The sequence below is a fragment of the Aeromonas australiensis genome, from assembly GCF_000819725.1.
GTDB lineage: Bacteria > Pseudomonadota > Gammaproteobacteria > Enterobacterales > Aeromonadaceae > Aeromonas > Aeromonas australiensis.
Window position 1 is genome coordinate 1 of the sequence record NZ_CDDH01000077.1, and the last position, 48,090, is coordinate 48,090.

Below are 48,090 nucleotides of genomic sequence, written 5' to 3' on the forward strand. Positions count from 1 at the left end.
GGTTCTTCAGCAATCTGAGACGCCTCAAGGGCGTCTTTTTGCATTTTTATGCTCGAAGGATAGAAGGGCGCGAGCCGCTTATTCCCACTCGATAGTTGCGGGCGGCTTGCCGGAAACGTCGTACACCACGCGGGAGATACCATTGATCTCGTTGATGATGCGGTTCGATACGTGACCGAGGAAGTCGTACGGCAGGTGAGCCCAGTGGGCGGTCATAAAGTCGATGGTTTCGACGGCGCGAAGCGCAATCACCCAGTCATATTTGCGACCATCGCCCATCACGCCAACGGAGCGCACCGGCAGGAACACGGCGAACGCCTGGCTGACCTGGTTGTAGAGGTCGGCTTTGCGCAGCTCTTCGATAAAGACCGCATCGGCGCGGCGCAGAATATCGCAGTACTCTTTCTTCACTTCGCCAAGGACACGCACGCCCAGACCCGGGCCCGGGAAGGGGTGACGGTAGAGCATGTCGTAGGGCAGACCCAGCTCCAGACCAACGCGGCGCACTTCGTCTTTGAACAGTTCGCGCAGCGGCTCGACCAGACCCATCTTCATCTCTTCCGGCAGGCCGCCGACGTTGTGGTGAGACTTGATGACGTGGGCCTTGCCGGTCTTGCTGGCAGCGGATTCGATAACGTCCGGATAGATGGTGCCTTGCGCCAGCCACTTGGCGTTTTTCAGCTTTTTCGCTTCATCATCAAACACTTCGACGAAGACGCGGCCGATGATCTTGCGCTTGGCTTCCGGCTCGTCAACACCGGCCAGGGCAGAGAGGAAGCGCTCTTCGGCTTCAACCTTGATGATGTTCAGACCAAAGTGGTCACCAAACATCTCCATCACCTGCTCGCCTTCGTTCAGACGCAGCAGACCGTTGTCGACGAAGACGCAGGTCAGGCGATCGCCGATGGCGCGGTGCACCAGCATGGCGACCACGGAGGAGTCGACACCGCCGGAGAGGCCGAGGATCACTTCATCGTCACCCACCTGCTCGCGGATGCGGGCAACGGCGTCGTCGATGATGGTGGCCGGGGTCCAGAGGCATTCGCAGCCGCAGATGTCTTTTACGAAGTGCTCCAGCATGCGGGCACCCTGACGGGTGTGGGTCACTTCCGGGTGGAACTGCACGCCGTAGAAGCGCTTGGCTTCATTGGCCATGGCCGCGTGGGGGCAGGTCGGGGTCTGGGCGATGGTGGTGAAGTCAGCCGGAATGGTGGTGACCTTGTCACCGTGGCTCATCCAGACATCCAGCAGGGCATTGCCGTTGTCGGCGATGGCATCTTCGATGTTGCGCAGCAGCGCACTGCTCTTGCCAGCTTCGCCCAGCACTTCCACCTTGGCGTAACCGAATTCACGCTCGGTGGAGGATTGCACCTTGCCACCCAGCTGCTCGGCCATGGTCTGCATGCCGTAGCAGATGCCGAACACTGGCACGCCGGCGTTGAATACATACTCGGGGGCACGGGGGCTGCCCGCTTCGGTGACGGACTCGGGGCCGCCGGAGAGGATGATGCCGCTCGGATTGAATTCGCGGATCTGCTCTTCGGTTACGTCCCAGGCCCACAGTTCGCAGTAGACGCCGATTTCGCGCACACGGCGGGCGATCAGCTGGGTGTACTGGGAACCGAAGTCGAGGATAAGGATACGGTGCTGGTGAATGTCTTTAGTCATTTTATTCCTGCATCAGGCTGATGTTGTCACAAAGGGCACGGGATAAAAAAAGGGTGGAAAAACGGGGCGCAGGGCCCCGTTTTATCAGCCCATCCGATAGTTGGGGGCTTCTTTGGTAATGGTCACATCGTGGACGTGGGACTCTTTCATCCCGGCGCCGGAGATGCGCACGAACTCAGCTTTGGTGCGCATGTCGTCGATGGTGGCGCTGCCGGTCAGGCCCATGGAGGAGCGCAGGCCGCCCATCTGCTGATGGATGATCTCTTTGAGGCGCCCCTTGTACGGCACGCGACCTTCGATGCCTTCCGGCACCAGCTTGTCGGCGGCGTTGTCGGTCTGGAAGTAGCGGTCGCTGGAGCCTTTGGACATGGCGCCGAGGGAACCCATACCACGGTAGGATTTGAAGGAGCGACCCTGATAGAGCTCGATCTCGCCCGGCGCTTCTTCAGTACCGGCGAACATGGAACCTACCATGACGCAGCTGGCGCCCGCGGCAATGGCCTTGGCGATGTCGCCGGAGAAGCGGATACCGCCATCGGCAATCACCGGAATACCGGTGCCTTCCAGCGCGTCAACAGCGTCGGAGATGGCAGTGATCTGGGGCACACCCACGCCGGTCACGATACGGGTAGTACAGATGGAGCCCGGGCCGATACCGACCTTGACCGCATTGACACCGGCAGCAGCCAGCGCCTTGGCGCCCGCGGCGGTCGCCACGTTGCCACCGATGATCTGCAGATCCGGATAGGCATCGCGAGTGGCCTTGATGCGATCCAGCACGCCCTGGGAGTGACCGTGGGAGGAGTCGATCAGCAATACGTCAACACCGGCTTCCACCAGCGCAGCGACGCGCTCTTCGTTACCTGCACCGGCACCGACCGCTGCTCCGACCCGCAGACGACCCTTGTCATCTTTACAGGCGTGGGGCTTGCGCTCGGCTTTCTGGAAATCTTTAACGGTGATCATGCCCTTGAGTTTGAAGTCGGCGTTCACCACCAGCACTTTTTCGATACGGTGCTTTTGCATCAGGGCAACCACCTCTTCACGAGGGGCCCCTTCACGCACGGTGACCAGACGATCTTTCTGGGTCATGATCTGTTCAACGGTCTGGGAGAGGTCAATCACGAAGCGCACGTCACGGCCGGTGATGATACCGACCAGCTGATTGCCGTCAGTCACCACGGGGTAACCGGCGAAGCCATTCTTGTGGCTCAGCTCCTTGATTTGGGCGATGGTCATATCGGGGCGCACGGTGACGGGGTCGGTGACCACGCCGCTTTCGTACTTCTTGACCTTGCGCACTTCGGCAGCCTGCTGCTCGATGGACATGTTCTTGTGGATAAAGCCGATACCGCCTTCCTGGGCCAGTGCGATAGCCAGACGGGCTTCGGTCACTGTGTCCATGGCAGCGGAGATCATCGGGATGTTCAAGCTGATGGCGGAGGTCAGCTTGGTACGCAGATCGGCAGTATTGGGAAGAACATCGGAGTGGGCGGGAACCAACAGTACATCGTCGAAGGTTAACGCTTCTTTGGCAATCCTGAGCATGGCAATATCTCACCGTTGAGGAAGTGGGGGTGTAAAATATTGCCGACGAAGTTTACTCACGCATTGGTCACTGGTAAAGAAGTTTTTTGAATTTTTTATGGCATAGCCCTCTTTTAGGCGGCCAAAACGCCAAAAAACCAAGATTATCAGTACGAAAAGCGCCATTTCGGGGCAAAAGAGTTGGCTAACCGGTGATTTATGCAAAACCGGTAGGTGCCGACGCAGCGCAACCCCCATGCAACGGGATGATCGACAGGGGCTCAGGGGGCAAGCGGCCTCTGACCACCCTCCCCTTGTCTTGTGTCCTTGTATTGTCTCTTGCCCTCGCGGCGACCACTCGCACCGGTATCATTCTCTTCTCAATCTCCTTTGCTCGGTCTGGATAATAAATTTCACCCGCTGGCAATATATATTTCCCGGCACAACAAGGGGTACCTCTCTTTATTATTTTCGCCCCACCATCCGCAGCAAGGTATTATCTTTATCCAGCAGATGATGTTTCAACGCCCCGACAATGTGCACCAGCAAAAATGCCAGCATGATATATGGCGAATAAATATGGACTGTGTGAGCAATATCCCGAACGGATTCACTGAATGGAATCACATTGGCAGGATTATGGATATCTGGATTCATCGGAATAATAGACCAGCCAAATATCGCGACACCTCGGCCAGCCGCTGCGGAATAACAGAGACCGGACACCGGAATAAGCAGCGTTGAAATCAGCAACCCCCAGTGGATCGCCCTGGCTGCCAATGCCTCGTAAACAGGATATTGACGCACAGGCTCAGGCCACCCTTTAACAAGGCGGATAATGGCGCGGGGCAGGATCAAGATCAGTGCAATCACCCCCAGAGATTTATGCAGCGCATAGAGATCCCATATTTCAAATTTAACCATCAGATAACCCACAAGGGTCAGGCCAATCATCATCAAGGCAACCGACCAGTGCAGCAAACGGGTCGTCAAACTTAAGTGGGTTGAGGGATTCATAAGCTACTCCAAGCAGGGGGCGAGTGAACGCTGGTCAAGATGGTGGCGTCGTGAATATCAGCGACACATAAAATATCAACGACATTGAGACAAGCCGCAACGCGGCCAGATGCGGGCAAGCGTGAGGGCTTTTATCGGGAGCCATACTGCCTGCCCGGATAAACGGCAGCGTTTCCAATCTTGCTTTTCTGCTGCTGACGCCTCCTGCTTAGCGCCCACCCCCTGTTTCGGGTTAAGATAGCGGCCATTGTTTTATCCCGGCCCCGCCGGAGCAGACCACAGGTACGCCCTTGAACCGATTTACCCCATCCAGTGCGGCGAGCGGCCGCGAGCAGCAGGTCTTTACCGTCACCCGCCTCAACAGCGCCGTGCGCATGATCCTGGAGCAAGATCTGGGGCTGGTGTGGCTGAGCGGCGAGCTCTCCAATCTGGCGATGCCAAGCTCCGGCCACTGGTACTTCTCCCTCAAGGACATGTCGGCGCAGGTGCGCTGCGCCATGTTCAAGGGCAACAACCGGCGGGTGGCCTTCCGCCCGCAGGATGGCATGCAGGTGCTGGTGCAGGCGCGGGTCTCTCTCTATGAGCCGCGCGGCGACTACCAGCTGATCATCGAGTCGATGCAGCCTGCAGGCGACGGCGTATTGGCCCTGCGCTTTGAAGAGCTCAAGCGCCGCCTTGGTGCCGAGGGGCTGTTTGACGAGAGCCGCAAGCGACCGCTGCCCCGTGAACCACGGGCGGTGGGCCTTATCACCTCCGCCACCGGTGCCGCCCTGCACGACATGCTGACGGTGCTTAAACGGCGCGCGCCGGATCTGCCGCTCTTTATCTACCCGACTCAGGTACAGGGGAGCGCCGCCATCAGCCAGATCGTCGCGGCGATCGCCAAAGCGAACCAGCGCGCCGAGGTGGATGTGCTGATCGTTGGCCGTGGTGGCGGGTCGCTTGAAGATCTCTGGTGCTTTAACGAAGAGGCGGTGGCCCGCGCCATTGCCCACTCCGCCATACCTGTGGTGAGCGCGGTGGGCCATGAGGTGGATGTCACCATCAGCGACTTTGCCGCCGACTTGCGCGCCCCTACCCCGTCGGCTGCCGCCGAGCTGGTGGCGCCGGATCAAAGCGCCCGTACCCAGCGTCTGGTTCACCTCAAGCAGCGACTGCTGCAGGCGATGAGCCGCCAGCAGACCGCCGCCCGCCACGATTTCATCCTGCTGCAAAAGCGGCTCGATCATCAGGATCCGAAGCGGCGGCTGGAACAACAATCCCAGCGCCTCGACGAGCTCTCCACCCGTTTGCAGCAGCTATTGCGCCAGCGGCTGCATCAGGGAGAGCGGCGCCTCACCAACCTTGAGCTGCGCCTGCAGGGCAAGAGCCCGGAGCGCCTATTGGCAGCTGGCAAGCGCCGCCACCAGCTGGCCGAGGAGCGGCTCTATGCCCTGATTGCCAAGCGGCAAGACCTTGCCAGTCACCGCCTCGCCATGCTCACCGCCCGCCTCGATGGGGTGAGCCCGCTCGCTACTCTGGGTCGCGGCTACTCCATCACCCGCACTGCGCGCGGCGAAGTCATCAGCCGTGCCGATCAGGTCAAATGTGGCGACGAGCTCGTCACCACCCTGGCGCAAGGGAGCCTGCAGGTACGGGTCGAGGGCATTAAGCCATAACCTGTTCTCTTGAACCACAACCGGGCGCCGCACCTCGCAGGCAAGCAGTCGCCTCGTTCAAGCCGATATAAAAAAATCCCCGCCGATTGGCGGGGATTTTTATTGGCACGGTATTCACACCCGTCAGCGAGAGCGACCCGCTTAGCTGGCCTTGCGCAGGATCTGCTCAAGGTAGTCGGCGAAGCGGTGACCGTGATGCTCCAGCAGTTTCGGGAACATGGAGATGGAGGTCATGCCCGGGAAGGTGTTGATTTCATTCAGCAGGATCTCCCCCTCCTCGGTCAGGAAGAAGTCGATGCGCGAGAGATGAGTCAGTTTCAGCTGACGGAACGCCTTGAGGGCATACTCGTGGATCGCATCGGCCTGCGCCTGGGTCAGCCCCTCAGCACGCAGTGCGGTCTCGGTATGGCTGGCGCTGCTGTATTTCTCTTCATAGGTGTAGAACTTGTCCTGCGGCACGCAGATCTCGCCCGGATACGTCGCCACCAGCTCGTCACCATACTGGTAAACCGCCACTTCCAGCTCGCGCGGCTTGACCGCTTTTTCGATCAGAACCTGTTCGGAGTAACCGAAGGCATCGGCAATGCCCTTCACCAGATCTGTTTCGTTGCTGGCAGAGTAGCAGCCAACGGAAGAGCCCTGGGAGGCCGCCTTGATAAAGACCTTGCCCCACTTGGCCAGCGCGGCTTTGGCCTCGGCCAGCGCCGCCTCATTTTGCTCGGTCAGGAACAGGTACGGGGTGTTGGGAATGCCGATGGCGGAGAGCCACAGTTTGGTGCTGATCTTGTTGAAGCAGATCTTGCTCGCCTCGGCATCGCAACCGAGGTAAGGCAATCCGGCCAGTTCGAGGAAGGATTGCAGATCGCCGGTCTCACCCGGGTAGCCGTGGATGCAGGGCACCACGTAATCCACCGGACGGGCCACGCTGTCAAACGAAAGCAGCTTGTCGAGCCCCAGCTTGCACTCGCGGCCATCGGCACTGAGCCAGCGATCGGCGAACATCTCGACGCGGGTCACTTCGACACCGGGCAGAAGGCCCAGTTGTTGCTCGAGGAAATTGGCGCTGCGCAGAGAAACCTCGTGCTCGGAGCCACCGCCGCCGCACAGCAGCAAGACATGCATGTTCTTCATTAGATGTGATCCCTTGGGAGAAGCGGCTTCGCCATCACCATTTAAAACCCAATCGCATTAAAACCGGACGAAGCCAGATACGAAGATAAGTGCGCGCCAGTGTAGCAAGGGAGATCAACCCTTGTCAGCTGATGGGGCCCCTCCAGCCATATCTTGCGACGAAAAAGGCCGTCCAATCTGCGCAACCCTGTCAGAAATGGCTCAACGCGGGGGATCCACCCGCCCCATGCCGTGACCATTGACCCGAAACCAGCCGGCGATGCTGTAGCGCTCGCGGTTGGCAGGCAGCACCTCGTGGGGAAACTCCTCGGAGAGGAAGATAACCAGCCGCCCCCCCTTGGGGCTCACATCCATCAGAAACTGCTCCTTGTCGTCATAGATGCGCAGCAGCCCACCCGCTTCGGGCAACCAGTCGTTGTTGAGGTAAAACACGGTGGTAAGACGGCGGTTGGAGCGGCCGGCAAAGGCATCCCGATGGGTGGCGTAAAAATCCCCGCTGCGATAGCGGGCGAAGTGAGCCTCGTAGTCAAACAGGCCCAACATCAACATCCGGTTGGCGGCAAGACGCAGCGCCTCCATCCGGGCCAGATAGTCAGCCACAGGCGCACCGAGAGAGGGCTCCAGCCAGTGGATCTGGTCACGGCGAATATCGGGATTACCCTGATGCAGGGCGTCACGGCCGATCCCGGCGGGTTGCCACTCGCTTGGCAGACAGGCCTTGAGGGCATCCACCTCGGGGGCGGTGAGAAAATCGTCCACTATCGCCCACCCGTGGGTGTAGATAGCATCCATGACAGCTTGATAGTCCAAGATTGGCTCACAATAAGTGGAAAGAGGGCGCTTTGTAGCGACTTACCGGCAAAGTCACAAACCGGTTTGCTTCTCTTGAGAAGTCCCACCATCAATACCCAATCCAGCCAACGCCAGCTTCTTTTTATCTGCCGAATGTGATCCCGCCCTCAGCCGGGACGTAACAGAGCCTGAAAGTGTGAGCCGTCCCCCATTGGCGACGGACTCCCAAAACGATGCTTGTGGTGAGTAGATTCGAGCGATACCTTGGCATCAACGGATTTGCCGACCCTCTCTCCAGGCCAGATGATGCGGTTTGTCATCAACCGGCTTATAACCCATAAACGTGCAATCAACAGAAGGATAATGTGATGGCCCTGCCCGATCTGACACTGCAACAACTGGATGGAACCCCTTACCCACTGACCCAGCTGGCCGACAAGGTGATCCTGGTGGTCAATGTGGCCAGCCGCTGTGGCTTTACTCCCCAGTATGAGGGGCTGGAAGCCCTCTATCGTGAGCTGGGGCCAGCGGGGTTGGTGATCCTCGGTTTTCCCTGCAATCAGTTTGGCCAGCAGGAGCCGGGGGATGCCGACGAGATCGCCCGTTTCTGCTCCCTCGACTACCCGGTCACCTTCCCTATCATGGCCAAATGCGATGTCAACGGCGAGCAGGCCCACCCGCTCTATCAGTGGCTCAAGAAGGAGAAACCCGGGCTGCTGGGGCTGGAGAACGTCAAGTGGAACTTCACCAAATTCCTGATCGACCGTGATGGCAAGGTGGTTGACCGCTTTGCTCCCACCACCAAGCCGGAGAGCCTGGTCGCCCCCATCCGCGACCTGCTCTGATAACCTGAACCGACCCGATTGAGCAGCCGATGCGACAGCTACTGCGCATCGGCCGCTCTTTTGCTATATTACGCCCCCGTTATCATTTCTATCTTGTGGCTGGCACCTGCGCCAGTCTTCCGCTGAGCCTAAGGCTCACCAGAGGAGTTTCTCTCGAACATGTCATTCAACGAACTGGGTCTGTCTCCGCATATTTTGCGGGCCGTCAAGGAGCTGGGTTACGAACAGCCAACCCCCATCCAGCAGCAAGCGATTCCGGCCATTCTGGCTGGTCAGGATGTGCTCGGCGGCGCCCAGACAGGCACAGGCAAAACGGCCGGTTTCACCCTGCCGATGTTGCAGCGTCTGCTGGCCAACCACGGCCGTGGCCGTCGTCAGGTGCGCGCACTGGTACTGACCCCGACCCGCGAACTGGCGGCACAGGTGGGCGAGAGCATCATCAAGTATGCCCACCACCTGCCGTTCAAGACGCTGATCGCCTATGGTGGTGTCAGCATCAAGCCCAATCTGGACGCCATCAAACTGGGGGTGGACATTCTGGTGGCCACCCCGGGCCGTCTGCTGGATCTGCTGACCCAGGGAGCCCTGACCCTGAGTCAGCTGGAAGTGCTGGTGCTGGATGAAGCGGATCGCATGCTCGACATGGGCTTTATCGTCGACATTCGCCGCATCATGAAGGCGCTGCCTGCAGAGCGGCAAACCCTGCTCTTCTCTGCCACCTTCTCAAACGACATCAAGGCGCTGGCGGATGATCTGCTGAACGACCCCACCCTGATCGAGGTGGACCCCAGCAATACTGCCGCCGAACAGGTGACCCAGCGCATCATTCAGGTGGATCGGGAACGGCGCCGCGAGCTGCTCTCTCACATGATTGGCCGTGGCAACTGGCAGCGGGTGCTGGTGTTTGTGCGCACCAAGCAGATTGCCGACCGCCTCGCCCAGCAGATGCAAAAAGATGGCCTCAATACGGTGGCGATCCACGGTGACAAGAGCCAGGGTGCCCGCAACCGGGCGCTGGCCGATTTTCGCAGTGGCGAGGTGCGAGTGCTGGTAGCAACCGATATCGCCGCCCGCGGTCTCGATATCGATCAACTGCCCCATGTGATCAACTTCGAACTGCCCCAGATGGCGGAGGATTACATCCACCGTATCGGCCGTACCGGGCGTGCCGGTCGCGGTGGCGAGGCCATCTCGCTGGTCAGCCAGGACGAGCTGGGTCAGCTCAAGGCTATCGAAGCCCTGATCGGCCAATCCCTGACCGTGGAGATCCTGGAAGGGTATGAGCCAAGCGGCAAACCAAGTCGCCAGACTCTGCCGGGCAGCAAGCCGGTGCAGAACCCGCCTCGGGCTCGCGGCCATGCCAACGCCAAGAGCAGCAATGCCAAGGGCAAGCCAGCCGCGGGCAAGGGCAAAGCCAAGAGCGATGGCAGCAAAAAACCAGCCCCAGCTCGCAAACGGGAAGTGGTAGGCGAGGATGTCGGATTTACCCCGATGCGCCGCCTGCCCAAAGCAATGCGCGACAGCTATCAGGAGAGCAGCGACGAGTAAGCTCGTGCGCAGCCCTAACTGCCAAGCCCAAAGAGGGAGCCTGCAAGGCTCCCTCTTTCGTTATGGATCGCACGGAGTCGTGCAAGTGCTCCGTGCAAATGCTCCGCTCGGGCTCAGACCAGCGAATGGCGCACCGCGGCGCTACCCTGGCTGGGCGGCGCAGAACCATCGAGTGGATTGAGCTGCAAGAACTCGAACAGGCCAGCCTGCATATTGACGTTCCAGAAGCGTCCAGCGAGGGTGAGGTGCAACCGTTCGCTCTCGATCTCGGCCAGCCCGTGCTGCTGCCAGGCGGCAAAGAGCGGCATCAGATGGGTCAACAAAAGCGCTGGCAGACGATCCAGCGCCAGCACGCCACTGTCGAGGGCGCCACGCAGCAGACCGTCCATCCTTGCATTGGGATTGCGTCCCATCACCATCCCGGGCGCCCGCTTGCCACTGGCCAGCGCGTCGTGCCAGGGGGCCAGATCCCGCCCATACATGAGGCCGTGACCAAGAATGCACCCACCAGCCCCCGCGCCAAAGGGGAGGATCTCCGCACCACGCTTGGCCATCTGGTTATAACGGCTCTGCTCGGCCGGGCTGCGCCGCCAGTGACTGCAAGAGAGACGCTCCCAACCGTGGGCTTCCAGTTGCTCCCCGCCATAGGCATACATGGTTGCCCGCTGCTGGCCATCGGCGAGCCAATCCAGGGTACCCTTCTCCTGCGCCCGCTCCAGATTGGTGCCCTGCATGGCGATGAGCTGGTAGAGGTCGACCCCGTGCACACCGCTCGCCATCACATCGCGGATATCCTGCTGCCACACGGCCTCATCCTGACCGGGCAGACCGAAGATGAGATCCGCCACGATCACAGCCGCATCATCCCGGGTCAGCTCGCCAAGGCGGGTCAGCAGTGTCTCCCTGTCATCGAAACGGGCGGCCTGCTGGCGGACCTTGGTATCAAAGCTCTGCACCCCGAACGAGAAACGGTTGAAGCCCCCCGCCAGGGCCGCCTGCCACTTCTCATCATCAAAGCCATTAAGGCGTCCCTCCAGCGTTACCTCGGCATCTGCTGCCAGCGGAAAACGGCGGATCACGGCTGCCAGCATGGCCAATTCATCGGCGCTCATGTCGGTCGGCGTACCGCCCCCCACATAGACGGCTGAAAACGGCATGCTCTGCGCCAGCGGGGTGTCAGCCGCCTGCCCAAGGGAGGCGCACAAAGCGTTGACATAGCGGTTGATCCGCGCCGGATTAGCGCCATTTTCAAAGAAATTACAGAAACTGCAGCGCTTGCGACAAAACGGAATGTGGATGTAGAGGGCACGCTCCTCAGCTTCACTCTCTCGCTGCCACCAGCTCTGCCAGCCAGCCTCATCCAGCGGGAAAGGACGCATCCCTCCCCGACTGGCGTGAGCCGAAGTCTTGGCGCTAAAGGCAAACTTGAGGGGGTCCGGCGAGGCGATGCCGATCATCGAAGGGGTCAGATTCATGGTGGTCACTATTCAGCAAATAATGACAATGATAACGATTATCGTTACCAGATATTTGTTCTGGATCAATCCGGGAAGCCACTCCCCACACCAAGGTCATTCTGGCAACCTACATTACCGATCTGCTTAACAGATTATTTACTCAAGAGTGGTTATTGTGTGCCGATAGAGAACTGTCTCCCGCCATTTCTTCTTCTACGATCAAGATGATACGGGATCACATAACAACACCAAGCGCATGGAACTGGCCTAAAATGCATAACCTCTCCTTGAACTGGAAAATATTCCTCCCTCTTGCGCTGGTCATCAGCACCACCTTTGGCCTCTGCTTCGAACTCTCCGCCTGGCTGCAACGGGATCTCGCTATCCGGCTGGCAGAGGAGAAGGTTGAGAGCATCGCCAACACTTATATGGATCAGGTAAACGTGCTGATGATGACCGGTGGCATGGCTAACCGGCAGATAGTGCAGACCAAGCTCCAGAGTGAAGCGGGCATCGTTGAAGCCCGTCTGGTGCGCGCGCCGGCCGTCAGCAATCTGTTTGGCCCGGGTCACCCCGACCAGCAAGTACAAGATGGTCTCGATGAGCGTGCCATCAATCAGGGGGAGGCCATTTTGCAGCAGCAGGGTAACCGGCTCACCCTGATCAAGCCGTTCAAGGCCTATCCGGAGTATCGCGGTACCCAGTGCCTCACCTGTCACCAGGTCAATGAGGGGACCGTGATGGGCGCAGTGCGGATCAGTTATGACCTCAGCCACACCTTTGGCGAGATCCACCACAACAACCTGATCCTGAGCGGCAGCCTGGCCGCCGTCTTCAGCCTCGGCTTCGGCTTGCTCTGGTGGGTGTTGCAGCGTTATGTAAAACACCCCTTGCGCCAGCTGCAGCTCACCATGATCCAGATGGCCAAGGAGCGTAACCTCGCCCTTCCCCTGGTCAATCACAGCCGGGATGAACTGGGTCAGATGACCCGCGCCGTCAATGATATGGTGCAGGGATTCCGCCACAGCCTGCAAGAAGTAGAAGGGGCCACTCACCAGCTCTATCAGGAGTCGAGCCAGATCCGCCAGGTTGCAACCCAGACCGAAAACTCGGCCCGCCAGCAAGAGGGGATGACCACCCAGGTCGCCACCGCCGTGAGCGAGCTGGCCGCCAGCTCTCATGAAGTGCGCGAACATGCCCGCCACAGCGCCGAACTCTCAGCCCTCACCAATCAGGATGCTGCCGACACCAGCCGCCTCGCCCAGCACTCCATCACCGATATGGGCGAGATGTCGGCAGAGATTGATCGGGTGGATCAGGTGATCCAGCAACTCGACAGCCGCTGCCTGGCGGTTGACGGTGTGCTCGAGGTGATCAAGGGGATCGCCGACCAGACCAATTTACTGGCCCTCAACGCCGCCATTGAAGCGGCGCGGGCAGGTGAGCAAGGCCGTGGCTTTGCGGTAGTAGCCGATGAAGTGCGGGCCCTCTCCAACCGCAGCCGCGCCGCCAGCGAAGAGATCTCCCAGATGATCACTGCCCTGCAAAATGAGGCCCAGAGCGCAGTTACGGTGATCGGGGATGCAAAAAGCAAAGCCGATGAAAGCATCAGCAAGACCGAAGCGACCCTGGCAGCCATGCAGAACATCATCGAGCGCATCGCCCGTATCAACGACCTCAACGCCCAGATGGCCCAGTCGGCCGAAGAGCAGGACAGGGTCTGCCATGAGGTAGACAGCTCGGTGAGCGATATTCGAAATACCTCCAACGACACCCTGGGTCAGGCGCACGCCGCCAACCTCGCCAGCATTCAGCTGGTAGAGCAGTGCCAGAAACTGGAGGCGCTGCTGAAAACCTACCGCTGGTAATCGACTTAACATATGAAAAAGCGCGACCCGAGGGTCGCGCTTTTGCTTTATGAATTCGATTTGGCCGAACGGCCGCGTTGCTACTCAAGCGGCGCTCTGACTATTAACAGCGCCGCCAGGATAGCTTTAACGGGCGTTACGGGTTGCGACGGCATCCGCCAGATTGCGCAACAGCACTTCGGTATCGGCCCAACCGATGCAGGCATCGGTGATGCTCTGACCGACGGTGAGTTCACACCCTTCCACCAGATCCTGACGGCCTTCTACCAGATGGCTCTCCACCATCACACCAAACACCGCCTTGCTGCCGGCACGCAGCTGACCGGCTACATCTTCGGCCACCACCATCTGGTTCTTGAACTGCTTGCTGCTGTTGGCGTGGCTAAAGTCGATCATCACCTTTTGTGGCAGACCGGCCTTCTCCAACCCCTTAACCACCTCACCGACATGAGCCGCGCTGTAGTTTGGCTCACGGCCACCGCGCAGGATGATGTGACAATCCGGATTCCCTTTGGTCGCCACAATGGCGGAGTGACCATATTTGGTGACCGACAGGAAGTGGTGCGGCGCACTGGCGGCGCCGATGGCATCGATGGCGACCTTGATGGTGCCATCAGTGCCGTTCTTGAAACCCACCGGACAGGAGAGACCGGAGGCCAGCTCGCGGTGAACCTGGGATTCGGTGGTACGGGCACCGATAGCGCCCCAGCTCATCAGATCCGCCACATATTGGGGGGTGATCATGTCGAGGAACTCGGAGGCGGTTGGCAGCCCCATATCGTTGAGATCGAGCAGCAACTTGCGACCGATGCGCAGGCCGTCGTTGATCTTGCAGCTGTTGTCGAGGTACGGATCGTTGATCAGTCCCTTCCAGCCCACTGTGGTGCGCGGTTTTTCGAAGTAGACCCGCATCACGATCTCCAGCTGACCTTTCAGCTCGTCGCGCAACGCCTTGAGGCGCTTGCCGTACTCCAGCGCAGCAACCGGATCGTGGATGGAGCAAGGGCCAATCACCACCAGCAGACGATCATCTTCGCCAGCCAGGATATTGTGAATGGCCTGACGGGATTCAAAAACGGTGGACGAGGCCACCTCGGTAGCCGGAAACTTCTCAAGCACCGCAACCGGGGGTAATAACTCTTTGATTTCACTGATACGAACGTCGTCGGTTTGATGCTGCATGACAAGGCTTCCTGCTAGATGACTGCGATTAGGAAATCTCAACATAGCCCGCGACAGCGTATGTGTAAATAGGGAATTACAGCAATCACAAAACTATTTCATATAGCAATCTTGCAAGTTATTGAAATGATGCTAGGCAAAATGGCAATGCAGGTGAGGAAGGCAAAAAGGCCCGCTCAGCGCGGGCCCGAAGCGTCGGTGTAGACGGTTTTGTCAGTGATCAACCAGGCTGGCTGATACTGGCCAGCTTGTCGAAGTAATCCGGGAAGGTCTTCGAGGTGCACTTGGGATCATTGATGGTGACCGGTGTATCCGATAGCGCCACCAGCGAGAAACACATGGCGATACGGTGGTCGTTGTAGGTGTCGATGGCCGCATGCGTGAGCTGATCTGGCGGAGTGACGGTGATAAAGTCATGCCCCTCCTCCACTTCGACCCCCAGCTTGCGCAGCTCGGTCGCCATGGCGTGCAGACGATCGGTCTCTTTCACCCGCCAGTTGTAGATATTGCGAATGGAGGTTGGCCCCTTCGCAAACAGCGCGGCAACGGCGATGGTCATAGCCGCATCGGGAATATGGTTCATGTCCATATCCACTCCGTGCAGCGGTGCCTGCTCCGCCTCGATAAAGTCATCGCCCCAAGTGATGCGCGCGCCCATCTTCTCCAGCACATCGGCGAAGTGGATATCCCCCTGAATGCTCTGTTTACCGATACCGGTGACCCGCACCTTGCCCTTGATGGCGCCCGCTGCGAGGAAGTAAGAGGCGCTGGAGGCATCCCCTTCCACCAGCAAATCACCCGGGCTGATATAGGTCTGGTTGCCCTTGATGTAGAACAGCTTGTAGTTGTCGTGCTCGATGACCACCCCGAACTGCTTCATGATGTGCAGGGTGATGTCGATGTAGGGTTTGGAAACCAGTTCCCCCTTGATGTGAATGCGTGTATCACCCGCCGCCATGGGCGCCGCCATCAAAAATGCGGTCAAAAACTGGCTGGAGACGGAACCATCGACGTGCACATCGCCGCCCCACAGCCCCTTGGCATCCACCACCAGTGGCGGATAGCCATCTTTTTTCAGGTACTGGATATGGGCACCCGCTTCACGCAGGGCATCCACCAGATGGCCGATGGGACGCTCTTCCATGCGCGGCTCGCCGCCCAGGGTATATTCACCGGAGCCGAGACAGAGCGCAGCGCAGAGCGGACGCATGGCGGTGCCAGCGTTGCCGAGGAACAGATTGACCGGCTCTTTTACCGCGAAGCTGCGGCCCAGACCCTGCACGGTGCACTCGGTCTTGTCGGCGGAGAGCTTGTACTTGACCCCGAGCTGGGTCAGCGCCGCCAGCATGTGACGAATGTCATCGCTGTCGAGCAGGTTGGTCAGACGGGTGGTGCCACGAGCCAGCGCCGCCAGCAGCAGCGCACGGTTAGAGACACTCTTGGAGCCGGGTAAATTGACCTCACCGGCCACATGAGAAATGGGTTCCAAACGCAACGAATTCATAGACTTCCTGTGCTATCTCAAAAATAAACGCCTGTCTGGACGTTAACAGCCTGCGTCCCGCTCGGCAAGGGCACTTTCAGGGGAAATCCCACGGCGAACGCCAGCGCGCTGGTTCTGTTGAAAAAAAGACGCCGAGTCTCCCCGGCGTCTTGAATCACTGCACTAGCTGGAAGCGGCTCAAGGGTTGTCATGAGAGGCCACCAGCAAACACATAGGGGCTCTCTTCTCAGCCGTGGCGTTTGGCAAAGCCATCCATAAAGCTGACCAGGGCCTTCACTCCCTCCAGCGGCATGGCGTTGTAGAGGCTGGCGCGCATGCCACCGACGATGCGGTGTCCTTTGAGTGCCAGCAGGCCAGCGGCCTCAGATTCAGCCAGGAACTGCTTGTCCAGCTCGGCATTTTTCAGCTGGAACGGGATATTCATCCGCGAACGGCAGCTGACATCAACCTGATTGCCGTAGAAGCTCGACTGATCGAGATAGTCATAGAGGAAGTCGGCCTTCTCCATGTTGCGCGCTTCCATCGCCTCGAGGCCACCCTGTTCTTTCAGCCACTCGAACACCAGACCGGCCAGATACCAGGCGTAGGTGGGCGGCGTGTTGAACATGGAGTCGTTCTTGGCAGTGAGCTTGTAGTCGAAAATCGAGGGGACATCGGCTCTGGCCTGATCCAGCAAGTCATCGCGTACGATGGCGATGGCAAGCCCGGACGGCCCGATATTTTTCTGGGCACCGGCATAGATGATGCCAAAGCGGCTCACATCGAGAGGACGGGAGAGGATGGTGGAGGAGAGATCCGCCACCAGCGGCACCTCGCCGGTGGCCGGGATATCGAACATCTCGATGCCATCAATGGTTTCGTTCGGGCAGTAGTGAACATAAGCCGCATCGGCGCGAAACGCCGGGCTCGGCAACAGGTGAGAGATCCCCTGCTCGTTCTTGGCAACCCCCTGGAAGGTCTGGATATCGCCATACTTTTTGGCTTCATCCACCGCGCTCTGGGACCAGACACCGGTCAGCAGAAAGTCCGCCTTCTTGTTGGCGCCCCCCAGCAGGTTCATGGGCACAGCGGAGAACTGACCGCGGCCGCCGCCGTGCATGAAGAGCACCTTGTAGTTGTCCGGCACCGCCAGCAGCTCGCGCAGATCCGCTTCAGCCTTCTCGGCAACCGCCATGTAGGGCTTGCCGCGATGGGAAAGCTCCATGACCGAGGCTCCCAGCCCCTGAAAATTACAAAATTCGCGCTGGGCGCGCTCCATGACTTCAACCGGCAGCATGGCGGGGCCGGCGCAGAAGTTGTAAATCTGTTTGCTCATGACGCTTTCCGTGAGTGGATGAGAGTAATCGATGACTTGTCAGGTTTTACACAAGAGCAGCCAGCGGATCAAAGGCTTTTTGGGAGCTGGCTCAACCTTTTACCGTCACTCTGCATCCCCCTTGCAGTAGAAAAAGCCCTGAACGGGTCAGGGCTTGCAGGGAACATGCACAGAAATGACGGGCAGTGCGCACAAACGACCACAGCTCAGCCATTTCTGACAAATTTACAGTTTGGCGGTGAGCTCCGGCAGCAGAGTGAAGAGATCCCCCACCAGCCCGTAGTCCGCCACCTGAAAGATGGGGGCGTCGCTGTCCTTGTTGATGGCCACGATCACCTTCGACTCCTTCATCCCCGCCAGATGCTGGATGGCGCCCGAAATGCCGACCGCGATATAGAGCTCGGGCGCCACCACCTTGCCGGTCTGTCCCACTTGCAGATCGTTGGCGACAAAGCCCGCATCAACGGCGGCCCGCGATGCTCCCACCGCCCCACCCAGCTTGTCGGCCAGCGCTTCTATCAAAGCAAACTGCGCCTTGGAACCAAGGGCCCGGCCACCGGAGACAACCACCCGGGCGGCGGTCAGTTCGGGCCTGCTGGAGCGCACCGCGCGGCGCTCGACCAGCCGGGTACGCCCAGCGAATTCGGGCACGGCCAAGCGTTCGATGGGAGCCTGCCCGCCCGTCTCCGCCTTGGCAAACGCAGTGGCCCGCACCGTCATCACTTTGACGGGCGCCGAGCTTGCCACTCTGGCAATGGCATTGCCCGCATAGATGGGGCGCAGGAAGGTGTCGCTGCTCTCGATCGCCGTCACCTCGGAGAGCATCTCCACCCCGAGCCGTGCCGCTACCTGTGGCAGCAGCGCCTTGCCCATGGTACTCGCCGCCATCAGGCAGTGGCTGTAACCTTCGCACCAGCTGGCCAGCAGCTTGTCTACCCCATCCAGCAGCCCGTCGGCCAAGCGGGGATGTTCGGCAAGCAACACCTTGTCGACGCCGCCGAGGGCTGCCGCCTGTTCACTCGCCTCGGTCAACCCTTGCCCGAGCAACAGCAGGTCAACCTGACCGCCGATGGCTCCGGCGGCGGTGACCAGTTGTGCCACGTTGTCGGCCAGATGGCCCTGATGATGTTCGGCAATGATCAGCACGCTCATGGCAGCTCCTTAGCTTCATTAGTCAATCGTTCCACCCACTGTATCAGCGCACGAAACCCAGGCTCGACCTCGACGACAAATCGCACCTGACGATGTTCAGCTATCACCAGCGCATTCATGGCAGCACCTTCGCTTCGTGTTTGAGTTTGTCTACCAGCTCGTCCACCGAGCCCACCTTGATCCCGGCGCTGCGGGCTGGCGGCGCCATCACCCCGAGCAAACGGGTCTGGTTGGCCACCTCAACGGCGAGTGTAGAGAAGGGGGAACTATCAAGCGGCTTGCGCTTGGCCTTCATGATGTTGGGCAGCGAGGCAAAGCGCGGTTCATTCAAACGCAGATCGGCGCTCACCACCGCAGGCAACGGCATGCCCAGAGTCTCGAGGCCACCGTCGATTTCGCGGGTCACCAGCAGCTCTCCCGCTTCCACCTTGAGGGCGGATGCGCAGGTCGCCAGCGGCCACTCATTGAGGGCAGCCAGCATCTGGGCCACCTGATTGTTGTCTGAATCGATGGACTGCTTGCCGAGCAGCACCAGATCCGGCTGCTCCTGCTCACACACCTTGTGCAGGGCGCGGGCAACCGTCAGCGGTGCGAGCGTCTCGTCAGTGACATAATGCAACGCCCGATCCGCCCCCAGCGCCAGTCCATGGCGCAGCTGCTCGGCAGCCGCGTCAGGGCCAAAGGTCACCACCACCAGCTCGCTGGCGACCCCGGTTTCGCGCAGCCTGACGCCCTCCTCCACCGCAATTTCACAAAAGGGGTTGATCCCCATCTTCACATTGGCGAGCTCCACATCGGAGCCGTCTCCCTTCACCCGGATCTTGACGTTGTAGTCGACTACCCGTTTGATTGCGACCAGCAGCTTCATGGGATCATGCCTCGTCTCTTTGGATTGAATTCATTAGTGTGCCTCTGCGTTTGTTGCAGTACGCTCTTGCCGGATTTTTTGCTTTTTCTTGCTTAGTTTTGCTTACAACCGCTTTACGTTTACGTAAACTACCAGCATTACCCTAGGCCAACCAGAGCGCAGAGGCAAGATGGAACGGGAAGCAATGGAATTTGATGTCGTCATCGTCGGCGGCGGTCCGGCGGGGCTCACTGCAGCCATCGCCCTGAAACAGCAGGATGCCACTCTCTCTGTCTGTCTACTGGAGAAGGGGGCCGAAATTGGCGCCCATCTGCTCTCCGGCGCTCTGTTTGATCCCGTCGCCTTGCAAGAGCTGCTGCCGGATTGCTGGCAGCAAGCGCCGCTCGGCGTGCCGGTCAGCGACGATCAGGTGCATCTGCTGCAAAGCGAGCAACGCTCCCTGCAACTCCCCGCCTGGGCGGTGCCACCCCGGATGCACAATGAGGGCTGTCACATCGTCAGCCTCGGCAATCTCTGCCGCTGGCTCGGCCAGCAGGCGGAACAACTGGGAGTCGAAATATACCCGGGGTTTACCGCCAGCGAACTTATCATGGACGCGGGCCGGGTCAAGGGGGTGATCACCGGCGATCTGGGGCTGGATCGGGCGGGCAATCCGAAAGCAGATCATGTGCCCGGCATGGCGCTGCTCGGTCGCTACACCCTTTTTGCCGAGGGGGCCCGAGGCCATCTCGGCAAGCAGCTGATCGGCGAATTCAATCTGGCAAGCCCTGCCCAGCCCCAGCACTATGCCATCGGCTTCAAGGAGCTGTGGCAACTGCCAGCAGGTCAGGGCAAAGCAGGACAGGTACTGCACGGCAGTGGCTGGCCCCTTGGCAAGCAGGGGGGAGGCAATAGTCACGGCGGCTTCTATCTCTATCACATGGAGAGGGATCAGGTCGCAGTCGGGCTGATTGTCGATCTCAACTACCAGAATCCCTGGCTCAGCCCGTTCGACGAATTCCAGCGCCTCAAGCATCACCCGCTTATCGCCGGCGTGTTGCAAAATGGGGAGCGCATCAGCTATGGCGCCCGCGCCATCACCAAGGGGGGCTGGCACGCCCTGCCCCGCATGCACTTCCCGGGCGGCCTGCTGATCGGCTGCGATGCGGGCACCCTCGACTTTTCCCGCATCAAGGGGATCCACACCGCCATGAAGTCCGGCATGCTGGCGGCAAAAACCGTCGTGATGGCGCTGCGGGGGGGCGATGAAGGGGGCCGGGATCTGGCCCAGTATGGTGACGCGCTGCACCAGAGCTGGCTGGCCCGCGAGCTCAAGGCGGCACGCAACTTCGGCGCGGCGCTTCACCGCTATGGTCCCTGGCTCGGCGGTGCCTTCAACTGGCTGGAGCAACGGCTGTTTGGCGCAAACTCGCCCTTCAAGCTGCTCGATAAGGCTCACGACTACCGTCAGCTGCGCGTGGCCAGCCGCTGCGAGCCCATCCATTATCCCAAACCCGATGGCAAGCTGAGCTTTGACAAGCTCTCGTCTGTGTATCTGGCCAACACCAGTCACGACGAGGATCAGCCCTGCCACCTCAAGCTGCAGGACGAGCGTATTCCGGTCGAGGTCAATCTGCCTACCTGGGCCGAACCCGCCCAACGCTACTGCCCGGCAGGGGTGTTTGAAGTGCTGGAAACGGAAGGCGCGGCCAAACTGCAGATCAATGCCGCCAACTGCATCCACTGCAAGACCTGCGATATCAAGGACCCCAGCCAAAACATTATCTGGACACCGCCACAGGGGGGCTCCGGGCCCAACTATCCCAATATGTAATGCACTGCCACGAAGGGGAAGCCGGACATAACGATCCCGATATGCAGGGGATGCCCCCCTTATCTGATCGCCGGTCAGTTCGGTAACGGTGCAGAGCAGATCGATACTGGCGAGGTTGGCGCGGCTGCTCCGACCTCGCTGTTTTTTTGGACAAACAAGCTGAATCCCTGATGAATAGCCCCTGACAAGCGGGGCCCACCCCTGTATAGTTCGCCGCATTCAGGTTTTCCATCGGCCCGATCTGCTTATCCACGGGATCGCCTTCTTCGCGATCTAAGGCCGCATGACCTGTGCAACCATCCCTGATTACCCATGACTTTTTAAGGGGGGACAGATGATCACCGCCTACATTCTCAATAACAAGGTGCTAGACATAGTCACGCTCGGGCCTGACGACATAGTACCTGACAACACGGTCTGGCTGGATGCCTACAAGCCGGACACGGCAGAGCGAGAATGGTTGACGGGCCTGTTCCTGGAAGAGGTCCCCGACAAGGAAGAGCTCGACGACATCGAAGCGTCAGCCCGTTTCTACTGGGATACTGACGGTCTGCACATTCACTCCCTGTTTCCCCAGCGGATCGGTCGTGACACCAAGGGTGTCCACGTCTCCTTTACCCTGCGCAACAACCTGCTGATCAGCATCCGTGAAGATGACATCGGGCTGGTGCGCCTGCTGCGCCACTATATGCGCCAGGACAGGCTGGAGGTGGAGGATGCCCTCGACATCCTGCTGGAGGTGCAAAACCTCAAGGTGGAGTACCTCTCCGACCTTATCGAAGATGGTTACAAGACCTTGGAAAACACCGCCGATCAGATCTTCGAGCCGGATCAGATCAACCCCATGCTCAAAGAGTTGATGGCGCAGGAGGAGGCCAACGGCCAGATCCGTCTCTCCCTGCACGATACCCGCCGCGCCCTGCGTTTCCTCAAACGCAGCCTGCGCCAGCGCATGAGCCTGGAGCAGAACAAATGGATCGACGAGATGCTGCACGATGTGGAATCCCTGTTGCCCCACACCCAGTTTCTGTTCGACAAGATCAACTTCCAGCTGGAGGCCTCCATGGGGGTGACCAATCTGGAGCAGAACAAGGTGATCAAGATCTTCTCGGTAGCCGCCGTGATCTTCCTGCCGCCGACCCTGATCGCCAGTATCTACGGCATGAACTTCGGCCGCATGCCGGAGCTCGCCTGGGAGTATGGTTATCCCATGTCACTGGTGTTGATGGTGATGTCATCGCTCGGCACCGGGCTCTTTTTCAAGCGCAAGGGCTGGCTGTAATACCACCGACGCGCGCTGCGATGTCTGAAGAGACGGATTGGGGGGCATGGCCCCCCGATTAATTCCCGTTCCCGCTCACGCCTTGCAAAGGGCGGCTCACCGCCCCATATCCCCTTCATCATTTGCATCACAAGATTGGATATCGGGCCACCATGACCCTCTACCCCGAACACCGTTATGACGATCACGGCCAGCTGCGCCCGCCCCTCTGGTTCTGGCCTATCGCCCTGTTGCTGACACGCTCGGTCTGGCTATTTCTGATGGCGGGAGTGACCCGCGAAAGCGGCAGCGAGATCCTGACCCTCTTTTATCCGGACAAGATCACCCTCTACCTCAGCCTGCTGACCGACGTACCTGCCATGCTGGCGTTGCTCGCCTGCGGGGGCACCCATCAGCGAACCCAGAGCATGCGCGCCAAGCTCAGGCGCCACAGCCCGCTGCTGCTGCTCTGCTCTGCCGTCAGCGGTCTGCTGATGCAATTGCACAGCCTCAATCTGCAGCAGTGGTCGTTCAGCTGGCCCACCGCCCTGGTGCTGGTGGCCAGCCTCTGGGCGCTCTGGTATCTGCTGCGCAGTCGCCAACTGCGGGAGTATGCCGCAGATCAGCCCCACTGACGGGGCTGACACCTATTGACGAGTGACCCGGATCTGCAGGGTCTGGCGCTCGCTCTGGCTGCCACGCCCACCCTGCAACTGCGTGCCAAGAGTGCTGCCCTGCTGCGCCGCGCTGGTGGATAGCTCCCCCACCGTCAGCCACTGACCCGGGGCCCCGCTCACTTCGGTGGCACTCTGCCCACGATTGATGGTGCCCTGATCCAGCCTCGCCTGTTCGCTACTGAGCGCAATCTGCACCCGATCGCCAATCAAGGTGGCCGTGGCATAGAGGCCGTTCACCAGCGGCATCATCCCCACCACAGCCCCCCCGTTCCACTGATAGAAGGTGACCGGTTGATAGGTACCCATCTGCAATAGCACGGGGCGACCCGACAGTCCGCGCACCTGCCAGCTGTCGCTCTGGCGGCGCTGGTACTGCTGGGCATTGCCATCAAGCAGCCACTGCCGCTTGGCCTCATCGCGACTGATTGAGCCCCCCAGTTGCTGACCGCTGGCGGCACCATCCACCCGCCACTCGATAAGCAGGCTTTGCGGTGGCTGGTTGATCTGGGCCAAGGTGGCTTCGGCCTCCTGCAGTTGGGCTGGCGTACCGCTCAGCACCAGCTGGTTACCCATGGCACTTACCCCAAGCTCAGGGTAAATCTCCTTGAGGGTCTGCACCGCCCCTTGCGCCTCGAAGACCGGCATCACCTTCACCTCGGCCCACAGGGACGAGCTCCAGAGCCCCATCATGCAGCCAAGCCACAGCAGCGCCCTGCGGCCAACCTTGCCCATCCGAACCATTGCGCTCTCCTCGTTCTCTTTGCTCTTCTCGCTCTCTGTTCTCTTCTCTCTGCTTAAGGCGTATATCTACGCCCGCAGTCAACAGCTCAGCCCTATTCCGCTCACTCGTCGATGATGAACCCGGCGCTTGCCAAAAAACAATCGGGAATGCAGCAACTCCGTGCTTTCCAACGGTATGGGGCTCTCATTCCACGCCCGTTATCGCGTAAGATAGCGCCATCATAGTTGCCCAAACGGACTCCATCATGTTGAAACAGCTGTTGTTACTCCCCCTCGCCCTGCTGCTGGGAGCCTGCTCCCTGACCCAATACAATGTCAGCGAGGCTGAAATCAACCAGTACCTCAAAAAGCAGGTCTCTTTTGAAAAACAGCTGGGGATCCCCGGCATCATGTCGAGCAAGATCCGTCTGGATGAGATGCAGAGCCGTATCGGCCGCAAGCAGCCGGATCGCATCGAACTGGACGCCGCCGGCGATCTGCAGGTAAGCAGCCCCCTTGGCAGCCAGCAGATGAAGATCCGCTTTGCCCTGAGCGCCCGCCCGGACTATGTGGCCGATCAGGGCGCCATCTATCTGCGCGACCTTGAGCTGATCTCGGTCAAGACCGAGCCGGCCGATATCGGGGCCGCCCTTACCCCGCTGCTGCCCACCTTCAATCAGTCGCTCTCCCTGTTCTTGTCGCAGACCCCGGTCTACCGCCTCGACAGCAGCCGCCAGAACGAAGCCAGGATCAAAGATAAGGTTGAAGCCCTCAAAGTAGAGCCGGGCCGTCTGGTGATCCCCTTTAAATTGCTGTAAACCGCCTCTCTCTGGGTCGATGACACTGCGTTCAAGGTGTCATTCTCCCTTGACTGAAAAAAGAAGGGAGCCTCTAAGGGCTCCCTTCTCATCATGATCTCAGGGATGATTCAAGGCACTGACGCCACTCACCAAACTCACATCAGTTTATCTAGCATCTCCTTGGTCACCAGCACAATCCCCTGCTCGGAACGGTAGAAGCGGCGGCTATCTTCATCGGCATTCTCACCCACCACCAGCCCATCGGGCAGGACACATCCTTTATCCACCACCACCCGACGCAAGCGGCAGCCTGCACCTATTTCAACCCCCGGGAAGATGACAGCCTGGTCAAGAGTACAGAAGGAGTGCACCCGCACACTGGTAAAGAGCACCGAGTTGAGCACAAACGAACCACTGACAATGGTGCCGCCCGAGAACATGGAGTTGATGGTCATGCCATGCTGACCGTTGCGGTCCTGCACAAACTTGGCCGGCGGCGCCAGGGTCTGGCTACTCCAGATGGGCCAGTTCTGATCATAAATATCGAGCTCGGGCAGCACGGACGCGAGATCCATATTCGCCTCCCAGAATGAGTCGAGCGTACCCACGTCACGCCAGTAGGGTCTCTGTCCTTCCCGCGCCCCGACACAGGACATATTGAAAGGGTGAGCAAACGCCATTCCCTCCTCCACGATGCGGGGGATCACGTCCATCCCGAAGTCGTGTTTGGAGTCCTGATTGAGGATGTCCTCCTCCAGCAGTTGGTAGAGGTACTCCGCCTCGAAGATATAGATCCCCATGGAGGCCAGCGAACGATCCTGGCAGCCCGGCATGGCGGGCGGATTAGCGGGTTTCTCCACGAAGGCGCGGATCTTGCGCTGCTCGTCGATATCCATGATACCGAAGGCTGAGGCCTCAGCCCTCGGCACCTCGATACAGGCCACCGTCACCTTGGCACCAAGCCGCACATGGTCGAGCAACATGGCGGCATAGTCCATCTTGTAGATATGATCCCCAGCCAGCACTACCAGGTATTTGGGGCCGTAGTCACGAATGATGTCGACATTCTGATAGATGGCATCGGCAGTGCCACGGTACCAGTGCACCTCGTCCACCCGTTGTTGGGCAGGCAGCAGGTCGATAAACTCATTCATCTGATAACGCAGAAAGGACCAACCCGATTGCAGGTGGCGCAGCAGGCTGTGAGATTTGTATTGGGTGACGACACCAACGCGGCGGATCCCCGAATTGATGCAGTTGGAGAGGACAAAATCGATGATCCGGAATTTGCCACCAAAATGGACTGCTGGCTTGGCTCGATTGTCAGTGAGTTGTTTCAGACGACTACCGCGTCCCCCCGCCAACACCAGCGCCATGCTTTGATTGAGCAACTGCCGTGCCTTGGCACTATTTTCGGGCTCTAACAACATGATTTACCTCTGCCTTATTCGATCTACTTTCGAACTATCTTGGCCTGTTTTGGGCTGGCTAAAAGTGGTTTCACTCACATTTAACCGATTTCAATTGACCCTTTTCATCGAGTTGCGAGGAAGAACATGTTTTGCACTACAAAGTTGATTAAAATTCCCACATCCATGTAACCACTTCAAGGAAGACAAGATGGTTCAACAGATCAGACGCACCCTGTTGCTAGTCGCCGCGGCAGTTACCATTCCACTGCTACTGCTACAGGGTGTCTGGCTGGGGCTGCAAACCCCCCCGCTGACCACGGCCATTATACTGCTCACTACGCTGCTGGGGATGATGTTGGTGCTGATGCTGGCTTTGCGTACCATAGCGGGGTGGACGCAACATCAGGCGCTCTGTTTGCTCAAGGCTATCCGTGGTCATGACCCTTCTCAGCTTGATGACTCTGCCTCACGTGAAGCCTTGCAGGAGCTGCTGGATCAGTACCAAAACGCCGAACAGACAGCGCACCGCAAGCTGACTGAATTGAGCAACCTGGCCACCACAGATGAGCTGACCCAGCTGCTTAATCGCCACGCCTTTCGCCGCGACATGACGGAGCTGCTACAACGCGATCAAGACACCCAGACCGCCACCCTGGTGCTGATCCGCGCCACCGAGCTTGGCAAGATCAACGCTCAACGGGGATTTCAATCCGGCGATGCCTATATCAAGGACATGGCGACTCTGATCACCCGCGTTGTCAGCCGTTTCCCGGGCCATCAGGTCTACCGCATTTCGGGGGCCGATTTTGCCGTGCTGGTACAACCGGTCGCCAATATTCCCCCCCATCTGCTGGGACAGGATTTGAAAGTGGCATTCGATCACTATCAGGATCAGCACGAGCTGGAGAGCACTGGTTACTCGGGGCTGACCAAACTCAGCAGCGGCCAGAAAATTGAAGCCGTGCTGGCCAGAGCGGATCTGGCGCTGGCTCGCGCCCAGACCGAAACCATCAACGGCTGGGCCATCCAGCAAGATGACAGCGTCTCCGACTTGCAGGGGCAACACCACTGGCGCGACGTGCTGACCGAAGTGTTGGCGCAAGAGCGGCTCAGCTTTACCTATCAACCGATCCAGCCGCTGCACCGCAGCATGCTGGCCTACAACGAGATCTACACCCGCTTCAGCGGCAGCGACGGCACCGCCCTGCCCACCGACACCCTGTTTGCCATGGCCCAGCGACTGGATATGGTGATGCGGCTGGAGCAGCTGGTCATTACCCATATCATGCGCCAGTACCGTGCCTTTGGTGCCAACCAGAGCCGCTGGGGGATCAACCTCTCCCCCAACCTGTTGCAAAACAGCGCCTTCCTGATCTGGCTCGACCGCCAGCTGCTCAAAGATCCCAATACCACCGCCAATCTGGTGTTCGAGCTGGATGAAGAGCATCTGGAGCGCAACCTGACCGGCGCCAAGCGGGTGTTTGAACTGCTGCGCCGCAACGGCAGCCGCTCGGCCATCGCCAACTTCGGCAAGGGCATTGGCTCCTTTACCCTGTTTCGCGAGCTCAAGCCCGACTACATCAAGCTGGATCCTGCCCTGATCACCGGGCTGGAACAGGATCAGACCAACCAGCAGTTCGTGCGAATGATCGTCGATGTGTCACATCGGATGGGGTGCCAGGTCATTGCAGAGGGGGTGGAACAGCTTGGCCAGAAACAGCTACTGCAGGGAATGTATGTGGATGGCTTGCAGGGTTATCTCATCGCCCGGCCGCAACCGCTGCGACCGGATATCAGCCAGCTGGGGCTCTTTACTGAGGATGCTTCAGCTTCAGCAGGGTAAGAATGATGTCATTGAGCTGGCGGTAGCGCTCCAGCTCTTTCTGATCGTAACGGGTCGCCAGCGTGGTGGGGTTGTGGCGGTTTTTGAGGTAACGGTTGATTTGCAGCCGGTTGAACCCCGCCACCTGATAGACCTGGCCAAGCAGGGTATTGAGATCATCGTGCTCCAGACCGGCTCTGGCCAGATAGTCCCCATCGGCGGGGCTCTCGGTCTGGTGGCTCCACTTGCCAATGCGGCCGCTCTCTTGCAGATAGCTGAGCCACTGCTCGATATAGAGTGGTTTGCACCCCGCCAGCAGATTGAAAAAGCCCACCGCATCGCAACGACAACCGCTCAGGAGCACGACCGCCAGCTGATCATCATCGCACTGGAAGGTAACAGGCCCGGCTTGCGCCCAATCCAGTGCCTGCACCCGAATGCTGGCCTTCTCACCCGCAGCTCCCGTTACGTCGAATACAAACATGGCGCTCCTCCCTTGGCAAAAGGTTGATGATGGACCATCCCCCTGACGGGTGCAAAGGCAAATCGGCTTTTAACTCATCAATCGGGCCATTCGACCATAAAAAAGACCGGCCCCCTCACGGATGCCGGTCTTTGTCCCGATGGCCTGTGCGTTCAGGCCATCAATGGAGGCGCTTTCAGGCGTCCAGTTCAACCAGTGCCTTGGCCAGCTCGATGGGTTCGAGCTCCTGACCTTCCAGGTCGGCGTTCCAGTTCGGACCGACCAGCACATCATCTTCATCCAGATCGTTGATCCAGATATCGAGAAACTCTTCCAGATCGATCACTTCCGGCTCGTAATCGGCCCACTCATCGACGCAGTGCAGACGGGCGTCCTCTTCGGCAGACCAGAGCGGCATCACGTCGGCATCTTCAAATTCGGCGGAGCGGCAGACGACCCAGTCTTCCCCATAGCGCAGACCCCACACCTGACCCGACTCGCGGACTTGTTCGATAAACAGTTGGAAATTGGCGTCAAGGTTGTCGTTAAGCATGCTCATGGGGTTCTCTCTTTCTTTCGGGTGCTGCAGCATTGTCGGGCGACAATACGATGGCCAAATGGTGTCGCAAAAGTGACATGGACTCAAGCATATTGGGGTTATTCCGGGAAAAAAGCCGGGATAACCCATATTTGCCTGCAAAAACGCCTCCCGATGGAGGCGTCTTGCAGGATCAGGAGATCAACGCTCCCAGTAAACCTCTTCCAGGCTGTCCTCTTTCTCTGGCAAACCGCGGGAGAGACGGGGGCTGCTCTGGGCCAACACCTCGTAGCTGACGCGGTTGGCGTATTTGCACACCTGGGCCAGTGAGGAGTAAGTCAGGAACTCGGAGATGTGCTTGGCGGAGTTGGGCACATTCAACCGGTGATAGGAGTTGGCCACCATGTCGTGCAGCACGGCAGAAAGCGCCCCATCCCCTGCCCCGTTGGTGTTCTTGATCTTCTCCGGGCCGCCCATGTATGGGGAGATGTGGGAGTAGATACGGGCCGGTTTGCGGCACTTGGCGCGGGCCATCGGGCGGCTGAACTCATACATGTTGAACTCGGGGATAACGCCGGGCAACAGGGTATGGGTAGTCTCGCGCTTGTAGTCCTCGTCGGTGTAGCTCGCCATGTAGAGGCCGATAGGGCCAGCAGTACAGAGCACCATGTCGGCCCAATCCAGCGCCTTGTCGGCCGCACCGAGCGGATCAGCGATGCCGGTCAGGGCTTCACCTTCGTCTTCGTTCATCGCCAGCACAGTGACGTTCTCGGCAATAAAGTCGCGCCACCACTGGGGATTTTCATCGATAACGAAACGGGTGCCCAGGGTCAGCACCACGGGAATACCGGCCTCGCGGGCATAACGCACCGCGGTCATGGCCGCCTCTTTCATCGGATCACCATCGTCACCGCGTACCAGATAGGCGGTGATCACCAGTGCAGACGCCCCTTTGATCACATCTTCAGGAATGTGCTGCACATCCAGCTGGTTCATCTTGCCGGCGTTGATGCCGAAGCTGCGCTCGCCGCACTCGGTGATGAAGGTGAAGCAACGGCCGATGGGGCCATCCACCGGCTGCAGATAGTCCAGATTGACGCGGGAAGAGGTGTTGCACAGATAACGGTAGGCGTAGCAGCCGATGCGAATGTCCTGACTCATCACACCCAGCAGGATGGAGTGGGAATCTGCCAGCACCGAGTAGTTGTGAACCGTGTTGCCAATGGTGCCACCGGCAAACTCGCTCACCACCATGTTGTTGGCCTTGAGCTCGTCATAAATGCGTTCTGCCACGTCGTCATTAATGACGATGGAGTGTCCCTTGCTCAGACCATAACGGGTCAGAAAGTCTTCATCCACATGGGCTTCGATATCAACCAGGGTCTGATCAATCCCGACCACGTAGGCTTTGCCCAGCTCGGTTAACAGGGGATTTTGCGGCACCAGGGGATCGCGTCTGTCGACAGGGAAGTAGTGTTTGGACTTGCGCTGACCGGGAAATTTCATGGCAATGTTCTTGTGCTCTGGGGGAAAGAGGGGCGGGATTTTAACACAATCCGCCGCCCCGAAAAGTCGCCCGATTTAAATAATGGAGTCAGTATAGACAAGGGCTGGAAGGGGAAACGTTTGCCTTTTCGCCATAAAAACCGATGGTCAGCCCCAAGGTTGCAAGGCAAGATTGCTGATGACTGAACCAAGGGAGGCTTGCTCTGCAATCACATTAATCCGGAAGCCATGACAGGTTCCGGATTGTTCTACAGCAGCAGGGTCGACCGGGGATTTTGTTGAACCACAACAAGGCATCGTATGCGGAACAACAAGTGTGGTGGTATGAGAGGGCGGAAACGTCGAGGCCTCCCCCTACTCGATACACGCTCAAGCCTGCCGCTGGCCGCTCATCTGCATGGCCTCATCGGTGGCATCGTAGATCATCACTGCGATGTGGGTCACCTGGCCACCGAAATCAGCCAACGGCACCAGCGTCAGGTTCTGGAACATGTGGGGGGCCGAGCCGGTAATGGGGCGGTAGTTGGAGAAGCGCAGCAGGTAGGGCCTCTGTTCCCAGGTACTGAACGCGCGGTTGTTGAGCTGAAACACCATGTTGGCCTTGCGCTCGAACCAGGCCCTGTCAACATCAGGGAAGAGATCGAACAGGACACCATCGCGCACCTCGGCTGCCATCCGCCCGCTGTGGCTCTCCATAAAACCGTTCCACACCTGTACCTTGTACTCCTTGTCGAGTACCACCAACCCAACGTCCAGGTTCTGAACTATGTTCATCAGCCAATGAAATTCACGGATTTCCATAGTCACTCCTAAAGCATGTGCATGATTTTGTTGTTCATGGTGGCGATGGAATCTTCGGTAAACAGCAGCAGCAGATCGCACTGTACCGCGTAATCCTGGATCCGGTAGTTGATCTCGATAGCCAGGGTTCGACGCCAGAGACTTTTGTTGGTGTTGATGAGATCCTTGATGGATCTGTGCTGGCCCAGTACCACAGGGTGACCTTGGCTGAACGGAGTATCGAGTTGACTGGCGTAACCGCGTAAAAAGGCGCCGATCAGCACATTGGCTGTATCCATCAGCAACTCAAGCTCGACACTAGGATCCAGGGTTCCCTGATGATTCATCAGCTTGGCCAGGTCCTTAAAGCTGGAGTCATGAAACAGGATCAGCGCTTCACCGGCAATCCCTGCCCCGATAAACCCCTGACAGACGGCGGAGAGGGTATCCGAATCTGCGGCCGCCGAGAGGGCCATGTGCAGCTCAGAGACCTCCAGCACGTTGACGTTGGGGATGGGCAGCACCACGAAGGCGTTGAGCAAACGGGCCAGCAAATCGGCCGCCTGTCCCATGGAGACGTTGGCCAGCTCCTGATAGACATCACGGACTTCGGGACTGATCTTGACGCCTGTATCAAGTGCAGGCTCGCTGGCCGGGGGGCTAGGGATATGGGACTGAGTAGTAGGCACTCCAGCCGGTTGCCAGAAACCATGGGCTTTGAGCAGAGCGCCCAAGGCCTCCGGGGAGGCCGGTTTCTTGATAAAATCGAGGGCCCCAAGTCCCATGACCCTTTGATGCGCCTCCGGCTGAATATCGCCGGAGACCACGAATACTTTACTGCGTAGTCCCTCCCGCTGCAGGGTTTCCAGCACGCCGTAACCGTCCATTTCTGGCATGGTCAGGTCGAGGAAGATGAGATCGCCATGACCCATCAGAACCTGTTCGATCCCTTCTAGGCCATTGCTCGCATAGTGCAAATCGACTTTCCAGTCGGCCGGAAGTGCCCGTGCCAGCTGTTTGCGGGCGAACCCGGAGTCATCACATATCAATACATTCATGGTGTTAGGCAGGCTCTGTTGGCAAGGGATGCTATAAGTGTGGCCCGCTAACGGTCAGATGCAATGGCTGAGGCTGTCACCTTGTGAAAATTGGTTGTCCCACTGCCGATTACGATAGCGCGCTGAGTATTTTTCAACAAATTCAGTGAACATCTTAACACGCAACGGGGCGAACTGGTGCTGGCAACACAACATGTAAAAGGGACGATTGCCGGTTTGCCAGTCGGTCAGTACCGGCACCAGCTGCTCATCATGAAGGAAGCTACTCAGATAGTGCTGGGGCGCGTTGACGATCCCCAGATGACGTCGGGCTGCACGCACGGCGGCCTGGGTTTGGTTGACGGTCAGTTTGGCACTGCGTTTGACGCAGACACTCTGGCCATCCTGGTCGGTCAGCTGCCAGTGCTGGTGTGGCCAGCAGTAGATGAGGTCGTGCTCTTCCAGTTGATTGGGGTGAGAAGGGGTGCCCTTCTTGGCCAAATAGAGCGGTGAGGCAAACAGGCCGTACTCGATATGACCGAGACAAACCGCATTGGGCATCGATTGGGGGAGTTCACCGTTGAAGAACACCAGGTCCCGGTCATTGTCGAACAGATGTTGGTGGTCATTGGTCTGGGTGATATCGAACTGTACCTCGGGATAGTGCAGGCCGAACTCGGCCAGCATATCGATGAGGATGGTGTTGGAGAGTGCGATCGGCGCCGCTATCCGGATAAGCCCTGTGATGTCGGCTTCTTTACCCTGGATCTCGCTGGTGGCCTGCTCGATTTGCGCGAGCGGCGTGCAGAGACGCTCGTAGTATCTGAGGCCCTCATCGGTAAGGCGGAGTTTGCGGGTAGAGCGATGTAGCAGGGAGCCACCAAGCTGCTCTTCCAGCTGGGAAATGCGTCGACTGATGGTGCCTGTTGGCATGCCCAGTGCGGCAGCTGCGTGGGAGAATCCTCCCTCTTGCACCACCTTGACGAACAGGTAGAACTCTTCGATATGCTTCATAAACGCTGTTCTGGGTGTAACAAGGGGGCAACCATAAAAAGAGTGTCTCTGGTTGGCAAGGGCAATTCAGCGTTTAATTGATCTGGGTTCGATTTCTGTTGATACCAATTCTCGACCGCTTATTCACAACTTGGCTACCTGAGCGTCTTGGCTCATCACCACTGGGAGTCAATCCGTGACGGTCAGCCACATCGTTCCATCTACTCAACTCCGGCGGTGATGCTATCCGCGAGGCGATCGTAAACGTCGGCATAAACTGTCTCGCGCTATTTTTTTCCTTTTTAATAATGTGACCTGAGTCATATATTCGCTTTTTGATCATTCACAGTGAAACCATGACCCGAGTATATCATGCGCCCTTTCCGCCGCACTTTTGTTGCCCGCATCGCTTATTTTTTCACCACAAAGCCATCCAATTGGTTAATTAATGAAGGCTTTGTGACAATAAATAAAGACCCTCCCCTCAATTAACTTAAAGATCATTAGTAATGATTATCACTATAAATAATGCTTTTGTGTCCCAGGGTCTCGTGTGATAAACTCTTAGTACTTGTTTTTATTGGGGAAAAAAGATAAAAATCGACAATGTGATTTACTCTGCTTAACAGGTGGTTTGGCAACGTTCGTTTCTGTATTTCAGAATATGCTCCCCTGTTGCTTATCTCTGCAATGGCGTTGTTTACTCTTGGCTATGTTAAAAAGCATGGTGGTCGAGTGCCGTTTGCACCTTGTCTTCTGCATCTGGCGCACTGCCAGATCTGTTGTTAACCAGTGACCCTCTCGCATGAATGACCTTGACCAGATGAAAACGCTCGACGAACGGTTACTGAAGACGATGGATGTACTGCATACCCCGATTTGGGTGTACGACATCGAGCATCATCGTATTTTCTGGGCAAACCGTGCCGCGCTCCCTGTGTGGGAGGCAACCACTCTTGACGAACTCTGCACTCGCGACTTTTCTGCCGATATGGCGACCGCCATCGATCTGTTGTTGCAGCGCTATCTGGGCGATTTTCAGCAGGGACGTAGTTACAACGAGTGGTGGACTCTCTCTCCAAAGGGGGTCAAAAAGCAGATCTATCTGCGCCTCTCCGGCATTCAGCTGGCTGGCCGTCTGATGATGATGACCGAGGCGGTGCTCGACTCCGATACCCTCTATCAGGAGTCATCATTGGCGAGTGGCGACACCTTGGCCTGCCTGTTCGACAGCAATGGTCATTTCGAGAGCGGCAACTACCACTTCGAGAACTGTTTCGGCCACCGGATTGCCAAGCTCGCACAGATCTTCTCCGGTAATAACGGCAGCTTTTACCAGAAGCTTTCCCGTCTCGATGAGGTCGTCACCGAGGGAGAGTGTCGCACCCTCAAGGGGATGCGCTGGTTCCAGTATCAGTTTCGCTATATTCAGCAGGGTGCTCGCATTCTGCTCACCATGCGCGATATCACCGACCGCAAGCTCGAAGAACTGGAACACCGCCACCTCGCCTGGCACGACTCCCTGACCGGCCTGCTCAACCGCTATGGCTTGATGAAGTCCCTCGAGGCCTACTGTGGTCTGGGTGAGCGTTTCGCGCTGGTTTTCATGGATCTTGACAACTTTAAACTGGTCAACGACAACTACGGCCATAAGGCGGGCGATCGCCTGCTGGAGCGGGTTGCCGGTCGTCTCAAACAGATCTGCCCGCGCGACGTGGAGCTGGCGCGTCTCGGTGGCGATGAGTTTACGGCATTAGTGCCGTTAGACAATCAGCCGGAACGAGCGCAAGAAGTGGCAGATAAGATGCTCTCCCAGATGACCAAGCCGCTGCAACTTAGCGGACTGCCTGAAGTGACCATTGGCGGCAGTATCGGTATCGCCATCTATCCCGATGATGCAGATGATGGGGACAATCTTATCACCCGGGCTGATATGGCCATGTATCAGGCCAAACAGATGGGGCGGTTACGGTGGCAGCGCTTCACTCCCAGCATGCAGCAAACTCTGCAGCGCAAGCTCAACCTCAAGCAGTTTTTGGCCAAAGCCATCGGCCGTCAGGAGCTGAGCCTCTGTTACCAGCCCCAAGTGGATGTGGCCCAACAGCGCCTGATTGGTTACGAGGCGCTGCTGCGCTGGTACAACCCGGTACTCGGTCATGTGTCGCCGGCGGAGTTTATCCCGCTGGCTGAAGAGATGGGGTTGATCCGCGAGATCGGCAGCTGGGTGCTCTCCACCGCGCTGGCTCAGATGGCCAGCTGGCAGACCCGCTTCCAACAGCGAGTGCCGGTCTCTGTCAACCTCTCGGGATTCCAGCTCTCAGCTACGTTGCCAGGACACGTCCGCCAGCAACTGGAGCTGCATAGGGTGGATGCCTCCCTGTTGACGCTGGAGCTGACCGAAACCGTGCTGATGCTCGATATGAAGGGATGTCTGGGTATCCTCGATGACTTGAGCGAGCTGGGACTCAAAATTGCTATCGATGATTTCGGTACCGGCTACTCCTCTCTGGCCTACCTCAACCGACTGCCGATCAACAATATCAAGCTGGACCGCTCTTTCGTGGTCGGACTCAACTTGCCGGTGATCCGGGCGACCGCAGCCATGGCCACCAATCTGGGATTGGGGATCATGGCAGAGGGAGTGGAAGAGCCTCACGAGCTGGCAGCATTACAGACCCAAGGATGCCATGTGTTCCAAGGCTATCTGTTCAGTAAGCCTCTGACGGTGGCACAAGTCGAGGCAAGCGGCTTCGTGGTAGAGTGCCCGGTTGGGCGTTATCCACTAGTTAATGCATAAATTTCAGTGTAACGAGTGTGCGTCAAACCACAATTTGGGATTTTATTTCGCACTATTCATCAAAATTAATCTTCTTTTTGCGGCTCGTCATTGGATGGTCGTGCCGTGATTGCTAGTATGCGGCCTCATTTCTAGGGAAAGGAGTATCGCAATAATGAGTCATTCTGCTGTAACGAACAGTCCGGCCAGCCCTCCCAAGGGTTGGCTGAACCGTTTCCTCAATGGCGTCGAGAAAGCCGGGAACAAATTACCCGACCCCGCCATGCTGTTCCTCTATGCCTTGCTGATCGTCTGGGTCGGCTCCTGGGTGTTGTCACAATTCCAGTTTGATCTGGTCAATCCTCGTACTGGAGAGGCCGTCGTGGTCAATAACCTGCTGACCGGTGCCGGTCTGGCCGAGTTTCTCTCCACCATGGTGACCACCTTCACCGGCTTTGCCCCGCTGGGGATCGTGCTGGTGGCCATGCTCGGGGTCGGGGTGGCCGAGCAGTCCGGTTTTATCAATACCGGTCTGAAAAAGTTGCTGAAAGTGACGCCTGCCCGTTTTCTCACTCCTATGTTGATCCTGGTGGCGATCGTCAGCCATACCGCTGCAGATGCGGGTTATGTGCTGGTGATCCCCATCGGTGGCATCATCTTCCACGCAGCCGGACGCCATCCGCTGGCGGGGATCGCCGCTGCATTTGCCGGTGTCTCCGGCGGTTTTGCTGCCAACTTCCTGCCCTCCGGCGGGGATGCGCTGCTGCAGGGCTTTACCCAGTCCGCCGCTCAGTTGCTCGACCCTGACTACATGGTCAACACCCTGTGCAACATCATCTTTACCGGTGCCTCTTCGCTGCTGATCATCTGCGTCGGCTGGTTCATCACCGAAAAGGTGGTGGAGCCGCGTCTGAAGCATGTGGCGCTCAACGAGGATCTGGAGAGTGCCGACGAGATGGGGCGCTACAGCGCACAAGAGAGCCGGGCCTTCAACTGGGCCGGGTTTGCCATGCTGGCGGCTATCGTGCTGCTGGCGCTGGCGCTCTCTCCGAGCGATTCCCCGCTGCGTGCTGCCGATGGCTCTCTGACCACCTTCGCTGCCCCCGTGATGAAGTCCATCGTGCCGCTCATCTTCCTGCTCTTTATCCTGCCGGGTATCGTCTACGGCTTTGTTGCGGGTAGCTTCAAGAGTGGCAAGGATGTGATCGATGCCATGTCAGCCACCATGAACAAGATGGGCTCCTACATGGTGATGGCCTTCTTCTGCGCACTGTTTATCAAGGCGTTTGGGGACTCCAACCTGGGTACCCTGCTGGCCCTCTCTGGCGCCGAAGTGCTCCATGCGCTGGCGCTGCCCGGTGAAGTGACCATCGTCGGGATGATCCTGCTCACCGCTACCGTCAATCTGGTGGTGGGTTCAGCGTCAGCCAAGTGGGCGCTGATCAGCCCGATCCTGGTGCCCATGCTGATGGCGGTGGGGATCTCCCCCGAGCTGACCCAGGCAGCCTATCGGGTCGGGGATTCCGCTTCCAACATCATCACCCCGCTGATGGTCTTCTTCCCGCTGGTGGTGGTCTATTGCCAGCAGTATGTGAAGAGCACCGGGATCGGTACCCTGGTCTCCATGATGCTGCCCTATTCACTGGCCTTCCTGGTGAGCTGGACTATCTTCCTGCTGCTCTACTGGGCGCTCGGCTTCCCGCTCGGGTTGCAAGCCCCTTACGTCTATCCGGCTCCTTAAGTAGGAACCTGCAGCCTGTCTCTTGAGCACAATGCGCTACGCTCAAGAGACAGGATCAGTTCATCGCCTTCAAGGAGGGTCTGTCATCTACTCAGCCCTCCCTCCACACCCTTATCAAGACCGTCCCGAGCGCTTGACCCCATTCAGACCCCAAGTATCTCCAGGCGTTTATATGGTTATGCCACATTGAGGAGCTGATCAGGCCGCGCCTTTTTCGCCAGCTTCGACCACAGCCACAACCAGTTTTGCTGACTCAGCAGCCACTGGCAGCATTCCCCAGCTATGTATCCTCAACCACTCGATGCGGTTGCCTGTGGTTTGACTCTGTCGAGCATGGGCATAGAGCTTGTTGCCGTGCGCGCCGATACAACGGCTTGGCATCCCAGGCGTCCCGAAACCTTGGTTATTTTCAGCGGGTAGCCCCACCGCCTTGGGCAGGTACGGCGCGAGCAGCTGCAAGAAGTGGGTCTGCAAGGTGCAGCGGCTAGCCAGGTCAGAGCCTGAGCCGAGAACGCAGCTTAAGTGAGGGGCATGAGTGGAGCAATGTGAGCACCGGAAGGATAATGAAAGGGTCAGCTCATGCAATGAGAGATAACGTCAATAAATCCCCAGCCGGTACCGGGGACTTTGCTATAAGAGGCCAAGGCGAGACTTGCCCTGCCGCTCAAAGGTGAACTGTTAGCTAGCCGTTTGCTGGCGATCTGCGGCCTTGACCCACAGCACTTCACGCTCCCCTGCCACGCAGATGAGATAGCGGGCAACGGTAAAGAACCAGTCACTCATCCGGTTCAGATAGGGCAGCACCTCGGGATTGACCCGCTCTTCCCGGCTCAATGTCAGCAGCAAGCGCTCGCAATGACGCACCAGAGTACGCACCACATGCGCCTGCGCCGCGGCACGGGAACCACCGGGCAATATAAATTGGCGCAGCGGTGGCAATGGCTCGCTATAACGATCTATCTGCTGTTCAAGGCGAGTGGTCCAGGCGGCATTAACCTGCCAAATCGATTCATTCTGGGCATCGCTGGAGAATGCCAACTCCCCCCCCAGATCAAACAACTCCTGTTGCAACAGCTGTAAATCAGCCAATAAGCCGATCTCTTGCGACGGCACGTCACAAATCAGCAAGCCGATATGGGAGTTGAGCTCATCGATATAACCGTAGGTCTCGACTCGCAAATGATCCTTGGGCAATGGGATCCCATCGGCCAGCCGGGTCATGCCCTTGTCGCCCTGCCTCGTATATATTCTCATACCGACATCCTGTTAATAATGGGAATAATCATGGACTCGAGTCCATTGAGTTTGATCTCGTAAGCCAATGCCAGTGTCTGGCCCAATTTACCCGCCGGAAAACCGCTGCGCGCCATCCATACCAGATAGGGCTCGGGAATATCGATGATACGCAGCCCCTGATATCTGCCGTAAGGCATCTTGTTGGTCAGGGTCAGCAGCACCTGTTCGTCGGATAGCCAATCCATATCAATCAATATCCAGATATTTATGAGTCTGGATTGAGAGTCGCCAGTTACGCGCGATACAGGTATCCATCGCCAATTGGGTGGCCCTGGGCTTCTGGCTGATCGGCTGCAAGGCAATGACTACGTCCGGGCGCAGAGTTGCGGTAGCGAGCAGCGCATCCAGCTCTTCAATATGGTGTTCAGTCGCCACCGGATGCTTGATCTCGTTGGCCCGCTCCAGCGCCGAGACCAGCACAGGCAGCCCCCCTTTCATGCCAATTTTGGGGGAGACGGTCACCCAGGTCTGCTCATGGGTCTTGATCTCGCTGGTGCCACTGGTTTCAATCTGCACCTGATAACCCGCCGCCAGCAGCGCTGACGAGAGTTCGTGCAGATCGTAGAGGCAGGGCTCGCCACCGGTGATCACCACATGGCGCGCCTGATAACCCAGGTCGGTAAAGCTCTTGATAATCTGCGCGGTGCTGAGTTGGCTCCAGCAATCGGATTCGTTGGAACGATCAAGCACCGCCTCCTTACCCACTTCACGAGCCGGATCAACAACCCAGGTATGACGGGTATCGCACCAGGGGCAGCCCACCGGGCAACCCTGCAGGCGAACAAAGATGGCGGGTAGGCCGGTAAAGATGCCCTCCCCCTGGATGGTCTGGAAAATCTCGTTGATTGGGTAGTGCATCTCGATCACGGCTTGTTGCAAAAGTCGCGGATTATACCCCAAGCCACGGCAAGACGCAGGCTCACTCTGCGCTTTTCTCGCCCAGCCCGGTTTTCTCAAACAGTCTGGCCATGATGCCCGCCTTGTCGGCCAGATAGTTGTTCAGGCCGCGACTGCGCAGTTCACACGCAGGACACGTGCCGCAACCGTCACCGGCAATGCCGTTGTAGCAGGTCAGGGTCTGCTGGCGCACCGTGTCGAGGTGACCATAGTGATCCGCCAGAGCCCAGGTCTCGGCCTTGTCGAGCCACATCAAGGGAGTGTCAAAACGGATGCCGCGATCCAGCCCCAGCGACACCGCCTGATTGAGGGCCTTGACGAACTCGTCACGGCAATCGGGATAGCCGGAGAAGTCAGTCTCGCAGACACCGGTGATCACCGCTTCGGCACCCACCTGATAGGCATAGATGGAGGCCAGGGTCAGGAACAGGATATTGCGGCCCGGCACGAAGGTGTTGGGCAGCCCGTTATCCTGCAGCTCGCAGCTGACAGGAATGTCGTCACGGGTCAGGGCAGAGACCGCCAGCTCATTGAGCAGCGTCACATCCATCACTTTGTGGGCGGCAATCCCCAGTGCACTGCCCAGGCGGCGCGCGGTGTCGATCTCTGCCCGATGGCGTTGGCCATAGTCGAAGGTGATGGCGTGCACTTCATTATACTGGGCCAATGCCTGCACCAGACAAGTAGTGCTGTCCTGACCGCCGCTGAAAACCACGACTGCTTTTTTCATCTTGATAACTCCTTGAATTGTCACGCGCGGCGGCCTTCGGCAAAGTCCTGCCACTGGGTATTCAACCGATTGAACAGGGTCAGCAAGGGCGCATAGCGCTCCGGCCTTCCCTCCCACCGGGACAAGAGGTGATAGCCCGCCTCTATGGTAGAGAGGGCATCGGGAAAGGGTTTCTTGCGAATGGCATATTGACCGGCAATGGCACCAATGGCGATACGGGGCAAACGGGCCAGTGCCGGGTTACTCTGCAACATGCGATAGGCTTTGCGCCAGGTGCCGTCTAACAAGATAAAGGCGACGGATGCGGAGCCAGAGGATTCACTCTCCCACTGTTGGCGAAGATCGGTCAGCGAAATGGCATCCTCATCCGGCCAGAGTAGATAGCAGCGACGGGAAGGATCTGTAAGCAACCCATTGAGCCACTCATCGCGGGCAAAGTCCTCCCCCACATGGATCTCGCACTGTTGCAAAGAGGCCGCCAGCAGAGCGGCAGTCCCCTTGGGATGTGCCATCTCGTTGGGGTGCTGCAAGATGTAGAGGGGCGTGTGATTGTCAACCGGCACAATATAATCGCACAGGCAGGCTTTGAGGGCTCGGGTGCAACGTGTACAGTATCGACTGTTCTTGTCGTTGGACTGTTTCATGTTGTCAGACAAATCTGGATTGCTCTGGGTTATCACGCTCTCTCTCACCAGCTTGCTACTCTTTTTTACCGTTCCCAATCTTCAGCTCTCCTTCGATCGGCCCTTGATCGCCGGGGGCGAAGGGTGGCGGATCATAACAGGCAATCTGGCTCATACCAATCTGTGGCACCTGCTGCTCAATCTGGGCGGCCTCGCCATCCTCTATAGCCTGTTTCGCGACTATCTGGGTGGGGCTCGCCTGCCGCTGCTGATGTTGCTGCTCTGGCTGGCAGTGGGCTTGGGGATCTGGTGGTGGTGCCCGCAGACCCAGTGGTACATGGGGCTATCAGGCTCGCTGCATGGCCTGTTTGTCTGGGGGGCAATGCAGGATATCCGCCACGGACGACGCACATCGGGCTGGCTACTGCTGGCAGGGATGGGGCTCAAGCTGGCGATGGACTTCTACAACGCAGGAGAGAGCCCGATCGCCACCCTGATCAATGCCAGGGTACACATCGGCTCTCATCTTATCGGGGCCGGTGCAGGCCTGTTGCTCGGCCTGCACCGCGTCTCACTGAGTGAGCCTGTTACGCACCAGCCAGCTCGGCATTGATGCTGGCCAGCATGGCGGCCGGATCGGCAGCCTGCGTGATGGGGCGACCGATAACCAGATAATCGGAACCCGCCTCGACCGCCGCTTTGGGTGTCATCACCCGGCGCTGATCCCCGGCCGCTGAACCAGTCGGGCGAATACCCGGGGTCACCAGCTTGAAATCGGCGCCCAGCAAGGCTTTCAACTCATGGGCCTCGTTGGCAGAGCAGACCACCCCATCCAGACCGGATGCTTTGGTCAGGGTAGCCAGCCGGATCACCTGCTCGGCCGGGCTTACATCCAGACCAAGAGGGATCATGTCGGACTGCTCCATGCTGGTCAGCACGGTCACGCCGATAAGCAGGGGCGCCTTGTCGCCATAAGGCAGTAGCGCCTCTTTGGCGGCACGCATCATCCGCTCACCACCACTGGCATGCACGTTGACCATCCAGACACCGAGCTCGGCACTGGCTGCCACGGCTTTGGCAACAGTATTGGGAATATCGTGAAATTTCAGATCCAGAAAGACATCGAATCCCCTGGCCACCAGCTGGCGTACAAGCTGAGGGCCAAACAGGGTAAACATCTCCTTGCCTACCTTGAGACGGCACTGGGCCGGAGAGATACGTTCAACGAACGCTAAGGCATCTGCCTCGTGCTGATAATCCAGCGCTACCAGTACTTTGGGATCTTGCATCTCACATCCTATTGATTGTTATTCACCGTCCAGACCACGGATCGGCTTGATGGAACCCCACTGGCGACAAGACGGGCACTGCCAGAACAGCGAGTGAGTGGCAAAGCCGCACTGCCGACACTTGTGGGTTGACTTGATTTTGATCTGCTCGCCGACCAGTTGTTGCAGCAGCTCGAGGCTCTCCTTGGCAGGCCCCTCCTCCGCACTGGCCAGCTGAAAACCCACCAGCTGGTAAAAACCTTTCATCGACGGATGACGACGCAGCTGACGCAGCACCAGCGAACGGGCCTGGCTCAGGCCATCACGCTCTTCAACCAGCTTGGCAAGGGCCAGGGTCACGCTGACACCGGCGTGATCCTCCACCGCCTTCTCAAGCAGCGGGATCAACGCAGGCGTGCGCCCCAACTGCTGATAGCACTCGAGCAATTTGGGCATCGCCTCGGAGGCAAAGTCGATATCCTGCTCGAACACCCGCAGCAGCTCCTTGCTGGCCTGCTCATACTCCCCTTCCGCCATGGCAAGCTCAGCGAGGCGCAAACTGGCCCGGGCACATGCCGGATTGATACTGAGCGCCCGTTTGAGCTTGGCCAGCCCCTCCCCTTTATTGCCCTCACGCAGCGCGATCTCGGCTTGTTCGCAATAGAAATGGGAGATGGGGTCGGCCAGCTTCTTGCCCTGGAATTTTTGCAGACGCATCGCCACATCGATGGCCTTATCCCAATCCCGCAGTTGTTGATGAATGATCAACAGCTGTGCCAGCGCCGTCTCTTCATAGTCGCTGTCGTCACACAACTCATTCCAGAGCGCTTCAGCACGGTCGAGCAGACCAGCAGCCAGAAAGTCGCGCGCCAGCTCCTGCAGGGCAAGCTGTCGCTGCTCCCGGGTCAGTTGGCGGGTCACCAGGTTCTGGTGGATCTTGATGGCACGATCGACCTCCCCGCGTTGGCGAAACAGGTTGCCGAGGGAGAGGTGGGTTTCGATGGTTTCACTGTCCACCTCAAGCAGCTGGATAAAGAGATCCACCGCCTTGTCGGATTCATCGGACAGCAAATAGTTGAGGCCCGCCACATACTGGCGGGAAAACTGGTTACTCTGTTTTTGGGTGTCCTGGCGAACACTCCTGCGACCCATGTACCAGCCATAACCGGCGGCAATAGGCAACAGCAGGAAAAGCAGTTCAAGCATTGAGGAACATTATTCCTTACCCGGTGACCGGGCCAGCTCCAACTCGCGGGATTGACGGCGCATGGTGCGGTTGAGGGTGCGGTTTTGCATTTTCAGGCGCAGGAACAGCAGGCCGAATACCAGCCAGCCCAGCAAAAAACCGCCAGCAAAAAAGCAGCCCAACAACATGGCAAGTGAGAACTCCCCCTGGGCAATCAGGTAATTGAACTGAACCAGCTGACCATTTTGTGAGCCCAGCGCCAGGGTCAGAATAAACACCAGCACCAGCGGGATGAGGGCCAAAATACGCTTCATAAGAGCTCCCTGTCAGTATCTAATGAGAGGCTGATTATCCTTAAAATCGCAGGCAGACTCTAGAGTGAATGGGAAAAGAGTTTAAGAAACAAGACGATTGGCACACGAATCGGGGACAAGAACAAAAAAGGCATACCCGAGGTATGCCCATTTCTGCATTATTCAACGATGTTGACGCGCTCGCGCAACTCTTTGCCAGGTTTGAAGTGCGGGACATATTTCCCGGTCAGTTCAACCTTGTCCCCCGTCTTGGGGTTGCGGCCCACACGGGGCGCACGATAGTGCAGTGAAAAACTGCCAAATCCGCGGATTTCAATCCGGTCGCCGTTTTGCAAGGTCGACGCCATCTGCTCAAGGATCTCCTTGATGGCGGCCTCGACATCCTTGGCCGGCATATGCATGCGGCTGGCTGCCAGTTGTTCGATGAGATCTGATTTGGTCATAACGTTAAATCTCCTTCCCCGATCACATGCAATATTCATTTTGCCAGGATAAAAAAGGGCGGCGCAATGCCGCCCTTTTCTTGCATCAAGGATTACTCACCCTTGGCGGCTTTGAACGCTTCCATCATAGCATTGCTGAACACAACTTCTTCTTGTTGGTTCAGGCTATCGATAGCAACACGCTCATCAGCCTCGTCCTTAGCACGGACAGACAGGCTTACGGTGCGGTTCTTACGATCAACGCCCATGAATTTAGCTTCTACTTCGTCACCAACAGACAGCACCAGAGTGGCGTCTTCTACACGGTCACGAGCAGCGTCGGAGGCACGCAGGTAGCCTTCTACGCCATCAGCCAGTTCGATAACGGCACCTTTGGCATCAACCTCGGTAACCTTACCCTTCACGATAGCACCTTTCTTGTTGTCAGCCAGGTACTTGTTGAACGGGTCTTCTTCGATCTGCTTGACACCCAGGGAGATGCGCTCACGCTCCGGATCCACTTGCAGAACAACGGCTTCGATCTCGTCGCCTTTCTTGAATTCACGCACTGCTTCTTCACCCTGGTTGTTCCAGGAGATGTCAGACAGGTGAACCAGACCGTCGATGCCGCCATCCAGACCGATGAAGATACCGAAGTCAGTGATGGACTTGATCTTGCCGGAAACACGGTCGCCTTTGGCGTGAGTTTCGGCAAACAGCTGCCACGGGTTGGATTTGCACTGCTTCAGACCCAGGGAGATACGACGACGCTCTTCGTCGATATCCAGAACCATCACGTCAACCACATCGCCAACGTTAACAACTTTGGACGGGTGGATGTTCTTGTTGGTCCAATCCATCTCGGAGACGTGTACCAGGCCTTCAACGCCTTCTTCGATTTCAACGAAGCAGCCGTAGTCGGTCAGGTTGGTCACGCGGCCAGACAGACGGGTGGTCTCCGGGTAACGCTTGGCGATAGCAACCCAGGGATCTTCGCCCAGCTGCTTCAGACCCAGGGATACACGGGTACGCTCGCGGTCAAACTTCAGAACCTTGACAGCAATCTCGTCGCCAACGTTGACGATTTCGGAAGGATGCTTAACGCGCTTCCACGCCATGTCAGTGATGTGCAGCAGGCCGTCAACACCGCCCAGATCTACGAATGCACCGTAGTCGGTCAGGTTCTTGACGATACCCTTAACTTCTTGACCTTCTTGCAGGTTAGCCAGCAGGCTTTCACGCTCGGAGGTGTTCTCGGTCTCGATCACGGCACGACGGGAAACAACAACGTTGTTGCGCTTCTGGTCCAGCTTGATGACTTTGAACTCGAGTTCTTTGTTTTCCAGGTGAGCGGTGTCACGGATCGGACGCACGTCAACCAGAGAACCCGGCAGGAAGGCACGGATGCCGTTCAGCTCAACGGTGAAACCACCCTTGACCTTGCCGTTGATGATACCGATAACGGTAGCTTGCTCTTCGTAAGCCTTCTCAAGCTGCAGCCAGGCTTCGTGGCGCTTGGCTTTTTCGCGGGACAGCTTGGTTTCGCCGAAACCATCTTCGATAGAGTCCAGAGCTACGTCAACGGAGTCACCTACGTTGATTTCCAGCTCGCCCATGGCGTTTTTGAATTCTTCAGCCGGAATGGCGGACTCGGATTTCAGACCGGCGTCAACCAGTACAAAACCGTTCTCGATAGCAACGACAGTGCCCTTGACGATGGAACCTTGACGGGTTTCAACAGCGTTCAGGGACTCTTCAAAGAGTTGAGCAAAAGATTCGATCATTGTTTATGTCACAAATGAAACATCCACTTGCAATCCGGCACAAGCGGGGTTGTTTTAAATTATCTGCGCCATCCATGGTGCAGACGACTGACATCAGTTCGTACTGACATCACCAAGTTGTTGCTCTGCATAGGAAAGTACCGTTGCCAGCACTTCATCTATGGTCATGGCGGTAGAATCTACCACCAGAGCATCTTCAGCCGGTTTCAGGGGAGCAACTGCGCGATTTCTATCACGGTCGTCACGCTCCCGAATCTCGGTTAAAAGACGCTCAAAGTTAACATCAAAGCCCTTATCTTGCAACTGCTTATAGCGTCGCTGGGCCCGTTCTTCAGCGCTGGCGTCGAGGAAAATCTTCACCTCGGCCTCGGGGAAAACCACGGTGCCCATGTCACGACCGTCGGCGATCAGACCCGGGGCCTGACGAAATGCCCGCTGGCGGCGCAGCAGCGCTTCACGCACCCGGGGAAAAATGGCGACCTTGCTGGCTGCATCGCTCACTTCCTGGGAACGTATGGTACGGGAGACATCCTCCCCTTCCAGGATCACCTTGACCTGGTCGCCTTCAACTTGGAACTGCACGTCCAGGTTGGCGGCCAATGGCACCAGTGAGGCTTCATTATCCAATGCAACATCGTGATGCAGCGCGGCCAAGGACAACACCCGATAGATGGCGCCCGAGTCCAGCAAGTGCCAACCCAGCTTCTCGGCAAGCAGCTGACACAAGGTGCCTTTGCCTGCGCCACTGGGGCCATCAATTGTCATTACGGGGGCCATCTGAGGCATAACTTCTCTCCTGCACTGTGTTACTCCCAGCCCGAAGGGGTGGGTTAATGGGCGCCGATTATACCCGAATGTGGTGAGCCTGGCAGTCATCAATCCGCACAAAGGGCCAAAACCCCGGCAGGTAACAATGATGCGATCTCATATCGCCATTTCATTAAGCAATGCAAGGACTTGTTCTTATGGTTGTTCCTGACAAGGCGCGCTAAACTGAGCCCCCTTTTTTGAGCCGTTAGTAGTAAGGAGCAACCTAGTGAGCAGCGTTACCCTCGTGGCCAAATCCAAATTGCCAACCCCCTGGGGCACCTTCACGCTGGTAGGTTTTCAGGAGACCGGCACAGGCAAGGATCACGCCGCCCTGGTGATGGGTGATATTACCGGTGAAGAGCCCGTGCTGGGCCGGATCCACTCAGAGTGCCTGACCGGTGACGCCTTGTTCAGCCTACGTTGTGACTGCGGCTTCCAGCTGCAGGCCGCTTTGGAGAACATCGCCAAGGCAGGGCGCGGCGTGTTGCTGTATGTCCGTCAAGAGGGCCGTGGCATCGGCTTACTCAACAAGATCCGCGCCTATCACCTGCAGGATCAGGGTGCCGATACCGTAGAGGCCAACGTGGCCCTTGGTTTCGCCGCCGACATGCGCGATTACACCATCTGCGCCGACATGCTCAAGCAGCTTGAGGTCAAGTCTCTCAAACTGATGACCAACAACCCGCGTAAGGTTAAGGCGATGACATCCTTCGGCATTCCGGTGGCCGAACGGGTACCGCTGCAGGAAGGGCGCAATCCTCACAATGAGTTCTATCTCTCGACCAAGGCCAACAAGCTGGATCATCTGCTGAAAAAGTGAGCCTGATTTGATAGGCATCAGATAGTCAAACGCCTCCCAATGGGAGGCGTCAGACTGCTGACAAACCCC

General features: G+C 58.1%; 44 protein-coding genes. 13 read left to right on the forward strand and 31 right to left on the reverse strand.

Annotated features, from left to right (window positions below; genetic code table 11):
• Positions 1–78: 78 nt before the first annotated feature.
• From guaA to BN1117_RS14255, 3 genes are all read right to left on the reverse strand, one after another.
• On the reverse strand, positions 79–1,668 hold the full coding sequence (guaA, locus tag BN1117_RS14245) for a glutamine-hydrolyzing GMP synthase (RefSeq protein WP_040066364.1): 1,590 nt from the start codon (positions 1,666–1,668) through the stop codon (positions 79–81).
• A gap of 84 nt (positions 1,669–1,752) precedes the next feature.
• On the reverse strand, positions 1,753–3,216 hold the full coding sequence (guaB, locus tag BN1117_RS14250) for an IMP dehydrogenase (protein WP_040098406.1): 1,464 nt from the start codon (positions 3,214–3,216) through the stop codon (positions 1,753–1,755).
• A gap of 444 nt (positions 3,217–3,660) precedes the next feature.
• Complete coding sequence (locus BN1117_RS14255; protein ID WP_040098408.1) at positions 3,661–4,212, reverse strand: cytochrome b; 552 nt, start codon at positions 4,210–4,212, stop codon at positions 3,661–3,663.
• 290 nt (positions 4,213–4,502) lie between these two features.
• Between BN1117_RS14255 and xseA the strand changes: the two genes are divergently transcribed.
• Positions 4,503–5,870: an exodeoxyribonuclease VII large subunit gene (xseA, locus tag BN1117_RS14260; RefSeq protein ID WP_040098410.1), complete on the forward strand. Its 1,368-nt coding sequence runs from the start codon at positions 4,503–4,505 to the stop codon at positions 5,868–5,870.
• 141 nt (positions 5,871–6,011) lie between these two features.
• Here the strand turns inward: xseA and BN1117_RS14265 are convergent, their stop codons facing one another.
• Together BN1117_RS14265 and BN1117_RS14270 are read right to left on the reverse strand one after the other, a co-directional pair.
• Positions 6,012–7,001, reverse strand: coding sequence for a D-alanine--D-alanine ligase (locus BN1117_RS14265; protein ID WP_040098412.1), 990 nt, complete (start codon positions 6,999–7,001; stop codon positions 6,012–6,014).
• 201 nt (positions 7,002–7,202) lie between these two features.
• Positions 7,203–7,811, reverse strand: coding sequence for a 2OG-Fe(II) oxygenase (locus tag BN1117_RS14270; protein ID WP_040098414.1), 609 nt, complete (start codon positions 7,809–7,811; stop codon positions 7,203–7,205).
• 350 nt (positions 7,812–8,161) lie between these two features.
• Between BN1117_RS14270 and BN1117_RS14275 the strand changes: the two genes are divergently transcribed.
• The gene (locus tag BN1117_RS14275) at positions 8,162–8,638 is read left to right on the forward strand and encodes a glutathione peroxidase (protein ID WP_040098416.1); all 477 of its coding nucleotides are present in this window, start codon (positions 8,162–8,164) and stop codon (positions 8,636–8,638) included.
• Positions 8,639–8,797: 159 nt separating this feature from the next.
• Entirely contained in the window at positions 8,798–10,186 is a 1,389-nt protein-coding gene (locus BN1117_RS14280) for a DEAD/DEAH box helicase (protein ID WP_040098417.1), read from the forward strand.
• A gap of 113 nt (positions 10,187–10,299) precedes the next feature.
• Here BN1117_RS14280 and hutW read toward each other — a convergent pair whose 3' ends face one another.
• On the reverse strand, positions 10,300–11,661 hold the full coding sequence (gene hutW / locus BN1117_RS14285) for a heme anaerobic degradation radical SAM methyltransferase ChuW/HutW (protein WP_040098419.1): 1,362 nt from the start codon (positions 11,659–11,661) through the stop codon (positions 10,300–10,302).
• Between the two features lie 254 nt (positions 11,662–11,915).
• Between hutW and BN1117_RS14290 the strand changes: the two genes are divergently transcribed.
• Entirely contained in the window at positions 11,916–13,511 is a 1,596-nt protein-coding gene (locus BN1117_RS14290) for a methyl-accepting chemotaxis protein (protein ID WP_040098421.1), read from the forward strand.
• 126 nt (positions 13,512–13,637) lie between these two features.
• Here the strand turns inward: BN1117_RS14290 and aroG are convergent, their stop codons facing one another.
• The 5 genes from aroG to BN1117_RS14315 all read right to left on the reverse strand — a co-directional run bounded on the left by aroG (position 13,638) and on the right by BN1117_RS14315 (position 19,532).
• Positions 13,638–14,693, reverse strand: coding sequence for a 3-deoxy-7-phosphoheptulonate synthase AroG (gene aroG / locus BN1117_RS14295; protein ID WP_040098423.1), 1,056 nt, complete (start codon positions 14,691–14,693; stop codon positions 13,638–13,640).
• 220 nt (positions 14,694–14,913) lie between these two features.
• Positions 14,914–16,197 carry a 3-phosphoshikimate 1-carboxyvinyltransferase gene (aroA, locus tag BN1117_RS14300; RefSeq protein ID WP_040098424.1) on the reverse strand — a complete coding sequence of 428 codons (1,284 nt, stop codon included), beginning with the start codon at positions 16,195–16,197 and terminating at the stop codon, positions 14,914–14,916.
• A gap of 226 nt (positions 16,198–16,423) precedes the next feature.
• Positions 16,424–17,512 carry a 3-phosphoserine/phosphohydroxythreonine transaminase gene (serC, locus tag BN1117_RS14305; RefSeq protein WP_040098426.1) on the reverse strand — a complete coding sequence of 363 codons (1,089 nt, stop codon included), beginning with the start codon at positions 17,510–17,512 and terminating at the stop codon, positions 16,424–16,426.
• 225 nt (positions 17,513–17,737) lie between these two features.
• A complete protein-coding gene (locus BN1117_RS14310) occupies positions 17,738–18,664 on the reverse strand; it encodes an electron transfer flavoprotein subunit alpha/FixB family protein (RefSeq protein WP_040098428.1) in 927 nt (308 codons plus the stop codon).
• 115 nt (positions 18,665–18,779) lie between these two features.
• Positions 18,780–19,532 carry an electron transfer flavoprotein subunit beta/FixA family protein gene (locus BN1117_RS14315; protein ID WP_040098430.1) on the reverse strand — a complete coding sequence of 251 codons (753 nt, stop codon included), beginning with the start codon at positions 19,530–19,532 and terminating at the stop codon, positions 18,780–18,782.
• 169 nt (positions 19,533–19,701) lie between these two features.
• On the opposite strand from BN1117_RS14315, the gene BN1117_RS14320 reads away from it, so the two are divergent.
• The 3 genes from BN1117_RS14320 (at position 19,702) to BN1117_RS14330 (ending at position 23,241) form a co-directional block, all read left to right on the forward strand.
• The gene (locus tag BN1117_RS14320; protein ID WP_040098431.1) at positions 19,702–21,345 is read left to right on the forward strand and encodes an electron transfer flavoprotein-ubiquinone oxidoreductase; all 1,644 of its coding nucleotides are present in this window, start codon (positions 19,702–19,704) and stop codon (positions 21,343–21,345) included.
• A 334-nt stretch (positions 21,346–21,679) separates the two neighbouring features.
• Entirely contained in the window at positions 21,680–22,627 is a 948-nt protein-coding gene (corA, locus tag BN1117_RS14325) for a magnesium/cobalt transporter CorA (RefSeq protein ID WP_005337059.1), read from the forward strand.
• Between the two features lie 152 nt (positions 22,628–22,779).
• Positions 22,780–23,241 carry a DUF2919 domain-containing protein gene (locus BN1117_RS14330; RefSeq protein ID WP_040098433.1) on the forward strand — a complete coding sequence of 154 codons (462 nt, stop codon included), beginning with the start codon at positions 22,780–22,782 and terminating at the stop codon, positions 23,239–23,241.
• A gap of 12 nt (positions 23,242–23,253) precedes the next feature.
• Here BN1117_RS14330 and BN1117_RS14335 read toward each other — a convergent pair whose 3' ends face one another.
• Entirely contained in the window at positions 23,254–23,973 is a 720-nt protein-coding gene (locus BN1117_RS14335) for a hypothetical protein (RefSeq protein WP_425283270.1), read from the reverse strand.
• A 296-nt stretch (positions 23,974–24,269) separates the two neighbouring features.
• On the opposite strand from BN1117_RS14335, the gene BN1117_RS14340 reads away from it, so the two are divergent.
• Positions 24,270–24,821, forward strand: coding sequence for a lipoprotein (locus BN1117_RS14340; RefSeq protein WP_040098435.1), 552 nt, complete (start codon positions 24,270–24,272; stop codon positions 24,819–24,821).
• Positions 24,822–24,958: 137 nt separating this feature from the next.
• Here the strand turns inward: BN1117_RS14340 and glgC are convergent, their stop codons facing one another.
• Complete coding sequence (gene glgC, locus BN1117_RS14345) at positions 24,959–26,233, reverse strand: glucose-1-phosphate adenylyltransferase (RefSeq protein WP_040098436.1); 1,275 nt, start codon at positions 26,231–26,233, stop codon at positions 24,959–24,961.
• 190 nt (positions 26,234–26,423) lie between these two features.
• Between glgC and BN1117_RS14350 the strand changes: the two genes are divergently transcribed.
• On the forward strand, positions 26,424–28,058 hold the full coding sequence (locus BN1117_RS14350; RefSeq protein WP_040098438.1) for an EAL domain-containing protein: 1,635 nt from the start codon (positions 26,424–26,426) through the stop codon (positions 28,056–28,058).
• On the opposite strand, the gene BN1117_RS14355 is transcribed toward BN1117_RS14350, so the two are convergent.
• The 6 genes from BN1117_RS14355 to BN1117_RS14380 all read right to left on the reverse strand — a co-directional run bounded on the left by BN1117_RS14355 (position 28,027) and on the right by BN1117_RS14380 (position 33,375).
• Positions 28,027–28,521 carry a hypothetical protein gene (locus BN1117_RS14355; protein WP_040098440.1) on the reverse strand — a complete coding sequence of 165 codons (495 nt, stop codon included), beginning with the start codon at positions 28,519–28,521 and terminating at the stop codon, positions 28,027–28,029. The two genes, BN1117_RS14350 and BN1117_RS14355, sit on opposite strands and share 32 nt — an antisense overlap.
• Before the next feature lie 175 nt (positions 28,522–28,696).
• Positions 28,697–29,059 (reverse strand): DUF2750 domain-containing protein, encoded by a 363-nt coding sequence (locus BN1117_RS14360; RefSeq protein WP_005337077.1) that lies wholly within the window; start codon positions 29,057–29,059, stop codon positions 28,697–28,699.
• Positions 29,060–29,239: 180 nt separating this feature from the next.
• Entirely contained in the window at positions 29,240–30,544 is a 1,305-nt protein-coding gene (locus BN1117_RS14365) for an inosine/guanosine kinase (protein WP_040098441.1), read from the reverse strand.
• A gap of 369 nt (positions 30,545–30,913) precedes the next feature.
• Entirely contained in the window at positions 30,914–31,345 is a 432-nt protein-coding gene (locus BN1117_RS14370; protein ID WP_040098443.1) for a PAS domain-containing protein, read from the reverse strand.
• A gap of 8 nt (positions 31,346–31,353) precedes the next feature.
• Positions 31,354–32,382 (reverse strand): response regulator, encoded by a 1,029-nt coding sequence (locus tag BN1117_RS14375; RefSeq protein WP_040098445.1) that lies wholly within the window; start codon positions 32,380–32,382, stop codon positions 31,354–31,356.
• Positions 32,383–32,436: 54 nt separating this feature from the next.
• Positions 32,437–33,375, reverse strand: coding sequence for a LysR family transcriptional regulator (locus BN1117_RS14380; RefSeq protein ID WP_040098447.1), 939 nt, complete (start codon positions 33,373–33,375; stop codon positions 32,437–32,439).
• 835 nt (positions 33,376–34,210) lie between these two features.
• On the opposite strand from BN1117_RS14380, the gene BN1117_RS14385 reads away from it, so the two are divergent.
• The gene (locus BN1117_RS14385) at positions 34,211–36,151 is read left to right on the forward strand and encodes a putative bifunctional diguanylate cyclase/phosphodiesterase (RefSeq protein ID WP_040098449.1); all 1,941 of its coding nucleotides are present in this window, start codon (positions 34,211–34,213) and stop codon (positions 36,149–36,151) included.
• Positions 36,152–36,305: 154 nt separating this feature from the next.
• On the forward strand, positions 36,306–37,871 hold the full coding sequence (locus BN1117_RS14390) for an AbgT family transporter (RefSeq protein WP_040098451.1): 1,566 nt from the start codon (positions 36,306–36,308) through the stop codon (positions 37,869–37,871).
• Between the two features lie 198 nt (positions 37,872–38,069).
• Here BN1117_RS14390 and BN1117_RS14395 read toward each other — a convergent pair whose 3' ends face one another.
• From BN1117_RS14395 to BN1117_RS14420, 6 genes are all read right to left on the reverse strand, one after another.
• Positions 38,070–38,330, reverse strand: a complete 261-nt coding sequence (locus tag BN1117_RS14395) for a hypothetical protein (protein ID WP_156130000.1) — start codon at positions 38,328–38,330, stop codon at positions 38,070–38,072.
• A 219-nt stretch (positions 38,331–38,549) separates the two neighbouring features.
• A complete protein-coding gene (locus tag BN1117_RS14400) occupies positions 38,550–39,125 on the reverse strand; it encodes a cob(I)yrinic acid a,c-diamide adenosyltransferase (protein WP_040098454.1) in 576 nt (191 codons plus the stop codon).
• Positions 39,122–39,352, reverse strand: a complete 231-nt coding sequence (locus BN1117_RS14405; RefSeq protein ID WP_040098456.1) for a DUF3820 family protein — start codon at positions 39,350–39,352, stop codon at positions 39,122–39,124. The genes BN1117_RS14400 and BN1117_RS14405 overlap by 4 nt, the downstream gene beginning before the upstream one ends.
• 1 nt (position 39,353) lies before the next feature.
• Positions 39,354–40,025 (reverse strand): 7-carboxy-7-deazaguanine synthase QueE, encoded by a 672-nt coding sequence (gene queE, locus BN1117_RS14410; protein WP_040098458.1) that lies wholly within the window; start codon positions 40,023–40,025, stop codon positions 39,354–39,356.
• 61 nt (positions 40,026–40,086) lie between these two features.
• Positions 40,087–40,794: a 7-cyano-7-deazaguanine synthase QueC gene (queC, locus tag BN1117_RS14415; protein WP_040098460.1), complete on the reverse strand. Its 708-nt coding sequence runs from the start codon at positions 40,792–40,794 to the stop codon at positions 40,087–40,089.
• A 20-nt stretch (positions 40,795–40,814) separates the two neighbouring features.
• Complete coding sequence (locus tag BN1117_RS14420) at positions 40,815–41,438, reverse strand: tRNA-uridine aminocarboxypropyltransferase (RefSeq protein ID WP_040098461.1); 624 nt, start codon at positions 41,436–41,438, stop codon at positions 40,815–40,817.
• Between BN1117_RS14420 and rrtA the strand changes: the two genes are divergently transcribed.
• On the forward strand, positions 41,437–42,030 hold the full coding sequence (gene rrtA / locus BN1117_RS14425) for a rhombosortase (protein WP_167334827.1): 594 nt from the start codon (positions 41,437–41,439) through the stop codon (positions 42,028–42,030). The genes BN1117_RS14420 and rrtA overlap by 2 nt on opposite strands.
• Here rrtA and pyrF read toward each other — a convergent pair.
• The 6 genes from pyrF to cmk all read right to left on the reverse strand — a co-directional run bounded on the left by pyrF (position 42,005) and on the right by cmk (position 47,177).
• On the reverse strand, positions 42,005–42,706 hold the full coding sequence (gene pyrF, locus BN1117_RS14430; protein ID WP_040098463.1) for an orotidine-5'-phosphate decarboxylase: 702 nt from the start codon (positions 42,704–42,706) through the stop codon (positions 42,005–42,007). The two genes, rrtA and pyrF, sit on opposite strands and share 26 nt — an antisense overlap.
• Positions 42,707–42,724: 18 nt before the next feature.
• Positions 42,725–43,891: a lipopolysaccharide assembly protein LapB gene (gene lapB / locus BN1117_RS14435; RefSeq protein WP_040098465.1), complete on the reverse strand. Its 1,167-nt coding sequence runs from the start codon at positions 43,889–43,891 to the stop codon at positions 42,725–42,727.
• A 9-nt stretch (positions 43,892–43,900) separates the two neighbouring features.
• A complete protein-coding gene (locus BN1117_RS14440; protein ID WP_040098467.1) occupies positions 43,901–44,185 on the reverse strand; it encodes a LapA family protein in 285 nt (94 codons plus the stop codon).
• A 158-nt stretch (positions 44,186–44,343) separates the two neighbouring features.
• Positions 44,344–44,628, reverse strand: coding sequence for an integration host factor subunit beta (gene ihfB, locus BN1117_RS14445; protein ID WP_005337145.1), 285 nt, complete (start codon positions 44,626–44,628; stop codon positions 44,344–44,346).
• 92 nt (positions 44,629–44,720) lie between these two features.
• The gene (rpsA, locus tag BN1117_RS14450) at positions 44,721–46,391 is read right to left on the reverse strand and encodes a 30S ribosomal protein S1 (RefSeq protein ID WP_040098469.1); all 1,671 of its coding nucleotides are present in this window, start codon (positions 46,389–46,391) and stop codon (positions 44,721–44,723) included.
• Positions 46,392–46,484: 93 nt separating this feature from the next.
• Entirely contained in the window at positions 46,485–47,177 is a 693-nt protein-coding gene (gene cmk / locus BN1117_RS14455; protein WP_040098471.1) for a (d)CMP kinase, read from the reverse strand.
• 250 nt (positions 47,178–47,427) lie between these two features.
• Between cmk and ribA the strand changes: the two genes are divergently transcribed.
• The gene (gene ribA / locus BN1117_RS14460) at positions 47,428–48,021 is read left to right on the forward strand and encodes a GTP cyclohydrolase II (RefSeq protein WP_040098473.1); all 594 of its coding nucleotides are present in this window, start codon (positions 47,428–47,430) and stop codon (positions 48,019–48,021) included.
• Positions 48,022–48,090 lie beyond the last annotated feature (69 nt).

What these genes read in the sequence shown, in the direction of transcription:
- guaA (WP_040066364.1), bottom strand. Translation starts at nt 1,668, where the DNA reads ATGACTAAAGACATTCACCAGCACCGTATCCTTATCCTCGACTTCGGT.
- guaB (WP_040098406.1), bottom strand. Translation starts at nt 3,216, where the DNA reads ATGCTCAGGATTGCCAAAGAAGCGTTAACCTTCGACGATGTACTGTTG.
- BN1117_RS14255 (WP_040098408.1), bottom strand. Translation starts at nt 4,212, where the DNA reads ATGAATCCCTCAACCCACTTAAGTTTGACGACCCGTTTGCTGCACTGG.
- BN1117_RS14265 (WP_040098412.1), bottom strand. Translation starts at nt 7,001, where the DNA reads ATGAAGAACATGCATGTCTTGCTGCTGTGCGGCGGCGGTGGCTCCGAG.
- BN1117_RS14275 (WP_040098416.1), top strand. Translation starts at nt 8,162, where the DNA reads ATGGCCCTGCCCGATCTGACACTGCAACAACTGGATGGAACCCCTTAC.
- BN1117_RS14280 (WP_040098417.1), top strand. Translation starts at nt 8,798, where the DNA reads ATGTCATTCAACGAACTGGGTCTGTCTCCGCATATTTTGCGGGCCGTC.
- hutW (WP_040098419.1), bottom strand. Translation starts at nt 11,661, where the DNA reads ATGAATCTGACCCCTTCGATGATCGGCATCGCCTCGCCGGACCCCCTC.
- BN1117_RS14290 (WP_040098421.1), top strand. Translation starts at nt 11,916, where the DNA reads ATGCATAACCTCTCCTTGAACTGGAAAATATTCCTCCCTCTTGCGCTG.
- aroG (WP_040098423.1), bottom strand. Translation starts at nt 14,693, where the DNA reads ATGCAGCATCAAACCGACGACGTTCGTATCAGTGAAATCAAAGAGTTA.
- aroA (WP_040098424.1), bottom strand. Translation starts at nt 16,197, where the DNA reads ATGAATTCGTTGCGTTTGGAACCCATTTCTCATGTGGCCGGTGAGGTC.
- serC (WP_040098426.1), bottom strand. Translation starts at nt 17,512, where the DNA reads ATGAGCAAACAGATTTACAACTTCTGCGCCGGCCCCGCCATGCTGCCG.
- BN1117_RS14310 (WP_040098428.1), bottom strand. Translation starts at nt 18,664, where the DNA reads ATGAGCGTGCTGATCATTGCCGAACATCATCAGGGCCATCTGGCCGAC.
- BN1117_RS14315 (WP_040098430.1), bottom strand. Translation starts at nt 19,532, where the DNA reads ATGAAGCTGCTGGTCGCAATCAAACGGGTAGTCGACTACAACGTCAAG.
- BN1117_RS14320 (WP_040098431.1), top strand. Translation starts at nt 19,702, where the DNA reads ATGGAACGGGAAGCAATGGAATTTGATGTCGTCATCGTCGGCGGCGGT.
- corA (WP_005337059.1), top strand. Translation starts at nt 21,680, where the DNA reads ATGATCACCGCCTACATTCTCAATAACAAGGTGCTAGACATAGTCACG.
- BN1117_RS14330 (WP_040098433.1), top strand. Translation starts at nt 22,780, where the DNA reads ATGACCCTCTACCCCGAACACCGTTATGACGATCACGGCCAGCTGCGC.
- BN1117_RS14335 (WP_425283270.1), bottom strand. Translation starts at nt 23,973, where the DNA reads ATGATGGGGCTCTGGAGCTCGTCCCTGTGGGCCGAGGTGAAGGTGATG.
- BN1117_RS14340 (WP_040098435.1), top strand. Translation starts at nt 24,270, where the DNA reads ATGTTGAAACAGCTGTTGTTACTCCCCCTCGCCCTGCTGCTGGGAGCC.
- glgC (WP_040098436.1), bottom strand. Translation starts at nt 26,233, where the DNA reads ATGTTGTTAGAGCCCGAAAATAGTGCCAAGGCACGGCAGTTGCTCAAT.
- BN1117_RS14350 (WP_040098438.1), top strand. Translation starts at nt 26,424, where the DNA reads ATGGTTCAACAGATCAGACGCACCCTGTTGCTAGTCGCCGCGGCAGTT.
- BN1117_RS14355 (WP_040098440.1), bottom strand. Translation starts at nt 28,521, where the DNA reads ATGTTTGTATTCGACGTAACGGGAGCTGCGGGTGAGAAGGCCAGCATT.
- BN1117_RS14360 (WP_005337077.1), bottom strand. Translation starts at nt 29,059, where the DNA reads ATGAGCATGCTTAACGACAACCTTGACGCCAATTTCCAACTGTTTATC.
- BN1117_RS14365 (WP_040098441.1), bottom strand. Translation starts at nt 30,544, where the DNA reads ATGAAATTTCCCGGTCAGCGCAAGTCCAAACACTACTTCCCTGTCGAC.
- BN1117_RS14370 (WP_040098443.1), bottom strand. Translation starts at nt 31,345, where the DNA reads ATGGAAATCCGTGAATTTCATTGGCTGATGAACATAGTTCAGAACCTG.
- BN1117_RS14375 (WP_040098445.1), bottom strand. Translation starts at nt 32,382, where the DNA reads ATGAATGTATTGATATGTGATGACTCCGGGTTCGCCCGCAAACAGCTG.
- BN1117_RS14380 (WP_040098447.1), bottom strand. Translation starts at nt 33,375, where the DNA reads ATGAAGCATATCGAAGAGTTCTACCTGTTCGTCAAGGTGGTGCAAGAG.
- BN1117_RS14385 (WP_040098449.1), top strand. Translation starts at nt 34,211, where the DNA reads ATGGATGTACTGCATACCCCGATTTGGGTGTACGACATCGAGCATCAT.
- BN1117_RS14390 (WP_040098451.1), top strand. Translation starts at nt 36,306, where the DNA reads ATGAGTCATTCTGCTGTAACGAACAGTCCGGCCAGCCCTCCCAAGGGT.
- BN1117_RS14400 (WP_040098454.1), bottom strand. Translation starts at nt 39,125, where the DNA reads ATGAGAATATATACGAGGCAGGGCGACAAGGGCATGACCCGGCTGGCC.
- BN1117_RS14405 (WP_040098456.1), bottom strand. Translation starts at nt 39,352, where the DNA reads ATGGATTGGCTATCCGACGAACAGGTGCTGCTGACCCTGACCAACAAG.
- queE (WP_040098458.1), bottom strand. Translation starts at nt 40,025, where the DNA reads ATGCACTACCCAATCAACGAGATTTTCCAGACCATCCAGGGGGAGGGC.
- queC (WP_040098460.1), bottom strand. Translation starts at nt 40,794, where the DNA reads ATGAAAAAAGCAGTCGTGGTTTTCAGCGGCGGTCAGGACAGCACTACT.
- rrtA (WP_167334827.1), top strand. Translation starts at nt 41,437, where the DNA reads ATGTTGTCAGACAAATCTGGATTGCTCTGGGTTATCACGCTCTCTCTC.
- BN1117_RS14420 (WP_040098461.1), bottom strand. Translation starts at nt 41,438, where the DNA reads ATGAAACAGTCCAACGACAAGAACAGTCGATACTGTACACGTTGCACC.
- pyrF (WP_040098463.1), bottom strand. Translation starts at nt 42,706, where the DNA reads ATGCAAGATCCCAAAGTACTGGTAGCGCTGGATTATCAGCACGAGGCA.
- lapB (WP_040098465.1), bottom strand. Translation starts at nt 43,891, where the DNA reads ATGCTTGAACTGCTTTTCCTGCTGTTGCCTATTGCCGCCGGTTATGGC.
- BN1117_RS14440 (WP_040098467.1), bottom strand. Translation starts at nt 44,185, where the DNA reads ATGAAGCGTATTTTGGCCCTCATCCCGCTGGTGCTGGTGTTTATTCTG.
- ihfB (WP_005337145.1), bottom strand. Translation starts at nt 44,628, where the DNA reads ATGACCAAATCAGATCTCATCGAACAACTGGCAGCCAGCCGCATGCAT.
- rpsA (WP_040098469.1), bottom strand. Translation starts at nt 46,391, where the DNA reads ATGATCGAATCTTTTGCTCAACTCTTTGAAGAGTCCCTGAACGCTGTT.
- cmk (WP_040098471.1), bottom strand. Translation starts at nt 47,177, where the DNA reads ATGCCTCAGATGGCCCCCGTAATGACAATTGATGGCCCCAGTGGCGCA.